This window comes from Geobacter hydrogenophilus (assembly GCF_018501225.1).
GTDB lineage: Bacteria > Desulfobacterota > Desulfuromonadia > Geobacterales > Geobacteraceae > Geobacter > Geobacter hydrogenophilus.
Genome location: NZ_JAHCZI010000001.1, coordinates 633805 through 690546 on the forward strand (window position 1 = coordinate 633805; position 56742 = coordinate 690546).

Below are 56742 nucleotides of genomic sequence, written 5' to 3' on the forward strand. Positions count from 1 at the left end.
ATTTCAAGCCATTACACAAAACTGCAATCAAAGCAAAAAACTCCTTGCAAACAAATATACAACCGTTATATTTTAGCACCCATTTTTGAATTAAAATGTCGTTATGGTGCAACGCCTACGCCTCTCGACACCGCGCGACAACCCATTCGATAACCCATTGAATTGCATGCGCTTTTCGCGCCATCACCAGCAGTACGACGAACACGTCACGAAAGGAGGACCGGCAGATTTTGTTTTATTCAGGCTTTTGAGGGGTGGGACGCTACCCGTCACGAGTTTCCAAATGGAGTGCATTTTCGAAAGGAGTAACAAAACCATGGCTGAAAAACAGTACAACTGGAGCGCCATCGCCAAGAACCCCAAGTTCATGGAGCTCCACCGCAAGAAAACCACGTTTCTCGTCGGATGGTGGGTATTTTCCACCGTCTTCTACTTCCTCCTCCCCATCGGCGCGGCGTATGCCCCCGGCCTCTTCAAGATCAAGATCCTGGGACGGATCAACTTCGGCTACATCTTCGCCCTCTCCCAGTTCTTCGTTTCCTGGGGAATCGCCATGTACTACGCCCATGTGGCCAACAAAGACTTCGACCGGCTCACCCGCGAGCTGGTGGATGAGCTGAAGTAAGGAGGAAGGAAGATAATGAAAAAACTGTTAGCAGCTTTCACGCTTGCCCTGTCACTGGGCACGTTCGCCTATGCCGCCGAACCGGTTAAGGCTCCCGTTGCGGCCGAGGCGCAGGCCGTTGCCGCCCCTGCCCAGGCGACCGCCACCGCCACCGCCGCGCCCATGGCAGCAAAGGCCGCCGTTGCCGCGGCTCCGGCCGAGAAAAAGGAATTGAAGGCCAACCCCATGGTCACCATTCCGATCTTCCTGTTGATCATCGGCGCCACCATGTGCGTTGTCGTCTGGTCTGCCAAGCAGACCAAGTCGGCGGCCGACTTCTACACCGCGGGCGGTGGCATCACCGGCACCCAGAACGGATGGGCCATTGCCGGCGACTACATGTCGGCCGCATCCTTCCTGGGGATTTCCGGCATCATCTCCCTCTACGGGTATGACGGGTTCATGTACTCCGTGGGGTGGCTCGTGGCCTACATCACGGTGCTCCTCATCGTGGCCGAGCCCTGCCGCAACGCCGGCAAGTTCACCCTGGGAGACATCCTTTCCTTCCGCACCGAGCCCCGGTCGGTCCGGGCCGTGGCGGCCATTTCCACCGTTGCCGTCTCCACCTTCTACCTGACCGCCCAGATGGTCGGCGCCGGCAAGCTCATGCAGCTCCTCATCGGCATCCCCTACAAGACCGCCGTCATCGGCGTCGGCATCCTCATGGTCGGCTACGTCGTCTTCGGCGGCATGACCGCCACCACCTGGGTCCAGATCATCAAGGCCGGCCTCCTCATGACCGGCGCGGCCCTCCTCTCCGTCCTGGTCGGCCTCAAGTCCGGCATGAACCCGTTCCAGTTCTTCAATGACATCGCCACCAGCCCCAACGTCATCGAGCACGTCCAGAAGGTGGTCCTGAAGGACCCCGTTGCCGTGGCAGGTTTCGATTACGGGCAGCGCTTCCTTGAGCCGGGTCTCTTCCTCAAGAACCCCCTCGACCAGATCTCCCTCGGCATGGCGCTCGTGCTCGGCACCGCCGGCATGCCCCACATCCTGATGCGCTTCTTCACCGTCCCCACGGCCCAGGCTGCCCGCAAGTCAGTTATCGTGGCCATGTTCATCATCGGCTTCTTCTACATCCTGACCACGCTCCTCGGCTTCGGCGCCGCCATCCACGTGACCCCGCAGGCCGTCATGAATGTGGACAAGGGTGGCAACATGGCCGCCATGATGCTTGCCCAGAAGATGGGAGGCGACATCCATCCGTTCCTGGGTGACCTGCTCCTGGCCTTCCTCTGCGCCGTTGCTTTCGCCACCATCCTCGCCGTCGTTTCGGGCCTCGTCCTGGCTGCCTCCGCAGCCATCGCCCACGACATCTACGTGAACGTCATCAAAGGTGGCCATGCCGACCAGCACGAGCAGGTGAAAGCCGCCCGGATCACCTCCTTCGTGGTTGGCGCCTGCGGCATCGTCATCGGCATCGCCGCCGAGAAGCAGAACGTCGCCCACCTGGTGGCCCTGGCCTTTGCCGTTGCCGCCTCGGGCAACCTGCCGGTCGTCGTCCTCTCCCTCTTCTGGAAGAAGTTCAACACCGCCGGTGTCGTTGCCGGCCTGGTGACCGGCACCATCGTTTCCATCGCCCTGGTGATGGTCTCCCCCAACATGACCTATCCGAAGAAGGTGGCCGCCGACGCCCAGAAGGTGGTCGTGGCCCTGGAGAAGAAGCAGGCTGAAGGCGCCATCCTCACCCCGAAGGAGATGAAGGAGCTGGACAAGGCCAAGGTTGACTACGAGAAAAACAAGGACGGCAAGTCGATCCTCGGCCTCGACAAGCCGCTCTTTACCCTGAAGAACCCGGGCGTGGTGTCCATCCCCCTCGGCTTCATCGTGGCAATCATCGCGGCCCTGGCCTTCCCGAGCCGCCGCGCCGAGGAGATGTTCGACGAGCTGTACGTGCGCCAGAACACCGGCATCGGCATCGCCAAGGCGGTCGACCACTAGAACGGCTTTTTAATTCGGTATAATTTGTGCTAGGATTAGGGGAAAGCGTTGCTTTCCCCTTTTTTTATCCCGCGCGAGGATCTGCATGCATAACGACATCATCCAGACGGCCGTCGACGAAACCATGGCCCGGATCAACGCATTCGTCCGGGTCCTGGAACAGGACGAAATCCCGCTGATCCTGAACCGCCTTAAGGAAGAGATCGACCATGAAATCGCCCTTACGGGGCAGATAGCGGGAAGGCGGCGGGAGCTCATGGCCCGAGTGAAGGGGGAGACCGACTACGGTGCTCTGCGTGAAATTCACGACGAACTGAACGGGCTGGAACTGGAACGGTTTCTCAAGATCCAGTCGGTGGCCGCCCTCCACGCCTCATGCACGGAATACCGGGACGTCCTGGCCGAGCGGGCGCTGGAACTGGTGGAGCAGGAACTGGCGGCCGGCGGCAAGGGGAATCCGCCGCGCTCCTACGCCCTCTGCAGCATGGGAAGCGACGGCCGGGAGGAGCAGACCCTCATCACCGACCAGGACTACCTGATCGTCTACGGCGACGACGGCGGCGAGGCGGCCGACCAGTGGTTCAGGGAGTTCTCGGAGACCCTGGTGGAGCGCATGGCGGAGATGGGGTTCAAGAAATGCACCGGCGACATCATGCCGTCGAACCCCACGTGGCGGGGCTCCTACGGCCAATGGAAGAGAAAGCTCCTGGCCATTGTCCGCTACGAGTACGAGGATTACGCCAAGAACCTCATGGACCTGATCGTCCTCTCCGACGCGCGGCACGTGGCGGGGGACAAGGACTTGGCCAACGACTTGGTGGGGCTCATCCGGGGACTGGAGCAGGACTACTTCCAGGTGCTCTGGGGGATGGCCAAGGCGGCCACGGAGATGAAACTGGCCCTCGGTTTCCTGAACAGACTCTGGACCGAAGGGTCGGGGGAGCACAAGGGGGAATTCAACCTGAAGTTGCTTGCCTGGGCACCGTTGGTCATGAACGTCCGGATTCTCGCCATTAACCAGGGGATACCGGCCACGAACACCGTGCGGCGGATCGAGTTGCTCCAGAAGGAGGGGAGCTTCTCGGCGACCTTTGCCCAAGGGCTCATCGACGCTTACACCATCCTGACCCGGCACAGGATCCTTCTCCAGATCAAGGTCATCAAGGGAATCCAGGACAGCTCTTACTATCTGAACCCCTACACCCTCCCCGCTGACGAGCGGGAGGAGATCAAACAGGCGCTCATCAAGATCGAAGATCTCCAGAGGACGATTCATACCAACTTTTCGATCATGTAGACGCCGCACCGACTGATGAAATACCACCCACTTCGGGAAAAGACGGAAGCATCACCGATGGCTATGCAAAAGTTGCATAGCCTAATTTTTTAGTGGCGACTCATGACCGGTATCAGGTATCTTCGTTGGGTTAAAAAGCGAGCCAGCGGCAGCACAATACCGCGGGCAACCGACCGGCACAGAATTTGCTGAAAAACAGGCATCTTTTCATGACTTAGGACCAACACGGTGAGTTTTTTCCTTTTCGAAGACCGGCGAACTGAATCCCGGGGAATTCCGCTTCTGGAGAACCAGAAGGGATTCACCCTTGTGGAACTGCTGGTGGCCATCCTCCTCATGACCGTGGGGATATTTGCGGTCATCGCCATGCAGACCACCTCTATGCAGGCGAACTCCATCGCCATGCGGCTTTCCGTGGCCACGTCCCTGGCCCAGGAGGCTCTGGAGGATATTCTGTCCTTGCCACCTGACGACGTCACCCTTAACTCTGCAGGAACCTTTAGGAACTCCGTGACACGACTACCATACCCTCTGCATAAGAGCACGATCGAAGGCGGAGGTACTTACACCGCAACGTACACCACGAAAGTCGGGCCGGATGGTGTCGTACCGCAGGGGATAACCAAGGTTATCGTCGAGGTAGTCGAGGTTGCTAGAAGCGGCAGGTCTGTCGCGGTCACCGGTTTCAAGAGGACCAATTGATGGAATGCGTCAAACCGAATTCCCGCGGTTTCACGCTCGTGGAACTTGTGGTTGTGATCGGAATCTTCGGGGTCATCATGGGGGCCGTTTACTCCATCTACCTGACCCACCTGAAAAACGCCTACTCCCAGGAGGAACTGATTGACGTCCAGCAGAACCTCAGGACCGCCATGGACATGATCACGCGGGACCTGCGGATGGCTGGAGTGCTTCTCCCCAATGACGTCAAGCCTTTAGATAAGATAACCGTGGATAGTCTTCAGATCAACACGGTATCGGCCTCCGGGAAGATTGCCCGGATAGCGGAGAGCAAGGCAACCTCTGCAGATTCAACGTTCAGCATTCTTGTGGACTCCTCCGAAGCCGTCGACGGACTGTTGGCTTTAGCCACCGACACCAAAACGCCCATTACCGTCCGGCTCATCCGTCCCTTTGACAGAAGCAATCCGATCAGTTCAATGGATACGTACCTTGTCCTAGAACTTGTCCAGATCCCCAAAACCGATCGTGACACGAGAACCGTAGTCATGAAGCGCCCCTCGAACAAATTTGTGCCAGGAACGACACTTGTTGCTGGAGACATCATCGCGGCTACCGGTCCTCCGGTCCCTCCCGGGACCGATCCTCCCGCCGGCTATGACAGCATTGTTTACAAGCTTGATCTCTGTCCCGATTCGCCGAATCAGCAGTGTTTGTTGAGAATTGTCAATCAGACTGAAACGGAGATAATCGCCGGTCCCATCTCGACACTGCAGTTCAACTATCTGTACACCAAGGGATCCGAAGACAATTCGGCCGAGGAAGACTCCATCCGGGCAGTGCGGGTCACCATCACTGCCAAGACTCCCGAAACAGCACCCGGCGGAGCAAGAAGCAAGCAGTTAACCTCCGTGATATCCGTCAGGAACAGGCGCTAGCGTCCCCATGGCACCGACAGACTTTCAACATGACGCCACCAAAAGCACCCAACTCGCCAACGAACGGGGGGCGGCGCTCCTCATCGTCCTGGTGATGCTGCTCCTGCTGACCATCCTGGGTGCGACCCTGTTCACGTCGTCCACCACGGAAATCAAGATCGCCGGCAACTACCGCAACACCCTCGAAACCTTTTCGGCTGCCGATGCTGCGGCCGAATTCGCCATGATCTACGACAAGATTTATACCTCGTTGATCCCGGGAACCACGGCGTCATCGTGGCCTAATGCGGGAGAGGGTAAACTCCTGAATAACGACCTGACTGAAGGCGACCCGAACACGGAAAACCGTAACTTTAACCGAATCAACATTCCGGGAACGAACGTCAAGGCGGACATAAAAGTTGACCTTATCGCAGCCCGTAACAATCCGCCGCCTGGGTACGGCTACCAAGAGGATGCAGGGGTGGGCGCGGGCGGGGAAGCGAGCTTCAAATCGAATGTGTTCGCCATTACCGTGGAGGCCCACGGGCCGAACAACGCACGGGCCGACGTTGAGGCGGGGATGGCCCGGGTGGTGCCCCACTGAGCGTCGTTGACGGCTCCACTCGAAAAAAGGAGTAAATTTATGACCATCGTCCGAGCCATAATCGCGGTGGGGATGCTCGCTCTCTATTACCCGGGGAACGTCCTCCCTGCCTTTGCCGCCACAGAACCCTACGTCCCCTCCATAATCTACCCCGGGCCCTACGAACCGGAGCAGCTCTTCTACCGCAATCCCAAGGGCTTCATCTGGCTTCGGTGGTCAGAGGCGGTATTCACCAAATCGGTAACCTGCAGCGGGACAATCAGGAGTCTGAAGCTCACTGGAATCTGGCAGGGGCACCTGAAGCCCAACGGCGCCTGCGGCACTCCGGCCGAACCGTCCTACTGGGCGCTGGGAAACTGGATCAACTATGACCTGATCAACAAGCGTCGGGAAGCCCAATGATCAAGGTCCGCCGTCTCGTCAGTCGTAATATTAGAGCCATGAAGAGCCTGCCTGCCAGATGGAGGTTGTCATGAAGAGATTGCTCGCTGCGGTTGTCCTCGCCATTGGCTCCCTTGCGCCGGCACTGGCATTGGCCGCGCCGGACCAGTACCTAGGAGATTTGTCGATTTACGGTGCTCCGTCCGCAGTGCAACCCAACGTCCTCCTCATCATCGACAACTCGGGGAGCATGCAGGACAAGGTGCCCGGCGAGGCCTACGATCCGAACATACTCTATTCCGGCACAAGGGCCACCAATGCCGTGTATAAGGGCGGCGACAAAAATTCGACGACCTATTACATCAGCGACGTCAACAACGTCACCACCAGTTGCGGCGGGACCGATCCGAAATTCCTGCTGACCACTTTTGGCGCATATCGCGGCAGGAGCCTCTCCTCCACCGGCAGTTGCGCCACCAAGGGAAGCGGCACCTACTATCGCGGCAATTACCTGAACTACCTGGACTACCTGAAACAGAACAAAACCACCACGAGAGCCAAGATCGACATCGCCAAGGATGTGGTAAAGCAGATTATCGCCACCACCAGCGGGGTTAAGTTCGGAGTCATGGTCTTCAAGTACTCGGGAGGCACCGGCCAGGGAGGGCAGTTTCTCAATGAAACGATCCCCGGCACCCCCAAAGACTTCAAGTATGTCAGCACCGTAAAAGAGATGGATGCCCCTACTTACATCGATCCTATCACCAAAATCCCCAGCCCCATTACCAATCGGACAGCCCTTATATCCGCCGTGGGAAGCATTTCCCCCCAAGGCAACACCCCCCTCGGCGAGACCCTGTTCGAGGCGAGGCGCTACTTCAGGGGCGAGGGAAGCGCCTTCGGTAACGATGCCGCCCTGACGAATGGAAAGTTCACGTCACCCGTGGAATACCCCTGCCAGAAAAACATCATCATTTTCGTCACCGATGGGATGTCCAACTCCGACAACGATCCGGCCCTGAAGACCCTCTGCAATAACGGCGACTGCGACGGTGACGGCATTGAACCACGGGATCTGAACCACATTCTCGATGACGTGGCCTATGACCTGTATCACCGGGACCTGCGTCCCGACCTCCCGCCCTACAAGAAAAAAGAACAGTACGTAACCACCTACACCATCGGTTTCGGCCTCGACGGCTCCGATACCGATGCCGTGGCACTCCTGTCAAGAACTGCCGACAGCAACCATGGAGGAGGTGAATACTATAATACCAACTCCCAGCAGGAGCTGACCGACGCCATCAGCTCGATCATAATTGAAATGTTATCGACGGACACCTCCATTGCTGCGCCGGTAGCTGCGGTAAGCCCCGAGAACAGAACCTACGGCTCGGGCAGGGTCTTCATGGGCTTTTTCAAGCCCGCCGAGGAAGGCGCCTTCTGGGGGGGAAACCTGAAAAAGTACGGGGTATTGTCCGGCAATAATCCAGCCATTATCGATGTATCCGGAAACTTCGCAACCTATGTGGACGAGAACGATGACCACTTTGATGACAATACCAACGCCACTCTCCCCGTGGACGCCATCAACGGCACGTTCAGGGCCACGGCAAAGTCGTACTGGAGCACGGACGTCGACGGAAGCAAGACAGACGAGGGGGGAGTTGGTCAACTCTTGCAGGCGAAGCAGGCAGCTTCCCGGACCATCTACACTGTCACCCCCACCGGCACCAGCCGGGTGGAGTTCAACGCAACGAACATCACGTCGACCATGCTTGGAGTTACCGACACCCCTACCCAGACCGACCTCATCAACTTCATTCGGGGCCAGGATGTCTATGACGACAACACGAACGGCAACCGGACCGAAAACAGGCTCTGGACCATGGGAGACGTCATCCACTCGAAACCTCTGGTCGTGAACTATGCCACCTACCCGTTCAATGCCACAAACGAGGCTGACTGCTCAAAGAACAACTCCATCATCTACGTGGGGAGCAATGACGGCATGCTTCACGCGTTCCGAGACTGCAACGGTCAAGAGCTGTGGGGCTTCATCCCACCGACCATGCTGGAAAACCTCAAGTTCCTGAAGGACCAGAACCATTCCTACTTTGTTGATTCGACGCCTGTGGCCTACATCCATGACGTGAACAGGGACGGCACCATCGACCCCACCAAGGGGGACAAGGTTATTCTCATTTTCGGCACCCGGCGGGGAGGTGGAGCTGCTTCCACGAAGTCCAGGGGTGCCTATTTCGCGCTGGATGTCTCAATTCCGAGCGATCCAAAGTTCTTATGGAAAATCGTTTCAAACCCCACGGTCACTTCGGGTATTGTTGCAACGACGGGTTTTGAGGAACTGGCCGAGAGTTGGAGCGAACCGAAGCTCGTCAGAATGAAGATTGGCGGTGCAGAAAAGATCGTTGCCGTCATCGGTGCCGGCTACGACAACGTGAACGAGGACAGCCGCTACGGCGCAACGCAGCGGTTCACCGGCACGGGAACGGTTACCAGCAGCGATTCTGGGGACGGCGCGGTCACCAGTTCAGGCACCTCCGCCCCCAAGAATCCCACGGGAAGAGGGATCTATCTCATTGAAGTCGGCACCCTCGCTGCCGGCAGCCTGAACTTGGCAGCCAGTGGTCAAAAGATATACAGCTTCACATATAACAGCACCGCCGCTCCGTACTCGTCCATGACCTTCTCCTTCCCCTCTGAGATAGCCGCCATTGACGTGAACAACAACGGGTACACCTCGCGGCTCTACGCCGGCGATACCGGCGGGAACATCTGGCGGTTCGACGTGGGGGACCCGGACAAGACAAAGTGGACCGCCCGGAAACTTTTCAGTTCCAACCCCACTTTGACGGGGGATACGGGAAGAAAGATCTTCTCCAAGCCGTCGGTTGTATCGGAATACGGCTACAAGATGCTCTTCTTCGGCACGGGAGACCGGGAACACCCCCTGAACACCGCCATAGTCGACCGAATCTACGCCCTCATTGACCGGGACCAAACCTTCACCGCCACCGAAAGCAACCTGATGGACGTGACCACCGATCAGCTCCAGACGACCACGATTGCCAGCGGCGCTGGATCCATTAAGGACATCCTGAATACACTCAACGACTCCGGGAACTACGGCTGGTACATCAAACTCAATCAGAACAGCGGCGAGAAGGTCCTCAGCTCTCCGCTGGTTTTCAACAAGGTGGCTTACTTCACCACCCATACGCCGGGCACGGTGGTCATCACCGACCCCTGCGAGGCGCCGGGTAACCTCGGCACAGGACGAATCTACGCCCTGGATTACAAAACCGGCGAGGCCGTGTTGAACTACGACAGAACCAATGACAGCTCAACCACCACTAATAAGCGGGCCAAGGGCGAAGACGGAATTCTTCTTCGCAGCGACCGCGTAATGACGCTCGGTCAAGGCATCCCCTCCAGCCCGGGAGTTATTTTGCCCCCTGGCGGTGGAGGCAAGCTGATGATCGGGGAAGGCGGCGCCCTGGCCACCGGCAAAACCACACCCGGGGGGGGAATTATTCCCCTGTACTGGAGACAGAAATAAGAAGGACGTTATTGAATGGATTGCAGCAGGGACACTGACATGAAGAGAGGAAAGAGAGCGGCGCAGGGACACATAACGGCGGGAGGCTTCACGCTCATCGAGGTGATGATCGTGGTGGCCATCATAGCGATACTCATTGCCGTGGCGCTGCCGCCGTTCGTGGACTGGCGCAACAACCTCGGCTACCGGCAGACGGCCCGGGGGATGACGGCGATGCTGCGAGAGGCAAAGTCCCGCGCCATTACCAGAAACCGGCAACAGATGGTGGTCTTCAAGCCCAACAGCAGCAGCTACAGCCTGCTACAGGGCGACCGCGCTTACAACACCCAGGAAACCGGATGGACGTCGGAGCAAACCCAGACAATCCCCGCCAACTCCACCATACGCAGCGGCGGCGGTACTTCCCTGGCTAATGTATCCATGCAGTTCAATCCCAACGGAACCGTAAGGCTTTTCGACCGTAAAGGTGCACCCAGCGACGGAACCATCACCGTCAATGAAGGTACCGCGGTGCTCTATGAAATATCCATGACGCAGTCCGGAATGCTCACAACCAAGAAAAAATAGGAGCGAAGCTGCATATAGCGCTTCGCTCTCACCGTTTCTCCGGCGGAAAAGCCGCGCATTTCTTCTCCACTGCCGTAAGAAACTCCATCATCTCTTGGGCAGAGCCGGGCGCCGCACTCCCCACCAGCGACCGTTCCATGCATTCCTCATAACTCCGGTAGTGCTCCTTTACCACCGCAGCGACCCGCCCCGCGCCGGAGGATTCTGCCGCCGAATGCGGTCGCTCATTCCGCTTCACGCCGGACTGCACGGCGACCTTCCTGGTCCGGGCAGCATGCCTTTTTCCTCTCACACCCTGCTCCGGGGGAGCCCCTCCCTTGCGGAGCGGATTGTCGGTGAAAAAAACGCTCCCATCGGCTGATTTCACCCGGTAGACCACGGTCGGCGGCGGCTCTTCCACCGGTTTCTGCTCCTCCGCCCCTTCGCCGCTGACGTTTTCTTCGGCAACAGCCGAGGTGCGGGGAGCAGTCGACTCAGCGCCGGAAGCCGGTTTGGCCGCCGTGCCGCCGGCGGCCGTACCCTGCACATCCGCCGGTTTGCCCCCTTTATCCTTACCCGGAATCACGAGCCGGTTCTTGTAGAACTCGATGCCGAAATCGTTCAATTCGGGCACATTCTTGGTGTGGCACGCGCTGCACTCCATCTTGTAGATGCGGGAATAGGCCGACATGGCGCCAGCCGGGGAACCGGAGCCAAGAAGTGCCACCATTGCCATGCCAAACAACCAAAGGGTCAGATACCTGTTCATTCATTCCTCGCCGGGATAAGGGCTGTCTCACGGCAACCGCGCGCGTTCAAGGATTTCGGCTGCAATTTCCCCTCCCTTTATAGCCCAATGCCCGCACTATTTCCACACCTTCCCGAAGCAGTCCCCCGACAACCCCTTCTTGCCCCTCTCCGACTCCTGTGTTACAACATTGCAAACACTATTCACAGCGAGGTTCACCATGCCCATCGCCACAAAAATCGCCGGCCATATCTCCAAGTCATCCTGGATAAGAAAAATGTTCGAGGAGGGGGAGCGCCTGCGCCAGGTCCACGGGGCCGAGAACGTGTATGACTTCACCCTCGGCAATCCCGACACGGAGCCCCCCCGGGAGTTTCAGGAGGAATTCGCCCGGCTCGCCACCCGCCCGATTCCCGGCATGCACCGCTACATGAACAACGCCGGCTACCTGGAGACCCGGGCCGCCGTGGCCGAGGTGCTGGCCGAGGCGTCCGGCCTGCCGGTCGGGGCCGAGCACGTGGTGATGACCTGCGGGGCCGGTGGCGCCCTGAACGTGGTCCTGAAGACCATCCTCAACCCGGGGGAAGAGGTGATCATCCTCACCCCCTACTTCGTGGAGTACAAGTTCTACATCGACAACCACGGCGGGGTGCCCAAGGAGGTCTGGACCAACCGGGAGACCTTCCAGCTGAACATCCCGGCCATCGAGGCGGCCATCACCAACAAGACCCGGGCCGTCATCATCTGCTCCCCCAATAACCCCACCGGCGTCATCTACCCGGAGGAGAGCCTGAAGGAGCTGGGCGAAATGCTTGCGCGGGCGGAGCAGCGCTACGACCGGCAGATCTACGTCATCTCCGACGAGCCCTACGCCCGGATCGCCTTCGACGGCAAGCACGTCCCCAACATCTTCCGGTACGTGGAGAGCTCGGTCATCGTTACCTCCCACAGCAAGGACCTTGCACTCCCGGGGGAGCGGATCGGCTACATGGCCGCCAACCCCAGGGCCCGCGGCGTGGAGCAGTTCATGGAAGGGGCGGTCTTCAGCAACCGGGTCCTCGGCTACGTCAACGCCCCGGCCCTCATGCAGCGGCTCGTGGCAAAGCTCCAGCGGGCCTCCGTGGACATCGGCGAGTACCAGACCAAGCGGGATCTCCTCTACGACAACCTCACCGCCATGGGCTTCGAGATGGTGCGGCCCGACGGCGCCTTCTACCTCTTCCCCAAGTCACCGCTGGCCGACGATGTGGAGTTCGTGAAGCTGGCCCAGAAGCACCGGATTCTGCTGGTTCCCGGGGCCGGCTTCGGCGCCCCCGGTTTCTTCCGGATCGCCTACTGCGTCGACCGGGGGATGATCGAGCGGAGCTTGCCTGCCTGGCGGAAGCTGGCCCAGGAGACGGGGCTGCGGGGATAGCGTTGGATGGATATTCCAAGGAAAAGAGCGGTGCCGAAGGGGCATCGCTCTTTTCGTTTCCGGCATAACCGGCTTCACGCCGGGGGAAGCGTGAACGAGAAGGTGGCCCCCCGGTTCGGCGCCGCATCGGCCCTGACCTCGCCGCCGTGGCGGTGAATGATCCGCTGAACCGTGGCGAGGCCGATGCCGGTCCCCTCGAACTCGTCGCTGCCATGGAGCCTCTGGAAGGCGTTGAACAGCTTGTTTGAATACGCCATATCAAACCCCGCGCCATTGTCCCGGATGAAAAACACGCCACGCCCGTCGCACTCTTCCCTCCCGAATTCGATCTCCCCCTCCTCAACCTTTCCCGTGAACTTCCAGGCGTTGCCGAGAAGGTTCTCCATCACCACCCGCAGGAGGCGCGCGTCTCCCATGGCCCTGAGCCCTTCCTGGATGGCAATGCTCACCTTCCGTTCCGGGTTGCTCTTGGTCAACTCTCCCATGATCTCCCTGGCCATGTCGCTCAGGTCAACCGGCTCGAACGTCATATAGTCCCTGGTGTAACGGGAAAGCCTGAGAAGGGCGTCCACCAGTTCATCCATACGCCTGGTGGCGCGGACGACACGATCCAGATACCCTTGCGCCTTTTCATCGAGGCCCTCGGCGCAATCCTCCATAAGGATGCTGGTGAACCCCTCGATGTGGCGCAACGGGGCGCGCAGGTCGTGGGATACCGAGTAGCTGAAGGACTCGAGCTCTCGGTTGGCCGCTTCGAGCTGGGCGGTCCGCTCCATGACCCGGAGTTCGAGTTCGGCATGGAGCCTCCGGTTTTCCTCCTCAACCCGCTTGAGAGCCGTGATATCGCGGTTGCTGGCGCGGCGTCCCTGACTTCGTCCTTCGCTGTCGTAAACACTCTGGCAGACATGGGATATCCAGCGGGTTTCGCCCGTTTTGCCGACAATACGCAGCTCCATTGCGATTTTTCCGCTGGAGAGCATCGCTTCTTCGTTGTGGCGCGCCATCAGTTCCCGGTCGTCGGGGTGGACGATTGCCGCGTTCAGGCGGGGGTCGGCGTAGAACTCAGCGGGGGTATAGCCGGTAATATCAAGGCAGGCAGGCGAAACGTATAAAAGGCTACCCTCGGGCGAGAGCCAGAAATCCCAGTCGGAGGAGTAGTCGGCCACGATCCGGTACCGTTCCTCGCTCTCCCGCAAGGCCTCCTCGGCCCTTTTGCGCGCGGTGATATCGGTGGCAATGTGGATGATCTTGTCCACCTTTCCCCCATCGTCGAAGACAGGGGTGCATGACACGAGAAAGACGCCGCCAAAGGCCTCGGCCTCCATCTCAACGGTTTCAACGTTGTTCGAAAGGAGCACCTTCTCCATGGGACACCCCTGTGGCGGCTCAGTGCATCCCGAATTGTGGAAGACCTCGTAACATTTCCTGCCGATAATTTCCTCTTCGCTCTTCCCGGTCGCCGTCACCACAGCCCTGTTGACTGCAACGATCACGTGCCGGGAATCGAGGATCACCGTCGGATGGGCAATCCCCTGAAAGATACCCTCCCACTCGCGACGGGCACGGATCAGTTCCTGATGTACCAGGCCGCATTCGGCTTCCCGCGCCTCGAAGTCCCGGATGCGCTCGCGCAACGCCTCAATCTCCCGCTGCAGCTCGACGATCACGTCTGACTCTTCACCCATTGTTCCTCCATGCCGCTGCCCCATCCTGCGAAAACACCTGGAGTGTTTGCCTCCAGGGAGGATACACAAAAACCCGGCAAAAAAGAAGGGCCATGCCTTCCTGGCCATGGCCCTCCTTAGTCAACAACGCAACGGAACTCCTTACTTCTTGCCCAGCGCCTCCAGCATGGCCGCCCCCATTTTCGTGGGGCTCGGGGCCACGACCACGCCGCACTCGCCCAGGGTTCGGATCTTGTCCTCAGCCTTTCCCTTCCCGCCGGTGATGATGGCGCCGGCATGACCCATCCGCTTTCCTGGAGGCGCGGTAACCCCGGCGATGAAGGCGGCCACCGGCTTTTTCATGTTCTCCCGGATCCACTCGGCGGCGTCCTCCTCTGCACTTCCGCCGATCTCGCCGATCATGAAGACCGCCTCGGTTTCCGGGTCTTCGTTGAAGAGCCTGAGGACGTCGATGAACTGCATGCCGATGATGGGGTCGCCGCCAATGCCAACACAGGTTGACTGGCCGAGCCCCGCCTCGGTAATCTGCTTCACCGCCTCGTAGGTGAGGGTGCCGCTGCGGGAGACGACACCGATCTTCCCCGGCTTGTGGATGTAGCCGGGCATGATCCCCACCTTGCACTCGCCGGGGGTGATGACGCCGGGGCAGTTGGGCCCCACAAGCCGCGTCCTGGTCTGCTGGATCACCCGCTTCACCGGCACCATGTCGCGCACCGGTATCCCCTCGGTGATGCAGACCGCCAGGTCGATCCCCGCGTCGGCCGCTTCAAGGATGGCGTCGGCGGCCCCCGGGGGCGGCACGAAAATCATGGAGACATTGGCGCCGGTGTACCTTACCGCCTCCTCCACGGTGTTGAAGACCGGGATACCCTCGATGTGGATCCCCCCCTTGCCGGGGGTAACGCCGGCCACGATCTTGGAGCCGTAGTCACGGCACTGCTGGGTGTGGAAGAGGCCACTGCGGCCGGTAATCCCCTGGACGACTATCTTTGAATCCCTGTTTATGAGTATGGACATTGATGATCTCCGTCAATTGATGTGTAGGGGCGCTGCTTGCCGCGCCCTGGCCGTCCCGAATATCAGGGCGCAGCAAGCGGCGCCCCCACGGAACCATTCACCCCAGCATCTGCACGATCCGCTCCGCCCCCTCGCCGAGGGAGTCGGCGGTCTGGACGTTGAGCCCCGAATCCACCAGGAGTTGCTTCCCCTCCTGCACCTTGCTCCCGTCCATCCGGACCACGATGGGGAGGGTGCAGTGGACCTCGCTTGCCGCCTCGATGATCCCCTGGGCGATGACGTCGCAGCGCATGATCCCGCCGAAGATATTGACGAAAACCCCCTTCACGTCCCCGTCCTCCAGGATGATCTTGAAGGCCTCGGCCACCTTCTCGCGGGTGGCCCCGCCCCCCACGTCCAGGAAGTTGGCCGGCTCGCCGCCATACTCCTTGAGCACGTCGAGGGTGGCCATGGCAAGGCCGGCGCCGTTCACCATGCAGCCGACGTTGCCGGAAAGCTTGATATAGGAAAGGTCGTACTTGCCGGCATTGATCTCTAGGGTGTCCAACTGGGAGTAGTCCATCATGTCGGGGTATTCCCGGTGCCGGAAGATGGCGTTGTCGTCGAAGTTGATCTTGGCGTCCATGGCCATGAGCCACCCGGCCCGGGTCACCACGAGGGGGTTGATCTCCACCAGGGAGCAATCCTTGTCGAGCACAACCTTGTAGAGGTTCAGCATCAGCTCAACGCAGTCCTCGCAGAGGCTCCCCGTGAGCCCCAGGGCCAGTGCGATCCTGCGGGCCTGGTAGGGGCGAAGTCCCGTGTAGGGGTCGATGGTGAGGACGTGGATCTTCTCGGGGGACTTTTGGGCCACCTCCTCGATGTCCACCCCCCCTTCGGCGGAGGCGATGAGGCAGTAGCGGGAGGTTGCCCGGTCCAGGGTGATGGAGAGGTAGAACTCCCGGGCAATCTCCACCGCCTCCTCCACGAGGATGCGGCGGACCTTCAGCCCCTCGGGGCCGGTCTGGGGGGTCACGAGTCGCTTGCCGAAGAGCTCCTTGCCGTAATCCTGGGCCTGCTCCGGGTGGTGGACCAGCTTCACTCCGCCCGCCTTGCCGCGGCCGCCAGCGTAGATCTGGGCCTTGATGACGCAGCGCCCCCCCATCTCCTTGGCAGCCCGTTCCACCTGGTCTGACGTGAGTGCCACCCGCCCCCGCGGAACCGGGATGCTGTAAGAGCTCAGGATCTCCTTTGCCTGGTACTCATGGATGTTCATGCCCCCTCCTTTTAGTTTGAATAAAAGTTTTTTAGGTATACCACAAAATAAAACAGCGGTTAAGAATAATTTTTCCTCTGTCGAGTTTCTCTATAACCACCAGAAAAAGAAAAGAAAAAGTGTTTACACCTCCCGTTGAACTTTTATAATACTACCAGACACTTCATCAGGAGGAAGCCGTGGCCGGCACAAACATCGAGGAGCTTGTTGCCAGGGGCATCCGGGCCGCCAACAGCGGCAAGACATCCCTTGCCCTCGAATGCTTCGAAGAGGCAGTAGAACGCCGAAATACTCCCGCCAACTGGTCCTATCTGGCCTTCTGTCTCGCCAAGGAGCGCCGTCAGTTCGACCGGGCAATTCAGCTTTGCCAGGAAGCGATCCGCAAAGATCCTCAAAACGCGGTCCACTACCTGAACCTGGGGCGAGTGCATCTCCTGGCTGGGCGCACGAAAGACGCCATCCACGTATTTCGCCAGGGGCTCCTGTACGAAGCGAACGCCCACATCGAGGCGGAACTGCGCAAGATCGGCCTGCGCAAGCCGCCGGTAGTCGGTTTCCTCAGGCGTGATCACCCCATTAATAAGTATCTCGGCATATTTATGAAAAAGTTGAGGCTCAGGTGACGGATAAATAATAGGGAGGGATGGGGCCATGGTCAGATACCTGGAAATCAGGAGCAAGGCTAAAGCGGAGTTCATCGACATCACCCCCCTTGTACGGGAGCAGGTGCGGGGATCCGGCGTCACCTGTGGCGTTTGCCATATCTTCGTCCTCCACACCACCGCCGGCTTGACCATCAATGAGGGGGCGGACCCGGCCGTCCAACGGGACATACTGACCTACCTTGACCGCCTCGTCCCCCGCGACCCGTACTTCACCCACAAGGAAGGGAACTCCGACGCCCACATCAAGTCGACCCTCACCGGCACTTCCCTGACGGTCTTTTTCATCGAAGGGAAGCTCCTGCTCGGCACCTGGCAATCCATCTACCTCTGCGAGTTCGACGGGCCGCGCCAGCGCAAGGTTGCCCTCAAGATCGTCTCCTGCTGACGCCGCCATGGGCGACAGGCTCACCTTCGCCTACGGCCCCGGCGTCGACATCAGCTACCGCGTTGTCGGCCGCGGCCCCACGCCGGTCGTCTTTGTCCACGGCTTCGCGGCGGCCCTCACCACATGGGATGACATCGCCCCCCTCTTCCCGGCAGAACGTTTCACCCTCTATCTCATCGACCTGAAGGGGTTCGGCTTTTCCTCCAAGCCCTGCACCGGCTCCTACGCCATCGAGGAGCAGGCCGCCGTGACAGCCGCATTCATCAAGTCCATGGGACTTTCGCACGTCATCCTCACCGGGCATTCCCTCGGCGGCGCCATCGTCCTCCTCGTAACCCTCCAGGCCAGGGACCGGGGAGACACGGGCCTCGTAGCGCGGCTCATCCTCGTCGCCTGTTCCGCCTACCCCCAGAAGCTGCCGCGGCTCATGGGGTGGCTCCGGATTCCCCTCCTGGCCCGCATCGGCATGGCCCTCATCCCGGTGCGCACCATTGTCCGCTACACCCTTGCCCGGGTCTTCCACGACACGAGGGCCATCACTCCCGAGCGGATCAGGCGTTACGAGCGCTGCTTCGGCCGGCGTGGCATGGCGGGAGTCCTGATCCGGAGCGCCCGGGCCATCGACCCGGGCAGCTACGGCGCGATTACGGCCCGTTACCGGGAGATCGACGTGCCGACGCTGATTGTTTGGGGAAAGGAGGACCGGATCGTGCGAATCGGCCAGGGGAAGCGCCTCGCGGAAGAGATGCCGGATGCACGGCTCGCGGTGCTCGACGGCTGCGGCCACAACCCCCACGAGGAGAGGCCCCGCGAGACCTTTGCGGCGATTATGGAGTTTCTGGGGAACGGAGAGGAGCGGGAGGAAGGGAGTGGCCGGTCTTGGCGTGAAGCTCGTCGATGAACTGCCGGTAGGCCATCTCGCCGGCGATGAACTTCGTGATCATGACCCCCATGCCGCTCTTCTTCACGAGATGGATCATCTGGGGGGGAACCTTCTTGGTCCAGCGGACCATCCCCTCCAGGAAGACCGGCTCCTCGTCGGGGAGGGTCAGCTCGACCTGGATGCGGGTTCCCGGCGGGCAAAGGTTGGTGGTTTTGATGAAGAGACCGTGGGCCGAAACATCTTCGGTGTAGGCGAGGCGCGTGGGAGTAGTCGTGCCGAACCGCAGCGACAGCCGCTTCTTGTGCCTGGTGATGTCCCGTTTTTCCGCCATGGCCCCTTACCTTTCAACAGCTTTCATTAACGGGCGGATAGTAGCACACCTTACCCCACGGAATGCAAGGAAAAGTGCCGGCGTGACGACCCATTTCATCTTTCGCAGCCACGCCGTCCCTACCGGAGGACCCCATGCCCCCCCTGTTCCACCCGATACCCGTGAACGGCCCCTTCGATGACCCCGGCGTTTACGTGGATTTTCTCTTCGAGCGCCGTGCCATCCTCTTCGACCTGGGAGACATAGCTCCCCTCCCCCCCCGGAAGGTCCTCCGCATCTCGGACATCTTCGTTTCCCACACCCACGTGGACCACTTCATCGGCCTCGACCGGGTGGTGCGCCTCTGCCTGGGGCGGGAGAAGCGGCTCCGCCTCTACGGCCCCCCCGGCTTCACGGACCAGGTGGCCCACCGGCTGGCCGGCTACACCTGGAACCTGGTGGAGAGCTATCCCACCGACTTCACGGTGGAGGCCACGGAACTGGCTCCGGGCGGCGGGGTAAGGACGGTGGAATTTCACTGCCGGCGCGAGTTCGTTCCGGAAAATGAAAGCTGGGGGCACATCTCCGGCGGCGTCATCCTCGACGAAGAAACCTTCCGGGTGCGGGCCGCCTTCCTGGACCACGGCACTCCCTGCCTTGCCTTTGCCCTGGAGGAAAAGCTCCACGTGAACATCCGCAAGAACTGCCTGGAGGAGATGGGACTCCCCACGGGGGAGTGGCTTCGGGAGCTGAAGAAGACAATTCTTCGGGGAGAGCGGAACGAGGCGCCGTTCAGGGTCTGGTGGCGGGAGGGGGGCCAGGTGCGGGAGCGGATCTATCCCCTGGGAGAGCTGCGGGAACGCCTGGTGGGGATAGTGCCGGGGCAACGGGTTGTCTACGTGACCGACGCGGGATTCACCCCGGAGAACGGTTTACGGATCGTGGAACTGGCCCGGGGAGCCGACTACCTCTTCATCGAGACGACGTTTCTCCATGCGGAGGAGGAGCGGGCCCGGCAGCGGAGCCACCTGACCGCCCGCCAGGCCGGTGAGCTGGCCCGGGAAGCAGGGGCGATGCGGGTGGTGCCATTTCACTTTTCGCCCCAATATAGGGGAATGGAGGAGATGCTACGGAGGGAGTTGGAAGAGGCGTCCTTTAGCGAAAAAACACCTGAAACTCGGAGCAACTGAGCAACAATCCGTTACTAACAAGTGCATTGACTATTCGACCCCCCTCAGTCCCCCCTATAAAATAGGGGGGAAGCCGAAGGCAGGGGGGTAAAAGCGCTGTATTCGTCTTAGTTAGTAATTCCTGATAGCCCTGTTTTGGTTTTGATTTCTCCGTGTGCTCCGTTGCTCCGTGTTATTCAAAGGTTTCGGGACACGGTATCCCTACTTACCGCAGCACTTCTTGTACTTCTGGCCGCTGCCGCAGGGGCACGGATCATTTCGCCCCACCTTGACGCTGGTAGCAGGGGCAGTCTTCACGCCGACGCCGTCGGTGAAGTACCAGGCACCATCCAGTTTCTTGAACTCGGCCAGCTCGTGGTGGGCCCGCCGCACATCCTTGTCGCGGTAGCGGGCAATGAACTCCACCTTCCCTTCCGTATCGTCGGCCCCGCCTGCCAGGGTCGAGACAATCTCAAGCCCCTCCCAGCGGGAGGTCTCGGCCCACTCGCGGGTTCCCTTCTCGTCGAAGTCTCCCCGGTGTTCCGGATGGGTGGTGTCGTGGATGTAGCCGATCTCCACCTTCGTATAGGCGGAGTAGCGGGAGCGCATGAGCTCCTCGGCGGTGAGGGGGGCGCGTTTCCCCGTGATGAACGGCTCGCAGCAGTCGGCGAAGGGACGGCCGGTGCCGCAGGGGCAGAAGTCTGACATGGGATGCTCCTTGAAACGGTGTAATTGGTGGTCCGGTTCGGACCGGATTATTGATACCGTCACGTGTCCGTCGTGTCAACCGTTAACAGGCAGTCGGCGGGCTAAGGAACCCAGGTCAACGCAGTTCCCCTCTCCTTGGGGAGAGGGTGCCCGTAGGACGGGTGAGGGACAATTGCCGGTTTCCCCTCACGCCTACCCCTCTCCCCAAGGAGAGGGAATCGTTATCGAAAGGCCACCAGAAAGAGGGCATCGAGAAAGGGACGCGCCCGTTCACGCTCTTCCGGGGCAAGGGATGCCACCGGGGTAGGGGAGATGAAACGGCGCAGGAAGCGTTTTTCGGCAAAGCAGAGGGGAGAGTTGGGGCGGCCGAGCCGCGGCGGAATCACCAGTTGCGCCAGACGAAGGGGGCTGACCGCCGCACGGAGCGCAGGGTTGAGCATGAGGCGGGCATCGGCGGAAAGGCCGCACTCTCCTATAGGTTGACGCCCCAAATAGAGGATGAAGTTCGGCGTCTCCTCCCCTTCCCGTTCGAGGCGCCGCAGCCGCGCCACCTCCTCCGGGACAGAAGGCAGGGCGCCGTCATGGGCGAACATGAGAGGGGTGAGCCCTGTCTCCGCCACCAGCGCCATGAGCTCGTCGGTGCGGTAGGCGCGGGTCCGGGGGTGGAGGAAGGCGTCGGCAATGCCGGCATCGAAGGCGGCCTCGCCGGAAGCGTCCACATACCGCCGGAAGCGGGACCCTGCCGGCGCCCGCCTGATGAGCCGCTTCACCGTTGCCACATCCCTTATTTTCAGGAGCCGCAGGGCCGTGCGGATCGATTCGGCCTCCCGCCGCGCCCCCCGGCTGTATACCATGAGCCGCAGAATCCCCCCCGGCGCCAGACGCCGCTCCAGGGCGCGCAGCCCTTCCAGGGGGTTCGGCAGGTGGTGGATTACCCCGAAGGAGTCGATGAAGCCGTATTCCCCCGAAGCTGCTGCCGAGTCCTGGATGTCGCCCCGCTCGAAAGCGATGCCGAACCGGCCGTGGAGCAGGCAATGGAGCCGGGCTCGCCGCAGATTCGCGGCCGACAGGTCAAGGGCGGTGATGGGGACGCCGGGGTTGGCCAGGGAGGTGGGATACGGTGAAAAGCTCCCGCACCCGGCCAGGAGGATGCGGCGGGCATGACTGCTGGGGAGCGCACCGTTGAAGCGGGCATGGAGGGTGTCCAGGTTCAGGGCATAGGTATCCCAGGGGCGAACCGAGGCAAGGAGCGGATAGCGGGGGTAGACCCACCGCTCGTAGTGGCGGCGAAGCTCGTCGTTCATGCCGGTCACACCCTTCGTGCCCGGTACTTCTTCACCAGCTCCACCGGGTGGTACGACAGCTTCGCGGCCCGCAGCCCCGGCTCTCCCAGGTCCTGCTCGCGGTTAGTCCAGGTGCAGTCGGTGAAGAGGAGCCGGTTGAACTCCCGGTCCACCAGTTGGGAAACCCCTTCCATGAACGGGTCGTTCTTCTCGAAGTGGCAGACCGCCGTGTCGCGGTTGAGCCGCTCCCCCAGGGCGAAGGCCGCCACCCGCCCCTCCACGAGAACGACCACCCCTTCGAGGCCGAGGCTGTCCGCGAGCATGAGGGCCTCCGCCCCTGCCTTCGCCTCCAGTCCCAGGGAAGGGCTGTCGATGCCGTTGCGGACCCGGCGCCACTCGTCGAGGAGCGCCAGGCAGCCATCACGGTGGGCCTCGCCGTAAAGCTCAACAGTGAAGGAATGCCGAGCGGTGAAATAGTTGATCCGGTTTTTCTTTTTGTGGAACCGGTTGCCGGGGAGTTCCGCCAGTTCCTGCCGAAGGTGGAGGTAGTCAAAGGCATCCCGGTCCTCCTCCACGGCCACCCCCTCGACGGCCAGGAACCGGGACACAAAGGGCTCGTCGGCACCGTAGAGGGACATCCCTGCGCCAAGGAGCACCCGAAGGGCGCCGGCCACATCTCCGCCAAGGGGAGGAAGGAAATACTCCTCGCCGCCGTACCCCTTCCCGAGCACTACCAGGGAGTCACCCGCCAGAGCGAGCCGGTAGCCATGGGCTTCCCGGAAGAGGTAGAGATTGGCAAAGGTGATCTCCGAAACCCGGGGTTGGAGTTCGGCAAAAACGGCGTCGAAAAAGGGCTTGTCGGCGAGGGAAAGGGGGCGCGACGCCGGGAAGCCGGGGATGTCGGTCATGGGATCCATGGGGAGAGAGTATAGCAGACGCGGAGAGAAGAGCGGCGGACAAATTCCATTGAGGCGATGAGGCAAAAATATCAGATGGGGCCGACCCCGACCCTGATTTTGCCGTTGGAGACGCTGACCGTGCAGGCGACGCGGGAAATGGGAAGGGAAAACTGGCGGGGCGCCGGGAGGAGGCTCCAGTCGACCTGGTCACGGAGGAGGGAGCGGAACTGCTCGTTCTCCGACTCCACCAAAAGTGAGACGACAACGCCGTCCTGGAAGGTTACCAGAACGGTTCCGGTGGCACGGTCGAGGCGAAAAGGCATGGCCATAGAATTAGGGGGACGGTGGTAGCCGTCCCCCGTGCTCTTTCAGTCCATACTGGGCTGCATGATCAGCTTGACGATGGCTGCCTTCTGCTCGGCGGTTATGGACGTGGTGCCGTTGGTGGTTGCGGCAATTTTGTTCTTGATGGAGGCCAGTTTTTGCTCGAATGCAAGCTTTGCGGCAGCTTCTTCCGCTCCGGTCGGGTTTGCCCCCGCCCCCTGCCAGATGCTCATCCGTTCAAAATCGATGATATTGATGTCTTCCTGCAGGGCAAGCAGATCGCGGAAGGCACCCATCTCTGCCGGCATCGAAGCGTAGTCGGTACGCGCGGTGGTCCAGGTCCCGCCAGCGCCACTACATGAATCCTTCATTTGGCCCATCAGGACGCACTTGCCACTTGATGCGTCATAGTAGGACGGACCCTGGCAGGCGCTTGAGCCGAGCATTTCGGCACGTACCTGGCAATTGCTTCCCGACCACATAAACGCACTGTTTTGCTCGCAGGTTGGTTGGTCCGGTTGAAGCCCGACGCAATTGTTTCCGTCCCATGTCAGGCCGAACTGAGCACATACAGGAGCAAAATCCGCGGCCTTAGTGCAGTTTCCCATCCATTTTACCCATTCGGGAATGGTGGTATCATCCCGGTTATTCAGGTAACTGAAGGTTCCTCCCCCGCTCATCAGGTCCCCAAGCCATGAAACCATCACCGTCTGGGGAATGGGCCAGTTGACGCTCTGACCTTCGGAGTTCATGAATTTCCCGAAACCACCCGGCAGCTGGCCCGGTGAAAAACGGAACCCGGCAACCACCTTCTCCGTCATGGCGATTATGTCATCGTCGGTGGAGGCCATGGCCGTCATGAAATCGTTCCAGACAGTCTGGTATGCGGCGTCTATGTCCGCCTGCGCTGCAGCGACATCACCGCTGTTATGGGCGTCCGCATAGGCCTGAGGGTCCACATAGAAGCCGGCGTATTGCGACTCCACCGCTCCCATGGCCGTTGCCACGTCACTAACGGCGGCAAGGAACCTGTTTCTTTCGTCACCGGAAGCATTCAGGGCGGCAAGGGCCTTATTATACTCGCCGGACACCTTGACGATGGCAATCCGCTTGTGGAAGGTGGACATGGCCTGCTCAATGGCAATTTGAACCGCCGGACTCAGGCCGGTCATGATGGGAGTGCCGGGAGGATCCTCAATCGCCTCGGCGGCGTCTCCCGCAGCATTGTGGGCCGCATTGATGAGCCCCAGGTCGATATTGGCGCATTTCGCCGCATCCATGAACATCTCGGCCATGAACCCGCCGGCCTTCTGCATCTCTTCGTCGGCAGCGGCATCGCTGGACGCCGCGTTGGCATTGTAAAAGCTTTCGGTGAAGTCGCGGAGGGTCTTGGCCCCCGCTGCTTCGTTGTAAATCAGGCACTCCTTCAGTTTCGCCAATCCCTCGGTGCTCACGTTCCCCTTGGCCGGGTCCGTGAGGAATGCCTCGAATCCCCCAATGATTGCCCCCTTGCCCAGCTTGCCGATGATGGTGGCGTCGCCGGGTGTCGCGCTGGGCGTACGGAGCAGCGTCAGGGCATAGGCCATCATGATCGGGTCGTCGCTGCCGGCTTCGGCAGCCGCGGCCAGGAGCGCCTTCGTCTGGACCGTGGAGAGGTTGTTGATGCCAAGAAGGTTAGGGTCGTTTTCCGGGGGGGCCGGCGCGATTCCCTGCCGGACGGTGCTGTTGGTATCCTTCACCTCGAAGACAATGAAATTGGTATCGGGCCTAGTGGGCATTGTGGTGAAGTTGAAGGTGAGCTTTCCATCGGCATCGGTGGTGGCGTTAGCCGAATCAACCAGTGTCGTAGAGCCGTCGCCGTTCATCTTTTTGACCAAAACGGTATACTGAGTGTTGGCTGCCAAGGGGTCGGCGGGCGCGGCCGAGGCTGGCCCGGCCAGGGCAGTAGCAAGGGCGGCTGCACCGATTGACGTCATGAGATTTCTTTTCACTGTTTATTTCCTCCTTGTGCGCGACGCTACTTGGCAGTTCCTGAAATCGTTCCCGTCGTTCCGCCGCCCGAGCCGCCACTGCTGCCGCCGCACCCCGCAAGAAGAGCGCAGGCCATGACAATCATGCTGATCATAACCAACCATTTCTTGTTCATCATTCCGTACCTCCTTTTTCGCTATTGAATTGCCATTGTTGTCTTCGTACCAAGTCGATGGCTGTAGATTTTGTTTCGGCAACTATTGGCAAAACTTTAGAAAAAAATGTTACAAAACACACAAAGCAGCTCCAGTCAGCGCATTTGTCACCGTACAAATCAGAAACAAAAAAACCAGCCACAATCAGTAGTTATCAAACGTTATCAAGCCACACAAAAATAAAACATAGTTCACTGCTTAATGAATAGCGCCAGACTGCACTGACCCTGTGCATGCAAACCAAAAGGCCCCCCCAGCGGATGCCAGAGGGGCCGTAAAATAAACGGAGCGGATAGAGATCGCTGCAGCAGAATAACCAACGCCACCCCGCCAACGATGACCGACAGGTTACATGCGGCGGAGACACCGTGGAGCATGGAAAGCTCCCGGCGCATGAGGTGATCCTTGGGGTGCTTGTCGGCAAGGGCAAGGGGGGCGCGACGCCGGGAGGCCGGGAATGTCGGCCGTGGGGGCCATGAGGTGATGAGGCAAAATCAGATCGGACCGACCCCGACCCTGATTTTGCCGTTGGAGACGCTGACCGTGCAGGCGACGCGGGAAATGGGAAGGGAAAACTGGCGCGGCGCCGGGAAAAGGCTCCAGTCGATCTGGTCACGGAGGAGGGAGCGGAACTGCTCGTTCTCCGACTCCACCGAAAGGGAGGCGACAGCGCCGTCTTGGAAGGTTACCAGAACGGTACCCCGAACTTCGTCCGACCGCTGACGCTCTTCGGCGGGAAGGGCCTGCGAGACCATCCCCTTGAGAGCCAGACCCGAAACCCTCCGGTAGTTCCCCAACTGCGCGACTATGGCCTGGGCATTCATGGTGTTGCGAAACCCTTGGCCGATGAATGCACCGGTCAGGGCAACGGTGTTGACAGGGGCGCCCCCCAGCACGACCGTACCGGATGAGTCGGCTGGTGAAGCTTCCTGGTTGGCTGGAGGGGGAGGCGCGGGAGGGGCGTCATGGGGCTCTTCCGCAGGGGAAACAGATTCGGGAGGCGACTGCGGCTCATCCCGGGGGGGCAAAACCGTCTGGTCCCGAACGGCTTCGCCATTGTCCGGCCCTGCCTGCTCGCTGCGTATGTCCGTAACAACGTCCACAACCCAGGTGACGGTTTGAAGCTTCTGCTGTCCGGCAGTCGTGGAACCATACCAGGAAAAGGCGGCAAGCCCCCCCAGGTGGAGTGCCAGAGAAACTATGATGAAACGCTGAAGGGTGTCCATGGTGAAGGGTGCGGGCGGGGATGCCGCCCGCACGTGCCGGTCCGCTACATGTTCGGTTGCCGCATCAGGGTAATGATCGCCTGCTTCAACTCGGTTGAGATGGGGGTTGCGGCGTTGATCCTGCCGGTTATTTTGCCTGCGAGCGTTGCCAAACCATCGACAAAGTTCTTCTTGGCCCGCATTTCATAAAGCTGTTCACTCTCACCCGCCGCGGGCATCGTTTCCCTGTCCGCCTGCCGCTTCATCTCCAGAATCGCGATATCTTCCTGTATCCCCTGAAATCCATTGAAAGCGGCATTGCCGGAGGAGAACGTGTGCCGTGCATTCCATTCGCCCCCTATTCCCACGCACATCCCCTTCTGCATCATAACCACGCAGGAATTGGACTGGGTCCACATGCCGCCACTCATGTTACAGGTGGCCTGGTCCGCGGCCATGGTGCACTCGCCCCCCCAGAACCCTTCGGCGAAAGACGGAAGCGGCGTCGTGTCCCGAGTATAGGCAAAGTCGCCGCCATTGCCGAGAATGCCTGCCAGCCACGTCACCATGACCGTCTGGGGAATGGGCCAGTTGGCGACACATCCGGTCATCCCCCATGTGCCGCCGGCAGCTTCACACGTCGGTTGGTCCTGGGCGGTAAACATTGTATAGGTCCCGAAATCGTCGGGCAACATCGCCCCATGGGGAAGTATCGTCAGGACACTCGTTTTCATTGTATTGATATCGGTAGGCTTGGAAGCAATGGAACCCTGGAAAGTAGTGAATGCTGCCTGGTAGGCATCCTGGAGTTCGCCCTGGATAACGTCCACTGTCGTTCCCTTGGATGCCGCATAGCCCTCCGGGTCCGTGTAGAACCCGGCATACTGGGCTTCAAGATTCTCGAAGCTTGTCATGAGGCTCCGGCCGGCATCGAGAAAATCCGTTACCTGGCTGCCTGAGGCGCCAAGGGCAGTCAGTGCCTTGGAATATTCGTCGGCAAGGTTCGAGGCGGAAATCCGCAGGTGGAAGGTGGTCATGGCGCTGTCCATGGCGCTGGCAAAGTTCGGATTCTGGGCCCACAGGGTGTCCATGCTTCCATCGTCGTCAACCGCCACACCTGCTGCATTATGGGCGGCAAGAACCAGATCGGGCTTGATCCCGGCACAGGTGGCGGCATCGATGAATATTTCACCCATCAGGCCCCCGGCCTTCTGCATTTCCTTCTGTTCTTCCGCTGTCATCATATTGACAGCGTCATAGTACCCCTCGGTGAAGCTCCGGAGGGTTTTTTGGGTCCCATCGCTGTTGTAGATGAGACAGTCCTTGAGAGATTTCAACTGGTTGGTGGTTATGTTTCCACCTGACGGGGATGTCAAAAAACCTTCGAAACCACCGCTACCCAGAATTCCCGCCTTACCCATCTGTGCAATCACGGGAATATCGGCGTCTGTGATGCCGGGAGAACGGAGAATCACCAAAAGGTATGACATCAGGATCGGATCATCGCTCCCTGCCAAGGCTGCCGCTTCCTTCACTACCTTCGCCTGCTTGTCGGACATCTCGTTGATGCCGAGCTTGTTGGTGGCGCTCACCGGCGGTGCCGGCGCGAATCCCTGCCGCACAACCGTTCCGTTGGCGGCCTTCAGCTCGAAGAGGAGGAAATTCGCATCGCTCTTGGTCGGCATGGACGAGAGGGTGAAATCAAGCTTTTCCCCCGTCGCAACGGCAGAATTCGAGGAGACGGTTGAGAGCGTACCATTGGAGTTAAACTTGCTGACCGTAATCGTATAGGTGCCGTCCGCTAAAGGCGCTGTTGCCGCAAAGGCCACCGGGGCGGCACAGGTCGACACAAGGGCAGCGGCAGATGCAAAAGAGAGCAGTTTCTGTTTCATCTATTCACCTCATCCTTCCCGTAACCCGCTACTTGGCAGTCCCTGTAACCGTTCCTGTTGTTACGCCTCCGCCTCCGCCGCCTCCTCCCCCACCACTGCTGCTACCGCCGCCGCCACCGCACCCTGCAAGAAGAGCACAGGTCATGGCAACCATGCCGATCATCACCAACCATCTCTTGTTCATCGTTGCGTCCCCTTTTTTTATTGATTTCTCGATTCTTGGCGGTGTCCGGCAATGGCCGATACATAGTGACTTTTTTGGCACAAATCCATAACACTTTAGAGAAAAAAATGTTTCAGCAATGCAAATCATTCAACGGAATTATTAATCAGAAACACCACTTAGCCATATTTTGCAAAATCAGAGCCACAACAGACACCATTCGTTATCAAGCAAACAAAAAGCCCCGCCCGGCAGATACCAGGGGGGCCATGCTATGAGGAATATGGTGGAAATCGTTACAACAAAACTATAAGCACCACGCCACCTGCGATGACCGACAGGTTACAGACGGCGGAGATGCCGTGGAGTTTGGAGAATTCCCGGCGCATGGGGTGATCCTTGGGGGTGGTTTCGAAGGAAGGAATCTGCTGCTTGATGAGGGCGGCCTTCGGCTCAACATGGAAGGCCTGGAACGCGGTGACTGTCAACATTACGACAAGGAGGACCGCCGCCGGCATCCAGTTCTTTCCCCGCGCGAGCAGAAGCGCCAGGAGGGCCACGGCGCCGCAGGCCAACCCCCATCGGAAGTAGCCGGGAAAGAGGTACCCGACGATGCGTCCCGCCACGTCGCGGGTTTCGGTTCTGAAGATGGTGGGGGTGAGCACGAAGGTGAACAGGGCGGCGCCCCCCACCCAGAGGGCGACGGCCAAACGGCAGAGAACTGAAAAAAATGACACGGCAATCCTCCTTGACAAGAACGGTTATGGTTTTCCCTGGCCCCCGATCGCGAAACGGTCGATGATCCACCGGGCGATGCTCCGTTGGGGGGGGATCGACGCCGGCATGGCGCCAGGGCTGAACCAGCGGGCATCCTCCAACTCGGCATGGTCGACGCGTATCTCGCCCCTGGCGTACTCGGCCACGAAGCCCGCCATGAGCTGGCTCGGGAAGGGCCAGCACTGGCTCCCCACGTAGCGGATGGCGCCGATCTCCACGCCGGTTTCCTCCAGCACCTCGCGGCGGGCGCACTCCTCCAGGGATTCGCCGAAGTCGAGGAATCCCGCCACGAGCCCGTAGCGCCCCGGAGCCCATTCGGGCTTGCGGGTGAGAAGGAACTCGTCCCCCCGCTTCACGAGAACGATGGCACAGGGGTGGATGTGGGGAAAATGCTCGACGCCGCATGGCGGGCAGCGCTTGCCCCAGGTCCCCGGCAAGCGCTCCAGGGGAGCGCCGCAGCGGGCGCAGAAGCGACTGTCGCGTTCCCAATGGAGAATCTGCTGGGCCATGCCGCCGATGGTGAGAGTCGCGTCGTCGAGGCGCTCGCCCGTTGCGTTGAAGGGTTCGGCCACGAACGGGGAGAGAAGCGGATCCTGTGCCGACATCCGGGCGATCCTGAGGGGACGGCCGTACCAGCGGCCGATAGTGATTGTCTCCCGCCCGGCGGAAAGCCATTGGGGCCGCTCCCCCTCGGGGAGTGCGAGGGTTCCCCCACGCTCTTCCACCACGAGGGCGTTTCCACGGAGAACGGCCCAGACGCCCGGTCCGTCCCCTCCCCCCGAATCGGGAGGTGCGGGAGTGAAACCGTCGGCGATGACCGTCGCGTTGAAGGGGAGATTGGCCGTGTCGGGATAGGGCATGGGAAGACCTCCAGTGAACTCGTTCAAGGATACCTGCCGGCGTGCGACGACGCAACAGCCGATAACCGTTTCACCGGCCCGGCATAAAAAAATCCCTGTTGCACCCGGCAGCGGCATATCTGTATACTCTTGCCGGATTAACGGTTTCTTTCCGAGCAGCAGCGCCACTGTGTCAATAAACAATGACGGAATCCATCCTATGACCGAGAAGACAACCGTCCCGTGGCTCAGTGCCGCAATGGCGGCGGCAATCCTCGCTGGACTCTGGATCGCGAGTCGCGGCAACTATCTCCTCTTCCACACGGTGACTGAAATGTTCTCGGTGCTGGTGTCAGGGGGGATCTTCGTCATTGCCTGGAATGCCCGCCGCTTTCCCACCAGTCCCTATCTCCTGTTCATCGGCATAGCCCATCTCTGCGTGGGCGGGGTCGACCTCCTCCACACGATGGCATACAAGGGGATGGGGGTCTTCCCCGGCAACGGCCCCAACCTTCCCACCCAGCTCTGGATCACTGCCCGCTACCTCCAAAGCATCTCGCTTCTCATGGCCCCACTCCTCATCGGACGCACATTTCGTCCCGCAGCCACGCTGGCGGCCTACCTGGTCGTTACGGCGACCTTGATTGCCTCAATTTTCGGAGGAATCTTCCCCCCGTGCTTTGAGGAAGGGGTCGGGCTCACCCCCTTCAAGATCGGGAGCGAGTATTTCATTTCGCTGACGTTCCTCGCCGCCCTTGCCTTCCTGAGAAGGAAGCGGGAGTTCTTTGACCGGCGCATCGTAAACATTCTCTCCGCCGCCATCGTGCTCATGGCCATGGCCGAACTGGCCTTCACCATTTATGTAGACGTCTATGGCCTCAGCAACCTGGTGGGACATCTCCTCAAGGTGGCGGCGGTTTTTCTGATCTACAAGGGGACGGTGGAGACCAGCCTGACGCGCCCCTATGACCTCCTGTTCCGGGAGTTGAAGGAGAGCGAGGAAAAATTCGCCAAGGCGTTCCATACCGCCCCGACCATGATGGTCATTACCTCCCTGGCCGAGGGGAAATACCTGGAGGTGAACGAGGCCTTCGAGAATACCCTGGGATGGCGGCGGGAGGAGGTGCTCGGCCGCACCTCCCGGGAAATGGGCATCTGGGTCGATCAGGAACAGCGGGACCAAATCATGGGGACCATAGAGAAGGGGGAGAAGGTACTCAATCTGGAAGTCACTCTCCGCAAAAAACAGGGGGAAACCATCGAAGGACTCTATTCGGCGGTGGGGATCGAGCTTGACAACAGAAAGTGCCTCCTGGGGATCGTGCGGGACGTTACCGCGCGGAGGCGGGCCGAGCGCGAGGTGAAACTCCTCAACGCCGAATTGACGCAACGGGCAAAAAAGCTGGAAGATACCAACTGCGAACTGGAAGCGACGGTGGAGCAACTGGAAGCGGTCAACCAGGAAATGGAAGCTGCCAACAAGGAGTTGGAGGCCTTCAGCTACACGGTGTCCCACGACCTGAGGAGCCCCCTCACCAATATCAACGGCGCCGCCCAGGTCATCCAGGAGCTGTTCGGCCGGGGGCTGGATCCGCAGTGCAGGAGACTCGTCGATATCATCCACCGGGAGACGCTCCGCATGAACCGGCTCATCGACACGCTGCTCAGATTCGCCCACATCTCCCGGGGCGAGCTCTCCCCCGAGACGGTCGACCTGAGCGCATTGGCGAAGGAGGTGGCAGGGGAGCTTCAGGCACGGGAACCCCAACGACAGGCGTCATTCGCCATTGCCGGCAACCTGACAACCCACGGCGATCCCCGGCTGATGAGAATCATTCTCGACAATCTCCTTGGCAACGCCTGGAAGTACACCGGCACACAGGAAGAGGCGCACATCGAATTCGGTGCGATCCAGGGCGGCAAACCGGTATTTTTCCTGCGCGACAACGGCGTCGGGTTCGACATGGCCGACGCCCACCGCCTTTTCGTTCCCTTCGAACGCCTCGACTCGGGGGCCGCGTTCAGGGGAGAAGGGATCGGCCTCGCCACCGTGGCCCGGATCGTCCAGCGTCACGGAGGAAGGATCTGGGCAGAAGGTGAGAAGGGAAAAGGGGCCACCTTCTACTTCTCTCTCTGACAGCCCCGCCACTGACTCCGCGCACTCAAAAAAGCCCGCGAGGCGACTCGCGGGCTTTTTCTTGATACGGCACCAACACTGTGCCGACGACGAAGCAGCTCCGTCAGGCGCAGGAACAATGGGTCTTCAGGCAGCCAGCGTGAACTGCCCCACCAGAACCTGAAGATCCTCGGCCAGCTTGGCAAGCTGCTCCGCGGCCTGGGCCGACTCCTCGGCACCCCGGGCGGTGTGCTGGACCACGTCGGTGATCTGACGAATGTTGTCGTTGATCTCGCAGGTGGTGGCGGTCTGCTGCTCGGCGGCGGTGGCGATCTGGCTCACCTGCATGGTGACGCCGCCGATCTGCTCCAGGATCGCCTCAAGCGCTTCGCCGGATTTGGAAGCGTCGGAGGTCCCCTTCTCCACCTCCTTCACCCCTTCCTCCATGGATGATACCGCTCCCCTGGTCTCCCCCTGAATCGCCTTGATCATCAGGGCAATCTCCTTGGTGGCCTTGGTGGTGCGCTCGGCCAGGGCCCGCACCTCATCGGCAACAACGGCAAACCCGCGCCCCTGCTCACCGGCCCGGGCAGCCTCGATGGCGGCGTTCAGGGCCAGGAGGTTTGTCTGGTCGGCGATATCCTCGATGGTGCCGACGATCTCGCCGATCTGGTCGCTCCGCTCCCCCAGGCTCCCGACGGTGTGGGATGACGAGCGGACCCGGTCGGCGATCCGGTTCATGACCGTGAGGGTTTCCTGCACCACCGACGATCCCGTTTCGGCCCGGTCATTGGCGTGGCGGGAGCTCTCGGCGGCCAAGGTGCAGTTCTGGGCGATCTCCGCCGACGTGGCGGCCATCTCCTCGCTGGCGGTGGCCACGGTGGCCGCCTGCTGGGCCACCTCCTCGGCGCCGGTGGACATCTGGGTGGCCGTGGCGTGGAGTTGGGTGGCTGCGGCTGTTACCTGGGAGGCGTTATGGGCAACCAGCGAGATGATCTCGTTGATCTTCTCCGCGGTGGTGTTCAGGTGACGGGAGAGGAGCCCCATCTCGTCGCTGGTTTCAACATCGGCCCGGGCGGTCAGGTCGCCGGACGCCACCCGGTTCAGAACATCGAGCACTCTGTTGAGGGGACGGCTGATGGACGCGGCGATGGCGGTGCCGCCGACCAGTGACAGGGATACGGCAAGGACCAGCACCACTACCGTCACTGCCAGGGCGCGGCGGTAGGAAGCCATATCTTCTTCATACATCTGCCGGCTTTCCTTCACGTTTGCCTCAACGAGGGTGGCAATCACCTTCGCCGGTTTTTCGTAGAGGGGGGCAACATTTTCGGTCGCAAACGCCGTGGCTTCGGCCCGGGCTGCGGGGTTGCCGGATGCGGCGGCGGAACGGGCCATTTCGGCAAGCTTGGCGCCGCCGGCCATGTAGGCCTCAAACCCGCTCTTGAACTCCGCAATCTGCGCCTTTTCGCCTTCGTCTAAAGAGGACTTCAGGAACCGGTCAATGGACTCCTTGAGCAGGGAGGCATTTTTTTCAAATTCCTCTCCCTTTTGAGCGATCTTGGCAGCGTCAGTCAGAGCCAGCATGTAGACCAGCGAAAGCCGCATCTGAAGGAATGTGCTTTTCATCTCCGAAACCTGCGCCACATGCCCGATACCCGTATTGAGATTCCCCATGTGCCCGGCTAGCCCCCGCATATTGCCGAGACCGACCCCGCCGACCGCCAGGAGGGCGAGGCAGACACCGCAGACCATCACCATCAGCTTCGCCCTCACCTTGAGATCGCTCCACATCTTCATACTCCAACTCCTCTCATCCATGAAATAAGATGCCAGCCCAGCAGATTCGACGCGCTCCTGGCCCGGCACACTTCCTCTTATCGGACAAGGGGGACCTCTCTTTAGTATTTATTGCTAAAATCTTTCAAAACACATGTTCTATCAATAGTTAAGGCTAACTAACATCCCATCGGATGTCGCCGGGCCAACGAAATCATTCATTGTATTTTCTCCCCATTTTTTATACGATTTCTTGTTTTTATCCCGGATCTGACCAAAGGAAAGCAGCATGATTTTACGTTTCCCCGCCGAATGGGAAAAACAGGACGGCGTCCTCCTCGCCTGGCCCCACGCCGAGAGCGACTGGCTCCCCTGGCTTCCCATGGTGGAACTGGTGTTCGCCCAGATCGTCAAAGAGATCACCCGCTTCGAGACGGCTCTGGTGGTGGCCGCCGACAGGGAGCGGACCGCCGCCATCCTCTCCGCCGCGGGCGCCCGGATAGAACGGGTGCGGATCGAGGAGATCCCCACCAACGATACCTGGGCCAGGGATTTCGGCCCCCTGACCGTGGAGCGGGACGGCGCGCCGGTTCTCCTCGACTTCGGCTTCAACGGCTGGGGGCTCAAGTTTGCCGCCGACCGGGACAACCTCATTACCAGCCGGCTCCACCGAGCCGGCGCCTTCGGCGCCACCCCCCTAGAGACCGTGGGTCTCATCCTGGAAGGGGGAAGCATCGAGAGCGACGGACGTGGGACGATTCTCACCACCACCGAGTGCCTCCTGAGCCCCAACCGCAATCCCCACCTGTCGAGGAAAGAGATCGAGCGGGCCCTGGGGGAGAAGTTGGGCGCAGACCGCATCCTCTGGATCGAAAACGGGTACCTGGCCGGCGACGACACCGACTCCCACATCGACACCCTGGCCCGGCTCGCCCCCGACGACACCATCGTGTACGTCCGGTGCGACGACGCCACCGACGAGCACTACCCGGCCCTCTTCCTGATGGAAAAGGAGCTGAAGGCGCTCCGGACCCGGGAAGGGAACCCCTATCGGCTGATTCCGCTCCCCTGGCCCCGCCCCTGCCACGATGAAGAGGGGGAGCGGCTTCCGGCCACCTACGCCAACTATCTCGTCATCAACGGCGCCGTCCTGGTTCCCACCTACGACGATTCAGCCGACGAGGCCGCCCTAGCGGCCATCGGCCAGGCGTTCCCCGGCCGGGAGATCATCGGCATCGACTGCCGTCCCCTTATCCTCCAGCACGGCTCGCTCCACTGCGTGACCATGCAGATCCCCAAAGGAGTACTTCCATGAAGCGTTTGACAGTCGCCCTTGTCCAGCAGAGTTGCACCGCCGACAAGGACCTCAATCTCGCGAAAAGCATCGAGAACATCCGCAAGGCGAGCGCTCTGGGGGCGAAGCTCGTAGTGCTTCAGGAGCTTCACTGCGGTCCCTATTTCTGCCAGAACGAGGATACCGGCCACTTCGACCTGGCCGAGGAGATCCCCGGCCCCACCACCGAGCTTCTGGGGGGCGTGGCCAAGGAGTTCGGGGTGGTGCTCGTCTCCTCCCTGTTCGAGAAGCGGGCGCCGGGGCTCTACCATAATACCGCTGTCGTCTTCGAGAAGGACGGCTCAATCGCCGGGAAGTACCGCAAGATGCACATCCCCGACGACCCCGGCTACTACGAGAAGTTTTACTTCACCCCCGGCGACTTGGGGTTCGAGCCGGTCCGGACCTCGGTGGGACGCCTCGGCGTCCTTGTCTGCTGGGACCAGTGGTATCCCGAGGCGGCCCGCCTCATGGCCCTTGCCGGGGCCGAGCTTCTCATCTACCCCACCGCCATCGGCTGGGATCCCCGGGACGAGGACGAGGAGAAGGTCCGCCAGAAGGAGGCATGGATCACCATCCAGCGGGCCCACGCTGTGGCCAACGGCGTCCCGGTGGTGAGCGTGAACCGGGTGGGGCACGAGCCCGACCCCTCCGGCGTCCTGCCGGGGAGCCAGTTCTGGGGCTCCAGCTTCGTTGCCGGCCCCCAGGGGGAGATCATCGCCCAGGCCGCCAACAGCCACGAGGAGCTTCTCATTGCCGAGATCGATCTGGCCCGCAGCGAGGCGGTGCGCCGCGTCTGGCCGTTCCTGCGGGACCGGCGGATCGAGGCGTACGGGGATCTCCTGAAGCGGTACCGGGACTAACCGCCATGGCGCTCCAGGAAAAGGAAATCCTCGAAGCCCTCTCCAGCACCAAGATCCTCACCTCCATGATCACGCCGGCGGTGCTCATCTCCGCCGCCGGCACCCTGATCTTCTCCACCTCCAATCGGCTGGGGCGGGTCTTCGACCGGGTAAACAGCCTCAAGAGCGAGCTTGAGGCCGTGTTCACCGGCAAGCTCACGTACCCCGAGGAAAGGCTTGCCGTGATCCGCAGCCAGGTGGAGATCCAGCACATCCGGGCCGGGCTCATCCAGAAGGCCCTCTCGGCCCTCTACACGGCCACCGCGTTCTTCATTGCCGCAAGCCTCGCCATCGCCTTCAACGTGGCCTACGGCAGCTCTGCCACCAGTTGGATTCCCACGGCCCTGGCCTTGGCCGGAGGGCTCTTCCTCTTCGCCGCCAGCGCGTTCCTCCTCTACGAAAGCCGCTACAACCTCACCTTCATCAACCGGCACATCCAGTTCATCAAGTACCTGGAAGACCGCCACGAAGAGGAAACCCACACGAGAAAGGGGGAGTGAGCATCAAGCCCACTCCCCCGTCACGTTTTCTCATCATTTCTTTCAGCCTGATACTGGCTTATCCTTGCCGTACCGCCGAACGAACGTTTTCTCGCCCAGACGCTTGCGGAGGGCCCGGCCATAGAGTTCCTCGTACTTGGCCGCCGCGTCCTCCCAGGTGAAGCGTTTAGCCATGGCATTGGCAATGAGCTTTTCCATGGCGTCCCTGCGGTTATACCAGGTGTAGACCGCCCAGCCGACGGTGTCGAAGAGGGCCCCGGCATCGTGGCTCCAGAACTTGAAGCCGGTGCCGGAGAGGGTCTTCCCGTCGAAGTTCTCCACGCTGTCGTCGAGCCCACCCGTAGCCCGGACAATGGGAAGGGTGCCGTAGCGGAGCGAATACATCTGGTTGAGGCCGCACGGCTCGAAGGCGCTCGGCATGAGGAAGAAGTCGGCCCCTGCCTCGATCTGGTGGGAGAGAGGGTTGTTGTACCCCACGTAGAGGTTGAACTTGTCGGGGTAGGCGTTCTTGATGTCGCCGAAGAAGAAGTGGGTCCAGGGCTCGCCGGCCCCGAGCATGACGAACTGGACATCGAGGGCGAGGATGCGATGGATCGCTTCGGCCAGGATGTCGACCCCCTTCTGCTTCACGAGCCGGGACACCATGCCGAAGAGGGGGACGTCATCCCGCTCCGGGAGGCCGAAGGTCCGCTGGAGGTCCCGCTTGCAGAGTTTCTTCCCCGAGAGGTCGGCGGCTGAATAACGGGCCGCGATGTACGGGTCCACCTCCGGGTTCCAGTCGTCGTAGTCGACCCCGTTCAGGATGCCGAAGAGATCCGCCGCCCGCTCCCGCACCACCCCGTCGAGCCCCCAGCCGTATTCGGGGGTCTGCATCTCCCGGGCATACCCTTTGCTCACCGTATTGAGTACCGTGGCGTGGTAGAGCCCCCCCTTGAGGAGGTTCGTCTCGCCATCTTTTTCAAGTCCCAGAAAAGTGAAGTGCTCCCAGCCGATGCCGAGCACGTCCATGAGCCCCTCGTAGAAGTTTCCCTGGTGCTGCATGTTGTGGACGGAGAGGACCGTGGCCTTCCCCCCCACGTAGGGGTCGGCGGCGTAGGTGGTATTGACGAGGACCGGGATGGCCGCCGTGTGCCAGTCGTGGGCGTGGAGGAGATCGGGCTCGAAGCCGATCATCTTCGGCAGCTCCAGGGCCGCCTTGGAGAGGAAGACGAAGCGGTTGTCGTTGTCGAGATATCCCTCGTTGTTCATCTCGTAGAGGCCGTCGCGGCCGTAATACCCCTCGTGTTCCAGAAAATAGACCGGGACGTCGCTTCCCGGAATCCGGCCTTCCCACACGCCACAGTACTGGTTGCCGATGACCCCCATGGGGACCACGAGCACGCCGGGAAGCTGCTTCAGGCCATAACGTTCCCGGTCCACTCTCTTGTATCGGGGCATCACCACCCGCACATCATGCCCCATGCGGGCCAGGTGCTTCGGCAGCACCCCCACCACATCGGCGAGGCCCCCCTCCTTGGCAAAGGGGACGCACTCTGAGGCGGCCATGAGGATCTTCAGTTTTTTCATCGGTTGAAACTCCCTCACTACATGGTAATTAATTGCAAAACCGGTGAATTGTACTCCGAACCATCCCACTCGGCCAAGGCAAAAGATGCACTATCTCATTCTGACGTTGGTGAGCGTGGTGTTCTGTGGTATCTCTCTGAGGAGAACTGAACAAGGAGAACCGATCATGACCGACATCCCCAAGTCATCGGGCGAACGCTTCATCGAACGCATCATGGGGGAGCTGGACCCCTCGTCCGAGCGCTTCCAGGTGCTGGAAACCGCCAAGCGCTTCAAATCATCGTGGGTGGAACTGGGGGACAGGCTTCTGGCTGTCAGCTCACGGGACCTCTACAAGGAATGGGGATACGGGAGCTTCGAGGACTACTGCACAAAAGAGATCAGGATCAAGAAGGAGACGGCCCAGAAGCTGACCCTTGCCTACCGCTTCATGGAGAAGAACGAGCCGGAACTCATGGCCCGCCGCGAAGAGCCCCGCCCCTTCCCCGACTACCGCTCCATCGATCTCCTGCGCCAAGCCCGGGAGGAGAAAGGCTTTTCCGACGAGGAATACGCGGATCTGCGCAAATGTGTCGTTGAGCAGGAGCGGAGCCACCCCACGGTGCTCAAGCAGTTCCAGGAGGTGGCAAAGACCCGGGAAGAGCCCGTGATCGACCCGTCCGTACCCCTAAAGGCCGCGCTCGGCGCGGCTCGGCGTCTCGACACGGCGTTGCGGGGGGTAGAGGAACTCCCCGGCGACTACCGGGAAATGGTGGAGCGGCTCATTTGTACACTGGAAGAGGAACTGGAGGGGATGCAGGTGGTCGTGGAGCACCGGTAGAAACCCCAGAGAGGAAGCCAGAGACGCGAAGAGGCGACGGGAGATCCCGTCGCCTCTTCTGTTTTCAGGTTTTTTCCGGTTCCCAATTCCCGGTCCCCGATTTAGTGCTTCTGCTCCACCGCCTTCTTGGCCGGACCGTTCATCCGGATGGCCGCGGAGAATTCCATCCAGAAAATCAGGTAGATGGAGATCATGAGGGAGAGGCCGATGTTCTGGTTCTCCACGCCAAGGGCCTTGGCCAGAATCGGAGAGGCAAAACCAGCGCCGAGGTTCCCGGTGAACCGCTCCAGGAAGTAGAAAGCCACGAGGGTCAGGGCCGTGCCGACGAACATGATGGCGAGGCCGCGTCCACGCTTGACCCAGTACTTGGGTGAGAAGCCGAACATCCGCATGAAGATCACGACCCAGATGATCCAGACCGAGTAGTCGACTGCCGCGTCGGGGAGGGCAAGCTTGCCCTTCACCAGGAAGAGTTCAAGGACGGTCACGGCGCCCAGGAGGATGAACATCCAGGAGAACTTCTCGTTGGCCTGGGTCTGCCACTGGCGGCTGTCGGGAGCCGACGTTTCTTGGGCGGAGTGGGCATGGGTTCCCAGGGCCGAGAAGAGGATCGCGAACCAGATGCCGGCGTTATGGAACAGAAGCGATGCGTGGTTGCCCGCCACGTTGGCGATGCGCGACATGGGGTCGGTGGCGAAGTCGGCGGTGATCCGCATCAGGAAGAGGTTCACGACAATCGAGCAGCAGGTAATGACCGCAAGGGTGAAGATCTTGCGCGGCAGCAGATACGGATCGACCCGGTCAGGGAAGCCAAGGATAAAGGCGAACCATATCAGGTACATGATAAGCGGGATGCCGTAGCAGATGCCGTAGACCGAATTGCCGGCAAAGTCCCCCGCCTGGGCATAGATCTCGTAGTCGTTGCTCTTGTCCGCGTCGGTATTTGCGGCCTTGACCACATCCTTGGCCACCGTCTTCACATGGGGGAGAAGCCCCATGGCATACCACCCGTGGTCACCCTGGGTGGTGTCGACGACCCAGTACTGGTCGCCCATCATCTCGTCGAGTCCCTGGAACATCCTCATGCTAAAGGCGGCACAGATGGCCACCACCACGAAGAGCAGGATTGCGTTCTTGATTGACATTGGCATGGCTGTCCCCTTCCTAGTTCTTGTGCGTCGTCCAGAACATGGAGACGGCGTTGGCTGCAAACAGGCCGTAAAGCCACATGGTGTTCCAGGCGGGGCCGCTCCAGTGGCTGCCGTGTCCGCCGCCGACAACCCCCGAGGCAACGATGATCCCGATCATGGCGGTGCCGGCCACCATGGCGACCGCGCGGAGGATGGCGCTATTGCGCCAGGTATGACGCTCCAGTTGTTCGATCCTGGCCAGCAGTTCAAGCTCTCTTTCGCTCATCTCTCTTCTCCTTTACCAAAGAAATAACCGTTAAGGCCGCCACAATCGTCAGGGCATACAGGATATACGGTCCATCGAGGTGCAGACTCAGGTTGTACAGCATGACATCCTCCTTTTATTGCTCAACACTTTACCGGTGTAAGTACCCCGTGGGGAAACCGCTCCGACAGCTCCTGGTACTTCATGCACTCGCGGTACCGGCAGCTGCAGAACTTGATGATCATGTTGACGTCGTGGGGCGAGATGTAGCCGCACCCCACATCACAGATGTCATCGCTTTTGCCGTAGAAGGGGCAGACAATTCCGTCCTTCATGGGAACCTCTATCTCTAAACCGTTTCGGTTTTTCTGCCGCGCATGGGAAGGGTGCCGGCTCATCTGGTCGTCACCATCCCCGGTTCCGACCCATGCTTATCGAAGGAGTAACTGATTTTTGATAGAGCAACCTGTATACCAAAACGGTGAAAATGTTTTGACCAATAGATAAAACCAGCAATTACAGCAAGTTGCACGAACAATTCATTCAAGAAGGGAGAATAAACTTTGAGAGATTGTTAACGGTATTTTTGCAGAGGTGCGAGGAGGGGAGGGATAGCGAACGGCGTCACGGGGGCTCAGGAGACCACCCATTGGACACAACATGCTAATATTACTATTATTTTTTGACTTACAGCACCCCCCCTTGCAGGAGTGCAAGGGGGATGCGGTGGTATTTTGCAGAAATGCAAATAAATGAAAAACTACTAAGGCTACTCCTCCCGGCGTAAGTTATACTTTTTCATCTTCCGATAGATGGTGGCCATGTTCATCCCGGCCTCCCGGGCTGCGGCCTCCACGTTGCCGCGGTTTTTTCGCAGAAGCCCCCGGATGTAGTCCATTTCGAAGCGGGAAAGGGCCTGGGCGTAGTCCCCCTCCTCACCTTCCGCTTCGATGATCGCATCATCCTGGGGTTCGGGGAGCTCGATGAACTGGGAAAGGACCGGCAACGTGATATAGTCGCCCCCCTCCATGGCAGTGCAGGCCTCGATCACGTTTCTGAGCTGGCGGATGTTGCCGGGCCAGGCATAGCCCACGGCCGCCTCCAGGGCGTCGGGTGCCAGCCCTTTGATGGCGGTGGCGAATTTCTTGTTCTGCAGGGCGATGAAGTGGGCCGCCAGGAGCGGGATATCTCCCTTGCGCTCCCGCAGCGGCGGGAGATGGAGGTTTACCACGTTGAGGCGGTAGTAGAGGTCCTCCCGGAAGGCGCCGCTCTTGACCCCTTCCCGCAGATCGGCATTGGTGGCCGAGATGATCCGCACGTCCACCTTGGTGGGTGTGGTGTCGCCGATGCGGAGAAACTCCTGCTCCTGGAGAAAGCGGAGGAGCGTCTTCTGCACGTTCATGGGGAGGTTCCCCACCTCGTCCAGGAAGAGGGTCCCCCCGTCGGCCGCCTCCAGAAGCCCCTGGCGGTTTTCCTTGGCGCCGGTGAAGGCCCCCTTCCGGTAGCCGAAGAGTTCGCTTTCCAGGAGCGTCTCCGGCAGTGCCCCGCAGTTGATGGCAACGAACTTTTTCTCCTTGCGCACCGAGTTGTAGTGGATCGCCTGGGCGATGAGCTCCTTGCCGGTCCCTGATTCGCCGGTAATGAGCACCGAGGTGTCGCGGATGGCGATTTTCTCCACCTTCTCCAGGACCCCTTTGAGCCCGTCCGAGGCGCCGATGATGTTGTCGAAGCGGAACTTCCCCACCAGCTCTTCGCGCAGCTCCCGGTTCTCCTCCAGGAGCTCGGTGTGCTTGAGGGCGTTTTTCACCCGGTAGAGAAGCTCCTCGGGCTCGAAGGGCTTGGTCAGCATGTCGTAGGCGCCCCGGCGCAGGGCCTGGATCGACATCTCCACCGTGGCGTAGGCGGTGATCATGATGACCGGGATAGCCGGCTCCTTGGCCTTGATCCGCTGGAGCACCTCCAGACCATCCATACCCGGCATCTTGATGTCCGAGACCACCAGATCCCAGTCGCCGGGCCGAAAGTCCTCCACCGCCTCGAAGGAGCGGGTGTACCCCTTCACGGCGTAGCCGCTGTCCAGGAGCACGGCCTCCATCATCCGGCAGAGCCCTTCCTCGTTGTCGATGAGCATGATGCGCTTGTTTTCGGACACGTCTCAACCCCTATGGGAAAAATTCGTTCCCGCTGCCCCTCAGAACTCGTCCCGCTCCACCGGCAGCTTTACAATCACGTCGGTCCCTTTCCCCACCTCGCTCAGGATGCTGATCTTGCCATGGTGCATCTCGATGATCTGCTTCGTGATGGCAAGGCCGAGACCGGTCCCCTTGGCCTTGGTGGTAAAGAAGGGCTCGAAAATCTTTTCGATGTCCTCGGATGGAATTCCCGCCCCGTTGTCGCTGAAGACGATGGTCACGTACCCCTCGGCGTCCAGGAACGATTTCACCGTCAGGGTCCCTTCCCCGGACATGGCGGCTCCGGCATTCAGGATCAGGTTTATGGCCACCTGTCGGATCTGGTCGCCGTCTACCATGACGCGCGGCATTTCGGGGGAGAAATCCTTCACGACGGTCACATGGTGCATGTCGGTGTGATTGGCGGCGAAATCGACGATCTGCCTCAGGAGGTCATTCACGTCGGTCCACTCCAGGGCCGGCTTGGGGGTGCGGGCATAGGAGAGGAGATCCTGCACGATCTTCTTGCACCGTTTGCTCTCCCGCTTGATCTCGTGGATGTATTTGTAATTGGGGTCATCCTCGCCGGTCTTTCCCTCGATGTAGGAAGCGTAACCGAGGATGACGCCGAGGGGATTGTTGATCTCATGGGCCACGCCCGAGGAGAGAACACCGAGGGACGCCATCTTCCCCTGCTGGGCGAGACTTGACTCCATTTCCTTGTTCTGGCGGATCATGGCGGTCATCAGGTTGAAGGCGGAGGCCATCTCGCCCAGTTCGTCCCCCATATCCACCTCCATCTGCTCGTCGAGCCGCCCTTTCTTCACCTTGCGGATAACATCGATCATGTGGTTGATGGGGTCGGTGAGGACCTTGGCAGCAAGGAAAACAAGCCCCGTGGCCACGATGCTCGTGACAATGGTCAGCAAAGTCATGGAGGCTGCAATGCGGCCCCGGATCTTGTTGGCCTCCCCGTAGAACTCATCCTCGTAGGAACCGACTGCCACAATCCATCCCCACGGTTTGAAGTAGTCGTAGCGGACTATTTTCATCCGCGGGTCCTTTTCCCCGGGGTTGAGCCAAGGGTAGCGGATCCAGCCCCGTTTCTTCTCAACCATTTCCTTGATGAACTTGTGGCCGCTGGAATCAACGGCATTGAGAAAATTCTTCCCCTCTCCGCCCGGGTGAACAGTGAAGTTCCCCTTGTCGTCCATGCAGAAAATATAGCCGGTATCCCCCACCTTCTTGCTCTTGATCTTATCCTTCAGTTCCTGGAAAGAGCGGCGCTCAAAGGCGAGGTCTTCATAGGTCTCCTCCAGGTAGCCGCCCGAGGCGATGATCCAGTCCCACTCCCGGAAATAGCGGTAGGCAACCACCTTGTTGCGGGGATACTTGTCGCCGAGCATCGGGTTGCGCCACGGGTAGACGATGTAGAGGATCTCGCCGGGTTTGGACTTCAGGGCGTTCTCGCACATGATCCGGATGAAGGGGCGGCCGTTCTCGTCCTTCTCCTCGTAGACGTTCTCCCCCTCCCGGGCGATGTGTACTTCCAGCTTCCCCTTGGTGGTCATGGCGTAGATGTAGCCGGTCGTCCCCACGTTGACCCGTTTCAGGGCCTTGCGGGCCTCCTCCTTGGCGGTCCGGAGGTCGACCTTGCCGCTCTTGTACTGGCGGTGCTGGGCCTCCACCATGTTGTAGGCAAGGGTGGTGAGGGTGGCAAGCTCCAGGTTGGTGCTCCGCTGCTTGTCCTGCTTGTAGACCTGGAACTGCTGGTAGTGGGAATTGAGGAGGTCGATGGTGAAACTGGCCATGTGGGCCAGGTCGTCCTTGCTGGTCTGGGTGATCCCCCGGTAGGCCTGTTCGGTGGAAATGTAGCTGATGACCCCCCCGACAAGAACAATCGGAACCGTCACGAGGGGGAGCACGAGCACCAGCATCTTCCAGCGCAGCTTCAGGTTGTTCATGAAGGCGAAAAAATAGCGGCGCACGGGATCCCCTGTCCTGAAAGCTAGCGAACTCAAAGGACATAGTATGTATACACCATAAAAAAATCCAGCATTATTTGCAGATTTGCAAAAACGCTGCAGGAAAATCTGAGAGGGGAGGGGATGAATCCATGGGGAGGGAACAGCAGGGGGATTTTCAGCGGACTTTCAGGGTCTCCTCCACCGCCGCCGGCAGCAGCGGGTGGGCGAAGTAGAACCCCTGCACCTCGTCGCACCCCCGCTCCTTGAGTAGCTCCAGCTCATCCTCATGTTCGACCCCCTCGGCCAGGACCCGCAGCCCCAGACTGTGGGCCATGGCAATGACAGCCTCGACAATGGCCCGGTCGTCCAGATCCTTGACGATGTCCCGGACAAAGGAGCGGTCGATTTTGAGGCGGTCGATGGGAAAGTGCTTGAGATAGCTGAGAGAGGAATAGCCGGTGCCGAAATCGTCGATGGCCAGGTGTATCCCCCGGACCTTCAGGTCGATGAGGGTCATGATGGATTCCTGGGCTCCGGCCATGAGGGAGCTTTCGGTCAGTTCCAGTTCCAGGAGCTCCGGATCGAGCTCCGTTTCCTCCAGGACCCGGTCGACCATATCGATGAACCCCGGCTGGTTGAACTGGTGCCCCGACACGTTGACCGCCACCCGCACCGGCGGAAGCCCCGGCTGCTGCCACTGCCGGCACTGGAGACAGGCGGTCCGCAGGACCCACTCGCCGAGCCGCCGGATGAGTCCGGTCTCCTCCGCCACCGGAATGAAACGATTCGGGCAGATAAGCCCATCTTCTGGATGCTGCCAGCGTACCAGGGCCTCGAAACTGAAGATCCTTCCGCTGCGTAGCTCTATTTGTGGCTGGTACTCCAAGAAGAACTCGTCGTTGGCGAGGGCACGGTGGAGGCTCCCCTCAAGGTGGCGGCGCTCCCGGGCCTCGCGGTTCAGCTCCTCGGAGAAGAAGCTGAAGGCGTTTCGCCCCTGCTCCTTGGCCGCGTACAGAGCCATGTCGGCGTGGGTCAGGAGGGTGTCGCCGTCATCGCCGTCGCCTGGGGAGAGGGCAATGCCGATACTCGTCGAGATGAACAGCTCCTTGTCGTCGATCTCGAAGGGGGTGTTGAGCAATTCGAGGATGGAATGGGCGAGGCTCCCGACGCTCCTCTTGTCGCGGAGGCCGGTAACCAGAAACACGAACTCGTCGCCGCCGAGCCGCGCAAGAAACTCGGTGGAACGAAGATTGCCGCCAAGCCGGTCGGCAACAGCCAACAGGAGCTGGTCGCCGTAGGCATGCCCCAGTGTGTCGTTGATGTCCTTGAACCGGTCCAGATCGAGGAAGAGAAGGGCGATCATGCCGCCGTCGGTACGGCTCCGCTGAATGGCCTGGGTGAGCTTATCCTGAAAGAGGCTGCGGTTGGGAAGCCGGGTAAGGGGGTCGTAGAAAGCCAGCCGGCGGATCTCCTCCTCGGACCGCTTCCGCTCGCTGATGTCGTGGGCGATGCAGACAATCCCCACCACCTCGCCGGTGGGGCTCCTCATGACCGCTCCGGAAACGGAAACCGGGATGGCGGCACCATCCCTGGCGAGATAGATGAGTTCCCGTTCCGGCACCTGCCCCCGCTCGGCCATTTCACGCAGGAGTTCTCTTTCCTCCGCACCGCCGGCGACAATCTGGCCGAAGGGACTCCCCAGGAGTTCTTTTTCGCCGTACCCCAGAAGGGTACAGAGGGCCGGATTGACGCTGATGATCGTCCAGTCGGTGGAGAGGATGACGAGGGAATCGGCCATGGACTGGATCACGTTATCGAGGAAGTTCTTCGCCGTGACGATCTCGTTCTTGGTGAACTGCAACTCCCCTGTCATCCGGTTGAAGGCGGCGGCGAGGGTGCCGATCTCGTTACGGGCCGTCACCTCTATCCGCGTATCGAGAAGCCCCTGCCCCACCTGTTCGACGCCGTCGTGGAGAAGCGCTATGGGGCGGGAAATGGAAGCGGCGATGAGGGACCCGCCGCCGATGGCGAGGATGAGAGCAACCAGCGATGCCCCGGCAATGGTGAACTGCGCCGTTCTGATCGCTTGCCGCACCTCGGCCTTGGCGGCGTCGAGTTCCTCGCTCTTGTGGGCAAAGGCCTGACTGACCGCCGCGAAGAAGACCCTCTCCTCCCCTTGGGACCGCTCACGAATGCTGCGAAGCTTCGCCACCGGGGCTTCCGACAGGACCAACCGCAGATGCGCCCTGCTCGTCTCGAGAAGCCTTCGTCCGGCTCGATCCACGTCGGCCACCAGAGAGCGTTCTTCGGGGTCGAGGGAAGAACTCAGCGACTGCAGCCGTGCGAGGGCATCCTCGAGAGTCTCGATTCCTGACGAGGCCAACACAATCGAGTCCCCTCGCCGCGCGGCATCGCCCCTCTGTCTCACGATAAGGGCATGCTCGGCGGATGAGGAAACGATGCGAAGCCCGGCAAAGCGGAGGTCCTCCAGCGTCCTGAGGACAGGGAAAACCTCCTCGGCAACCCGGTCGAACTCACCGCTGATTTTTGTAATGGCACGGCCGCCGAAGTATCCCACCAGCGCGGTGAGCAGGGCGAAAATGAAGCAACCCGCCGTCAACGTGGTCCGTATCCGCATGTTGTCCAACTATCCTTTCCTTGGCCGGTGCGTATCCATGGGGACAAACAGCTCCTCCCGAACTTCACCTATACTATTATATCGGCAAAGAATCGAAACTTTTTACTCTGAAACCGGAAAAGTTTCCTGCACGAAATTTCGGTTCGCCTTGTGGGCCTGGCCATGACGCAAAACGCCCCGGAAACCTCCGGGAAAATACCGGGGATTCCGGGGCGCAAACCGTAAAGCGTTAAAACAATCAGCCGTTGATGAGCCGGTCCAGCTCGGCGATGAGGTCGTCGGCCTCCTCAAGCCCCACCGAAAGACGCACGAGCGTGTCGCCGATGCCGCGAGCGGCTCGCTCCTCGGGAGGCATGGCCGCGTGTGACATCTTGGCCGGATAGGAGATAATGCTCTCCACCCCGCCGAGGCTCACGGCGAAGGCGGCCAGCTTCATCCCCTCCAGGAGCCGGCGGGTAACCTCCAGGGAGTCGAGGGCAAAGGAGAGGACCGCGCCCGGACCCGAGCTCTGGCGACCATGGATTGCGTGGCCGGGATGGCTCGAAAGGCCGGGGTACAGCACCTGGGTAACCCGCTTCTCCCCCGCCAGCCACGAGGCGATGCGGGCCGCGCTCCGCTGGCTCTCCTCCATCCGCACCCGCAGGGTCTTGAGTCCCCGGAGCACGAGCCACGAATCCTGGGGGCCGAGGATGGCGCCGAAGGCATTCTGGATGAAGCGAATCCGCTTCCCCAACTCCGGGTCCTTCACCACGGCAAAGCCGCAGATGACGTCGCTGTGGCCGTTCAGGAACTTGGTCCCACTGTGGAGGACGATGTCGCACCCCAGCTCCAAGGGCCTCTGGAGGTAGGGAGTCATGAAGGTGTTGTCCACCAGCGTTATGGCGCCCCGCTCCCGGGCGATGCGGGCCGCGCCTTCCAGGTCGGTGATCTTGAGGAGCGGGTTCGACGGGGACTCCAGGAAGAGCCCCTTGGTCTCGGGCCGGAACGCAGCGGCGATGGCGTCCAGATCGGTGGCATCCACAAAGGTGGACGTAATGCCGAGGCGGCTGAAGAGCTGGGTCAAGACCCGGAACGTCCCTCCATACACATCCTCGCAGACCACCAGGTGATCCCCCGGCGAAAAGAGAAGCAGCACCGACGAGATGGCCGCCATCCCCGAGGCGTAGGCAAACCCGCGGGTTCCTCCCTCCAGTTGGGCGATGGTCTCCTCCAAGGCCTCCCGGGTGGGGTTGTCGGAGCGGGCATAGTCATACTTGCCGAAGTGGTCCACCGACTCCTGACGAAAGGTGGAGGTCTGGTAGATGGGGATGGAAACCGCCCCGGTGGTCGGGTTGATCGTGTGGCCGGTATGGATGATGCGGGTGCCGAATTTCATGAGATTCTCCTTTGGTTATCCTTCAAAAGCCTGGGCCAGGTCGTTGATCAGGTCGTCCACATCCTCGATCCCCACGGAGAGGCGCAGGAGTACGTCGTTGATCCCAAGCCGCCGGCGCAACTCGGGCGGAATATCGGCATGGGTCTGGACCTGGGGGAAGGTAATGAGGGTTTCCACCCCGCCGAGGCTCTCGGCGAAGGATATCACCTTCGTCCTGAGAAGCAAACGCTCCACGAGCGCATGCTCGTCCACCTCGAAGGCGATCATGGCACCGAAGCCCCGGGACTGGCGGGCGAGCAAGTCATGGCCGGGGTGGTCGGCAAGGCCGGGGTAGTAAACCTTCCGCACCCGCGGATGGGCCGCGAGCCATTGGGCAATCCGGGCCGCGTTCTCCTGCTGCCGGTCGAGGCGCACCGAGAGGGTCTTCATCCCTCGAATGGTAAGCCAGGAATCTTGGGGACCCAGGACCCCACCCACCGAGTTTTGGAGGAAGTAGACCCGCTCGGCCAACTGCGGGTCCTTCACCGCCACGAGGCCGGAGACCGTGTCGTTGTGGCCGGCCAGGTACTTGGTGGCGCTGTAGACGGTGATGTCGGCCCCATGGTCGAAGGGGCGCAAGAGATAGGGGGTGAGGAAGGTGTTGTCCACAATGTGGAGAAGCCCCCGCTCCCGGCAGAGGGCCGACAGGGCAGCGATGTCTGCCACCTTGAGGAGCGGATTGGTGAGGGACTCCACGAAGAGGGCCTTGGTTTCGGGACGGATGGCTTGGCGCACCGCCTCCACATCGCTCGTGTCCACGTAGGTGAAGGAGAGCTCGTACTGGGTGAAGATCTGGTCGAAGAGGCGACAGGTGCCGCCGTAGAGATCCTCGGTCACCACTAGGTGGTCACCCTTTTTGAAGAGCAGAAGGAGGTTGGCGATGGCGGCCATCCCCGAGGCGTAGGCGAAGCCCCTGGCGCCCCCCTCAAGGCGGGCGATCCCCTCCTCCAGGGCCTGCCGGGTGGGGTTGCCGGAGCGGGTATAGTCGTAGCCGGTGCTCTGGCCGAGCCCCGGGTGCCGGAAGGTGGCCGTCTGGTAGATGGGGACCGTCACCGCGCCAGTGCGGGTGTCCCACTCAAGTCCGATCTGTGCTGTCTGGGTTGCGATATTCATGATTGTTTTGCCTCCTGAATGAAAAAATCCCCTCCCGGGGTGCGGAAGAGGATTTTTCGCCGTAGCGGCGGCAACGCTCTTCCTTATCTCCCGGAACGTTGCCGTCCCGCAGGATTTGGCACCTTCCCCTTGCGGGGGGTTGCCGCGACGTCATAGGGCCAGTCCCTCGGTCGCTCGTGATAAGAAATGAACCTATTCAGTTGTTAGCAGACTCTATTGTTAAGCTATTTACTAAAGATACCTGAGAGAAACTCTAGCAAAGGAGTCATATATCGTCAACCTATTTTTTTACATCGCCTTACCCGACAATACCGCCAGCATCTCGTCGTGGATGAGGCCGTTGGAGGCCAGGATACAGTGGTCGTCGACGGAAAACGGTTCGCCGGCGTGATTCGTGACCCGCCCCCCCGCCTCGGTGACCAGGAGCTGGCCGGCAGCCACATCCCACGGCTTCAGCTTCAGCTCCCAGTAACCGTCAAGACGGCCGGCTGCCACGTAAGCCAGATCGAGGGCCGCGGCCCCGGCCCGGCGCACGGCCCGGGCGGCAAACTGGAAGCTGAAGAAGTTGGCGAAGTTGTTCTCGTTGTCGCGGGTCCGGTCGTAGGGGAAGCCGGTGGCCAGGAGGCACTGCTTGAGGGGCTGACGGGGCGAAACACGGATGGGCCTGCCGTTCACGAAGGCCCCCTCCCCTTTCACGGCGGTGAAGAGTTCGTCCATGACCGGGTGGTAGATGACACCGAGCCTCACCTCGCCGTCGATCTCCAGGGCGATGGAGACGCAAAACCAGGGAAAACCGTGGGCGTAGTTGGTAGTGCCGTCAAGGGGGTCCACAATCCAGCGGTGGCGGGACATCCCCGCATCCCTGGTCCCCTCCTCGGCCAGGATGCCGTGGCCGGGATGGGCGCCGCGGATGGTGGCGACGATCAGGTCCTCGCACGCCCGGTCCACCTCGGTGACCAAATCAGTCTCCCCCTTGAAGCGGATCTCGTGCTCCTCCCAGAGTCGCTCCCGCTGGATGGCGCCGGCGCTGCGGGCGGCCCGGACCGCCGTCTCCAGAAATGCCTTCATCATGATTCCTCCGTGGCTTTGTGTTTGCCCGTAAGAATAACACGGAGCAACGGAGCACACGGAGGAAAAACCTATAGTGATTATTCCGCAACGGGGAATGTCAAGGTGAAGGTGGTCCCCTCACCCACAACGCTCGCCACGGCGATGGTGCCGCCGATGCTCTCCATAAGCTTGCGAGTGATGAAGAGGCCGAGGCCGGTCCCCTCACCCGGCTCCTTGGTGGTGAAGAAGGGGGTGAAGATCCGTTCCAGGGCGTCAGGGGGGATGCCGGGCCCGGTGTCGGCCACCTGCACCGTCACAGCCGCTTCACTCTCCTGGACCGAGCGAAGGAAAAGCGTTCCCCCTTCACCCATGGCCTGAAGGGCGTTCATGACCAGGTTGATGATGACCTGTTTCACCCGGTTGCCGTCGGCCGCGATGAAGGAGAGCCGGTAGTCCATGTCCTCGACGATGCCGATGGACCGCTTCCCCGCCTCGAAGCGAAGGAACGTCATGACCTCGCCGATGACCTGGTTCACGTCCGCCTCGGCCCTGCCTGTTCCTTCCTGGCGGGCAAAGGAGAGGACCCCTTTGGTCAACTCCGCCAGGCGGTGGGCCTCCTCGTTGACCCGCTCCACCATCTCGCGGACAAATTCGGGCAATTCTTCCTCCCTGAGAATCATCTGGGTGGCCGAGACGATGACCGACAGGGGGGTGTTCAGCTCGTGAACCACTCCAGCCGTCATTCTTCCCAACTCCGCCATCTTCTCGTTGAAGGCAAGCAGCTCCAGGAATTCCCCTTCCGCGTTGCCGTTGTCGGAGAGATATTTTGCCAGTGCATCCGCCATGGGTCCTCTGGTCCAGACCGGTTGAATAGGGTGCCACGTTTCTGTAGGCACGAGGCATGCCATAAATTTAAAACGATTTATCAGGTAGTTACAACACTGCTTCACCGGTCAGGGGAATAACTGCACAGCATTTAGGCAACAAATCGCCCACAATTGAGGCACAAAGAAAGCCGCCCCCCTGGAGGGGCGGCTTCGGGTAATGTGAAGGACGCGGATCAGTTGTAAGCGGATTCGGAATGCTGGGTCTGGTCGAGCCCCATGATCTCGTCTTCCTTTTCCACGCGAAGCCCGATGGTCTTGTGGAGGACAAAGGCAATGACAAGAGTGACGATGAAGGCATAGGCGCCGGCGGCTACGACCGCGATCACCTGGGTGATGAACTGGGAGACGTTGCCGGAGAGGAGCCCCGTGGCCCCCACGGTGGCGAAGATACCGGTGGTGAGGGCGCCGAAGGTCCCTCCCACGCCGTGGACACCGAAGGCGTCGAGTGAGTCGTCATACTTCATCTTGGCCTTCAGCAGCACGCCGCCGTAGCAGACCACGCCCGCGGCAAGCCCCATGAGGATGGCAGCGCCGGGCTGCACGAAACCGGCGGCGGGGGTGATGACGACCAGGCCGGCAACGACACCGGAACCGAAACCGAGGGCGGAAGGCTTACCGGCGTGGATCCATTCCGCGATCATCCAGGAAAGGCCGCCGGCGGCCGGCGCGATGGTGGTGGTGGCAAAGGCGAGGCCAGCCAGCCCCCCTGCCGCATCGGAGCAGTTCGGCCCGACGATGGCGGAACCGGCGTTGAAACCGAACCAGCCGAACCAGAGCATGCCGACGCCGAGCATGGTCAGCGGCAGGCTGTGGGGGGCCATCCGCTCATGGGGAAATCCGTGCCGCTTGCCGAGGAAGATGAGAAACGCCAGGGCCGAAATACCGGAGGAGAGGTGCACGACAGTGCCGCCGGCGAAATCGAGGGCACCCTTCTTGAAGAGCCAGCCATCGGACATCCAGACCCAGTGGGCCAGGGGGTCGTACACCAGGGTGGTCCAGAGGAGCACGAAGACGCAGTAGGCGGAGAACTTCACCCGCTCGGCCAGGGCGCCGGAGATGAGGGCAACGGTGATCATGGCGAACATGCACTGGTACATGGCGAAAACATACTCGGGGATGGCGCCCGGCGCGGTCGGCACGTTCTGGAAGAGGGCGTAGACCGGGTTGCCGTCCTTGAAGCTGATGAGACCGTTCAGGAGCGCCTTGCTGAGGTTGCCGATGAGGCCGCCACCTATATCGGGGCCAAAGGAGAGCGAGTAGCCGAGCACGGCCCACTGGACCCCGACGATCCCCATGGCGACGAAGGAGTGCATGATCGTCGAGAGGACGTTCTTGCCCCGGACCATGCCGCCGTAGAAGAAGGCAAGACCCGGAATCATGAAGAGGACCATGGCGGCGGAGACGAGCATCCAGGCGGTGTCGCCGGTATTGAGGACCGGATCGACGTTTTTCGGTGCGGCAGGGGCTGCCGGAGCAGCGGCGGAAACCGCGGCAACAGCGGGCGCCGGGGCAGCCTTCTGGGCCGATGACAGGGCAGCCTGCGCCGGGGCAGCGGGCTTCGCCTCCTCTGCAAGGAGGACGACCGGGAGCAAGAGCGCGACGGTTGCCAGCAACGTGACAAATGATAGTTTAAACTTCATTGGATACCTCCATGGACTAATCTTGATTTCCTGTCTCACCGTATCAGATGGCCTCAATACCCTTTTCGCCGGTCCTGATCCTCACCGCCTCGTCGAGGGAAAGGATGAAGATCTTGCCGTCGCCAATCCTGCCGGTTTTGGCGGCGGTTTCTATGGTTTCGACCACTTTGGCCACCACCTCATCGGCCACCGCAATTTCAATCTTAACCTTTGGAATGAAATCGACAACATACTCGGCGCCACGGTAAAGCTCGGTATGCCCCTTCTGGCGGCCGAATCCTTTCACTTCGCTTACGGTGATCCCCTCAACGCCGATTTCGGTGAGTGCGTCCTTTACCTCATCCAGCTTGAACGGTTTGATTATTGCCTCAATGAGCTTCATTGCTGACCTCCGAATGTCGTTTGTTTCCTTAGGGACACTTGCCCCGGGAGCCGCACGCCGCCGGCTAGGGGAAGTTGATGTCGAGCTGTGTGGTAACGGTATTCTTGCCGCCGGTGTAGGCGTTGTTGTAGATGTCATAGCCGACGATCAGCGAGACGTTCTTGGAGAAGGCCCATGACACGCCGAAGTTCAAGGCGCCCGCGCCGCTGTTGCCGCTCTGGTAGTCGACCGCCGCCCACAGCTTGTCGGAAATCTCACTCATGGTCCGGTCCCAGGAGAGGAGCACACCGTCATTGGCGGACTTTCCATTTTCGTCCACCAGCACCCTGCCGCTGCCGTGGTAGTACCCGGCAGAGATCCTCCCGATGACGGGAAGCGTCTTCGCGGCAAGGGCATAGGTGATGTTCTGGGTGGTTACCCCCACTTTCGTGCCGAAATTGTAGCCGCCAACAGCAAGGGCCGGCGAATAGGGAAACAGGGAATCCTCGGGAGTGCCGATCTTCGCGTTAAAGTAGAAGGGGCTGCTGTCGGTGGCTGAATTGGTGCCGGTCTCCATGTAATCGACCCCCACCTCCATCTGCAGTTTCTCGAAGGGGAGGACGCCGACCGTCACACCGGCATCATAGGTATTGGTGGTGACGCCGTTATGCTTGGAAGTCCGGGTATAGTTGTCGAGGCCCAGGTGAACCGTCTTGTACGCCTGGACATCGGTGGAAGGAATCCAGATCTGGGTGGAGGGGGTTGCCAGTGCGGCGCCGCAGGTGGCGGCCACCAGTGCCAGTGCCAGGGAAAAAGTCTTCAGTGTCTTGTTCATGTCCGTACTCCTTTGTATGTTTTATTTTATTGCATCTGCACTGAATCGGGGTCCCGCACACGCCTCCTTTCGTCACATCGAATAAAAATAAGGCGCCTCCGCTCCGTAGCGGAAGGCGCCTTTGCCTTGTCGATCCAAGTTGTTTGTCGATTGTTCTTCAGGGCTGGCGGCACAACCTTTGTGCTTCCGGCTTCTGGCAACGAATTAGCACAAGGCATGCCACTATGCTTCATTAAATTCCAGCCCCGTAATTACGGGAAGTTAGTGAACCGCGGATCGAAATGCTAAAAAAATGAAGGGGACGAACCGCACACGCCCCTCCTCGTCTTGCTCATTTTATAAGCATTTTCCATTTCACGAATATGCATCCACTTCATGCCGCCCTGAGGGCGCACCGCTCCGAGGCATGGAGGGCGCGGAGCTCCCCGTCGGAAAGGGGGCGCTTCAGCCGCTGGGCTAGGTCCCGCACCTCATCCATCAGCCCCCCTGCCTCCTGCCGGGAGAGCTCGATCCCCATCTGCCGGAAGCGCTCCACAAGGCCGCTGCTCCCCGAATGCTTCCCCACTACGATGTGACGGCGAAGCCCCACCTCGGCCGGATCGAACCCTTCGTAGTTGCGGGAATCCTTGATGACCCCGTCGGCATGGAGCCCCGATTCATGGGAGAAGACCCGCTCCCCCACCACCGCCTTCCAGGGAGGTACCGGTCGCTGGGAGGCCCTTCCCACGAAGCGGGAGATCTCGTGGAAACGGTGGGTGTCGATCCCCGGGTCGATGCCGCAGGCGAGCTTGAGCCCCATCACCACCTCTTCCAGAGCAGCGTTGCCTGCCCGCTCCCCGAGGCCGTTCACCGTGGTGTTCACAAAACGGGCACCAGCCTTGATGCCGGCGAGAGCGTTGGCCGTGGCCATCCCCAGGTCGTTGTGGGTGTGGACCTCGATGTCGAGGCCGGGGACGGCGGTCCGCAGGGCCTTCACCTTCTCGTACATGGTGAACGGGTCGAGGATGCCGAGGGTGTCGCAGAAGCGGAAACGGTCCCCCCCCATCGACAGGGTTATCTCCATGAGCTTCGCCAGGAACGAAAGGTCTGCCCGACTCGCGTCCTCCCCGCCGACTGAGACGTAGAGGCCATGCTCCTTGGCGAAGCCCAGAGCCCGCTTCAGCTGCTCCATGACGCCGGAACGGCTCGTGCGGAGCTTGTGGGCAATCATCTGGTCCGAAACCGAGAGGGAGATGTCCACCGCAGCAATGCCGCAGGCAAGGGATGCCTCGATGTCGGAGATGACGGCCCGGTTCCAGGTGATGAGCCGGGCGTTCAGCCCCAGGTCCACCAGGGCACGGATCGCGTCCCGCTCCTCCTCCCCCATGGCGGGGATGCCGCACTCCAGCTCCTGCACCCCGATCCCGTCCAGCATCCGGGCGATGGCCAGCTTCTCCTTCCTGCTGAAGACGACCCCGGCGGTCTGCTCGCCGTCCCGCAGGGTGGTGTCGTCGATGATGACAGGGCTCGTGGTCGCGTTTTCCATGGCTGGCTCCTTTCAGTAAAAAATAGAGCCCCGGATCTGATGTTCCGGGGCTCCATTGCCGACCGCTCTCGAATTGTCATTTATTATCAAGCACAAGATGTGCCACAGCTTCCGCCCCGGCCGGGCTGCTCGCGGAGCCGGTGGCCGGAACAATGCTGATTAATTTTGTGGCAGATGCTCCAGAAGGATCAGACGAGGCCGGCGATGCGGATAAAATTGACGAGGATTCTGCGGGAGGCGTCCTGAAAGTCCGGCTCCGCTGCCGCGAACTCCTCAACGAAGCGGTCGGCAAGGGGCGCCGTCTCGTCA

At 60.7% G+C, this 56742-nt stretch carries 53 protein-coding genes and 1 riboswitch (1 of these 54 only partly in view); of the genes, 19 read left to right on the forward strand and 34 right to left on the reverse strand.

From position 1 onward, the window contains the following. Positions 1 to 316: 316 nt before the first annotated feature. The 9 genes from KI811_RS02795 (at position 317) to KI811_RS02835 (ending at position 10635) form a co-directional block, all read left to right on the forward strand. Entirely contained in the window at positions 317 to 625 is a 309-nt protein-coding gene (locus KI811_RS02795) for a DUF485 domain-containing protein (protein ID WP_214184964.1), read from the forward strand. A 15-nt stretch (positions 626 to 640) separates the two neighbouring features. Then, positions 641 to 2605, forward strand: a complete 1965-nt coding sequence (locus tag KI811_RS02800) for a solute symporter family protein (protein ID WP_214184965.1) — start codon at positions 641 to 643, stop codon at positions 2603 to 2605. A gap of 85 nt (positions 2606 to 2690) precedes the next feature. Beyond that, a complete protein-coding gene (locus tag KI811_RS02805) occupies positions 2691 to 3902 on the forward strand; it encodes a putative nucleotidyltransferase substrate binding domain-containing protein (RefSeq protein WP_214184966.1) in 1212 nt (403 codons plus the stop codon). Positions 3903 to 4130: 228 nt separating this feature from the next. Continuing rightward, entirely contained in the window at positions 4131 to 4604 is a 474-nt protein-coding gene (locus KI811_RS02810; RefSeq protein WP_214184967.1) for a type IV pilus modification PilV family protein, read from the forward strand. Next, complete coding sequence (locus KI811_RS02815; RefSeq protein ID WP_214184968.1) at positions 4604 to 5521, forward strand: PilW family protein; 918 nt, start codon at positions 4604 to 4606, stop codon at positions 5519 to 5521. The genes KI811_RS02810 and KI811_RS02815 overlap by 1 nt, the downstream gene beginning before the upstream one ends. A 7-nt stretch (positions 5522 to 5528) precedes the next feature. Further along, on the forward strand, positions 5529 to 6107 hold the full coding sequence (locus tag KI811_RS02820) for a PilX N-terminal domain-containing pilus assembly protein (RefSeq protein WP_214184969.1): 579 nt from the start codon (positions 5529 to 5531) through the stop codon (positions 6105 to 6107). A gap of 39 nt (positions 6108 to 6146) precedes the next feature. Beyond that, complete coding sequence (locus tag KI811_RS02825; protein WP_214184970.1) at positions 6147 to 6509, forward strand: hypothetical protein; 363 nt, start codon at positions 6147 to 6149, stop codon at positions 6507 to 6509. A gap of 70 nt (positions 6510 to 6579) precedes the next feature. After that, entirely contained in the window at positions 6580 to 10068 is a 3489-nt protein-coding gene (locus KI811_RS02830; protein WP_214184971.1) for a pilus assembly protein, read from the forward strand. Positions 10069 to 10107: 39 nt separating this feature from the next. Continuing rightward, positions 10108 to 10635 (forward strand): GspH/FimT family pseudopilin, encoded by a 528-nt coding sequence (locus tag KI811_RS02835; protein ID WP_214184972.1) that lies wholly within the window; start codon positions 10108 to 10110, stop codon positions 10633 to 10635. Positions 10636 to 10663: 28 nt separating this feature from the next. On the opposite strand, the gene KI811_RS02840 is transcribed toward KI811_RS02835, so the two are convergent. Further along, positions 10664 to 11383, reverse strand: coding sequence for a cytochrome C (locus KI811_RS02840; RefSeq protein ID WP_214184973.1), 720 nt, complete (start codon positions 11381 to 11383; stop codon positions 10664 to 10666). A gap of 199 nt (positions 11384 to 11582) precedes the next feature. Between KI811_RS02840 and KI811_RS02845 the strand changes: the two genes are divergently transcribed. Next, complete coding sequence (locus tag KI811_RS02845; RefSeq protein ID WP_214184974.1) at positions 11583 to 12776, forward strand: pyridoxal phosphate-dependent aminotransferase; 1194 nt, start codon at positions 11583 to 11585, stop codon at positions 12774 to 12776. A 74-nt stretch (positions 12777 to 12850) separates the two neighbouring features. On the opposite strand, the gene KI811_RS02850 is transcribed toward KI811_RS02845, so the two are convergent. From KI811_RS02850 to sucC, 3 genes are all read right to left on the reverse strand, one after another. Beyond that, the gene (locus KI811_RS02850) at positions 12851 to 14461 is read right to left on the reverse strand and encodes a PAS domain S-box protein (protein WP_214184975.1); all 1611 of its coding nucleotides are present in this window, start codon (positions 14459 to 14461) and stop codon (positions 12851 to 12853) included. Between the two features lie 141 nt (positions 14462 to 14602). Further along, entirely contained in the window at positions 14603 to 15478 is an 876-nt protein-coding gene (gene sucD / locus KI811_RS02855) for a succinate--CoA ligase subunit alpha (RefSeq protein ID WP_214184976.1), read from the reverse strand. Positions 15479 to 15575: 97 nt separating this feature from the next. Continuing rightward, on the reverse strand, positions 15576 to 16733 hold the full coding sequence (sucC, locus tag KI811_RS02860) for an ADP-forming succinate--CoA ligase subunit beta (protein WP_214184977.1): 1158 nt from the start codon (positions 16731 to 16733) through the stop codon (positions 15576 to 15578). A 179-nt stretch (positions 16734 to 16912) separates the two neighbouring features. Here sucC and KI811_RS18730 point away from each other — a divergent pair, with 179 nt between their 5' ends. The 3 genes from KI811_RS18730 to KI811_RS02875 are packed head-to-tail and all read left to right on the forward strand — an operon-like array spanning position 16913 to position 18684. After that, entirely contained in the window at positions 16913 to 17356 is a 444-nt protein-coding gene (locus KI811_RS18730) for a tetratricopeptide repeat protein (RefSeq protein ID WP_214184978.1), read from the forward strand. A gap of 28 nt (positions 17357 to 17384) precedes the next feature. Then, a complete protein-coding gene (locus tag KI811_RS02870; protein ID WP_214184979.1) occupies positions 17385 to 17783 on the forward strand; it encodes a secondary thiamine-phosphate synthase enzyme YjbQ in 399 nt (132 codons plus the stop codon). Positions 17784 to 17790: 7 nt separating this feature from the next. Continuing rightward, positions 17791 to 18684: an alpha/beta fold hydrolase gene (locus KI811_RS02875; RefSeq protein ID WP_214184980.1), complete on the forward strand. Its 894-nt coding sequence runs from the start codon at positions 17791 to 17793 to the stop codon at positions 18682 to 18684. Here the strand turns inward: KI811_RS02875 and KI811_RS02880 are convergent. Beyond that, entirely contained in the window at positions 18611 to 18997 is a 387-nt protein-coding gene (locus KI811_RS02880; RefSeq protein ID WP_214184981.1) for a PilZ domain-containing protein, read from the reverse strand. The two genes, KI811_RS02875 and KI811_RS02880, sit on opposite strands and share 74 nt — an antisense overlap. Positions 18998 to 19131: 134 nt before the next feature. On the opposite strand from KI811_RS02880, the gene KI811_RS02885 reads away from it, so the two are divergent. Further along, on the forward strand, positions 19132 to 20166 hold the full coding sequence (locus KI811_RS02885; RefSeq protein ID WP_214184982.1) for a ribonuclease Z: 1035 nt from the start codon (positions 19132 to 19134) through the stop codon (positions 20164 to 20166). A 201-nt stretch (positions 20167 to 20367) separates the two neighbouring features. On the opposite strand, the gene KI811_RS02890 is transcribed toward KI811_RS02885, so the two are convergent. The 11 genes from KI811_RS02890 to nudC form a co-directional block, all read right to left on the reverse strand. Then, positions 20368 to 20853 (reverse strand): YchJ family protein, encoded by a 486-nt coding sequence (locus tag KI811_RS02890; RefSeq protein WP_214184983.1) that lies wholly within the window; start codon positions 20851 to 20853, stop codon positions 20368 to 20370. 221 nt (positions 20854 to 21074) lie between these two features. Beyond that, positions 21075 to 22157: a class I SAM-dependent methyltransferase gene (locus tag KI811_RS02895; protein WP_214184984.1), complete on the reverse strand. Its 1083-nt coding sequence runs from the start codon at positions 22155 to 22157 to the stop codon at positions 21075 to 21077. A 5-nt stretch (positions 22158 to 22162) separates the two neighbouring features. Continuing rightward, complete coding sequence (locus tag KI811_RS02900; protein ID WP_246551235.1) at positions 22163 to 23044, reverse strand: DUF2156 domain-containing protein; 882 nt, start codon at positions 23042 to 23044, stop codon at positions 22163 to 22165. A gap of 80 nt (positions 23045 to 23124) precedes the next feature. Continuing rightward, positions 23125 to 23358: a hypothetical protein gene (locus KI811_RS02905; RefSeq protein WP_246551236.1), complete on the reverse strand. Its 234-nt coding sequence runs from the start codon at positions 23356 to 23358 to the stop codon at positions 23125 to 23127. Between the two features lie 45 nt (positions 23359 to 23403). Beyond that, positions 23404 to 25350, reverse strand: a complete 1947-nt coding sequence (locus KI811_RS02910) for a hypothetical protein (protein ID WP_214184986.1) — start codon at positions 25348 to 25350, stop codon at positions 23404 to 23406. Between the two features lie 26 nt (positions 25351 to 25376). Then, positions 25377 to 25505 (reverse strand): hypothetical protein, encoded by a 129-nt coding sequence (locus tag KI811_RS18735; RefSeq protein WP_281415114.1) that lies wholly within the window; start codon positions 25503 to 25505, stop codon positions 25377 to 25379. Between the two features lie 534 nt (positions 25506 to 26039). After that, positions 26040 to 26804: a hypothetical protein gene (locus KI811_RS02915; RefSeq protein WP_343213588.1), complete on the reverse strand. Its 765-nt coding sequence runs from the start codon at positions 26802 to 26804 to the stop codon at positions 26040 to 26042. Positions 26805 to 26815: 11 nt separating this feature from the next. After that, positions 26816 to 28642 carry a hypothetical protein gene (locus KI811_RS02920; protein WP_214184987.1) on the reverse strand — a complete coding sequence of 609 codons (1827 nt, stop codon included), beginning with the start codon at positions 28640 to 28642 and terminating at the stop codon, positions 26816 to 26818. A gap of 28 nt (positions 28643 to 28670) precedes the next feature. Beyond that, entirely contained in the window at positions 28671 to 28826 is a 156-nt protein-coding gene (locus tag KI811_RS02925; RefSeq protein WP_214184988.1) for a hypothetical protein, read from the reverse strand. Between the two features lie 275 nt (positions 28827 to 29101). After that, on the reverse strand, positions 29102 to 29542 hold the full coding sequence (locus KI811_RS02930; RefSeq protein WP_214184989.1) for a DUF4149 domain-containing protein: 441 nt from the start codon (positions 29540 to 29542) through the stop codon (positions 29102 to 29104). A 24-nt stretch (positions 29543 to 29566) separates the two neighbouring features. Next, complete coding sequence (nudC, locus tag KI811_RS02935) at positions 29567 to 30442, reverse strand: NAD(+) diphosphatase (protein WP_214184990.1); 876 nt, start codon at positions 30440 to 30442, stop codon at positions 29567 to 29569. A 199-nt stretch (positions 30443 to 30641) separates the two neighbouring features. Here nudC and KI811_RS02940 point away from each other — a divergent pair, with 199 nt between their 5' ends. Further along, positions 30642 to 32558, forward strand: a complete 1917-nt coding sequence (locus tag KI811_RS02940) for an MASE3 domain-containing protein (RefSeq protein ID WP_214184991.1) — start codon at positions 30642 to 30644, stop codon at positions 32556 to 32558. Between the two features lie 126 nt (positions 32559 to 32684). Here KI811_RS02940 and KI811_RS02945 read toward each other — a convergent pair whose 3' ends face one another. Then, on the reverse strand, positions 32685 to 34337 hold the full coding sequence (locus KI811_RS02945) for a methyl-accepting chemotaxis protein (protein WP_214184992.1): 1653 nt from the start codon (positions 34335 to 34337) through the stop codon (positions 32685 to 32687). A gap of 268 nt (positions 34338 to 34605) precedes the next feature. Between KI811_RS02945 and KI811_RS02950 the strand changes: the two genes are divergently transcribed. The 3 genes from KI811_RS02950 to KI811_RS02960 are packed head-to-tail and all read left to right on the forward strand — an operon-like array spanning position 34606 to position 37051. After that, positions 34606 to 35631, forward strand: coding sequence for an agmatine deiminase family protein (locus KI811_RS02950; protein WP_214184993.1), 1026 nt, complete (start codon positions 34606 to 34608; stop codon positions 35629 to 35631). Then, positions 35628 to 36512, forward strand: a complete 885-nt coding sequence (locus KI811_RS02955) for a carbon-nitrogen hydrolase (RefSeq protein WP_281415115.1) — start codon at positions 35628 to 35630, stop codon at positions 36510 to 36512. The genes KI811_RS02950 and KI811_RS02955 overlap by 4 nt, the downstream gene beginning before the upstream one ends. Before the next feature lie 5 nt (positions 36513 to 36517). Beyond that, positions 36518 to 37051 carry a DUF2721 domain-containing protein gene (locus KI811_RS02960; protein WP_214184994.1) on the forward strand — a complete coding sequence of 178 codons (534 nt, stop codon included), beginning with the start codon at positions 36518 to 36520 and terminating at the stop codon, positions 37049 to 37051. Between the two features lie 42 nt (positions 37052 to 37093). Here KI811_RS02960 and KI811_RS02965 read toward each other — a convergent pair whose 3' ends face one another. Continuing rightward, entirely contained in the window at positions 37094 to 38617 is a 1524-nt protein-coding gene (locus KI811_RS02965; RefSeq protein WP_214184995.1) for a glycogen synthase, read from the reverse strand. Positions 38618 to 38783: 166 nt separating this feature from the next. On the opposite strand from KI811_RS02965, the gene KI811_RS02970 reads away from it, so the two are divergent. Beyond that, positions 38784 to 39437, forward strand: coding sequence for a hypothetical protein (locus KI811_RS02970; protein ID WP_214184996.1), 654 nt, complete (start codon positions 38784 to 38786; stop codon positions 39435 to 39437). 101 nt (positions 39438 to 39538) lie between these two features. On the opposite strand, the gene KI811_RS02975 is transcribed toward KI811_RS02970, so the two are convergent. From KI811_RS02975 to KI811_RS03045, 16 genes are all read right to left on the reverse strand, one after another. Beyond that, complete coding sequence (locus tag KI811_RS02975) at positions 39539 to 40588, reverse strand: hypothetical protein (RefSeq protein WP_214184997.1); 1050 nt, start codon at positions 40586 to 40588, stop codon at positions 39539 to 39541. 13 nt (positions 40589 to 40601) lie between these two features. Beyond that, the gene (locus KI811_RS02980; protein ID WP_214184998.1) at positions 40602 to 40853 is read right to left on the reverse strand and encodes a hypothetical protein; all 252 of its coding nucleotides are present in this window, start codon (positions 40851 to 40853) and stop codon (positions 40602 to 40604) included. Further along, complete coding sequence (locus tag KI811_RS18740) at positions 40834 to 40956, reverse strand: hypothetical protein (protein WP_004514095.1); 123 nt, start codon at positions 40954 to 40956, stop codon at positions 40834 to 40836. The genes KI811_RS02980 and KI811_RS18740 overlap by 20 nt, the downstream gene beginning before the upstream one ends. 19 nt (positions 40957 to 40975) lie before the next feature. Beyond that, positions 40976 to 41167 carry a hypothetical protein gene (locus KI811_RS02985; protein ID WP_214184999.1) on the reverse strand — a complete coding sequence of 64 codons (192 nt, stop codon included), beginning with the start codon at positions 41165 to 41167 and terminating at the stop codon, positions 40976 to 40978. Between the two features lie 434 nt (positions 41168 to 41601). Then, positions 41602 to 42984 (reverse strand): sigma-54-dependent transcriptional regulator, encoded by a 1383-nt coding sequence (locus tag KI811_RS02990; RefSeq protein WP_214185000.1) that lies wholly within the window; start codon positions 42982 to 42984, stop codon positions 41602 to 41604. 39 nt (positions 42985 to 43023) lie between these two features. After that, a complete protein-coding gene (locus tag KI811_RS02995) occupies positions 43024 to 44991 on the reverse strand; it encodes a cache domain-containing protein (RefSeq protein ID WP_214185001.1) in 1968 nt (655 codons plus the stop codon). A 154-nt stretch (positions 44992 to 45145) separates the two neighbouring features. Beyond that, positions 45146 to 47608 carry an EAL domain-containing protein gene (locus tag KI811_RS03000; RefSeq protein WP_214185002.1) on the reverse strand — a complete coding sequence of 821 codons (2463 nt, stop codon included), beginning with the start codon at positions 47606 to 47608 and terminating at the stop codon, positions 45146 to 45148. A 238-nt stretch (positions 47609 to 47846) separates the two neighbouring features. After that, positions 47847 to 48983, reverse strand: coding sequence for a trans-sulfuration enzyme family protein (locus KI811_RS03005; protein ID WP_214185003.1), 1137 nt, complete (start codon positions 48981 to 48983; stop codon positions 47847 to 47849). 15 nt (positions 48984 to 48998) lie between these two features. Beyond that, positions 48999 to 50135: a trans-sulfuration enzyme family protein gene (locus KI811_RS03010; protein WP_214185004.1), complete on the reverse strand. Its 1137-nt coding sequence runs from the start codon at positions 50133 to 50135 to the stop codon at positions 48999 to 49001. A gap of 80 nt (positions 50136 to 50215) precedes the next feature. Next, positions 50216 to 50321, reverse strand: a riboswitch (SAM riboswitch). A gap of 102 nt (positions 50322 to 50423) precedes the next feature. After that, the gene (locus KI811_RS03015; RefSeq protein WP_214185129.1) at positions 50424 to 51203 is read right to left on the reverse strand and encodes an inositol monophosphatase family protein; all 780 of its coding nucleotides are present in this window, start codon (positions 51201 to 51203) and stop codon (positions 50424 to 50426) included. A gap of 80 nt (positions 51204 to 51283) precedes the next feature. Then, the gene (locus KI811_RS03020) at positions 51284 to 52030 is read right to left on the reverse strand and encodes a sensor histidine kinase (RefSeq protein ID WP_214185005.1); all 747 of its coding nucleotides are present in this window, start codon (positions 52028 to 52030) and stop codon (positions 51284 to 51286) included. Positions 52031 to 52245: 215 nt separating this feature from the next. Further along, positions 52246 to 53712: an ammonium transporter gene (locus KI811_RS03025; RefSeq protein ID WP_246551238.1), complete on the reverse strand. Its 1467-nt coding sequence runs from the start codon at positions 53710 to 53712 to the stop codon at positions 52246 to 52248. A 43-nt stretch (positions 53713 to 53755) separates the two neighbouring features. Beyond that, positions 53756 to 54094 (reverse strand): P-II family nitrogen regulator, encoded by a 339-nt coding sequence (locus tag KI811_RS03030; RefSeq protein WP_214185006.1) that lies wholly within the window; start codon positions 54092 to 54094, stop codon positions 53756 to 53758. A 64-nt stretch (positions 54095 to 54158) separates the two neighbouring features. Beyond that, positions 54159 to 54908, reverse strand: a complete 750-nt coding sequence (locus KI811_RS03035; RefSeq protein ID WP_214185007.1) for a hypothetical protein — start codon at positions 54906 to 54908, stop codon at positions 54159 to 54161. Positions 54909 to 55281: 373 nt separating this feature from the next. Beyond that, positions 55282 to 56433 carry a homocitrate synthase gene (nifV, locus tag KI811_RS03040; protein ID WP_214185008.1) on the reverse strand — a complete coding sequence of 384 codons (1152 nt, stop codon included), beginning with the start codon at positions 56431 to 56433 and terminating at the stop codon, positions 55282 to 55284. Positions 56434 to 56621: 188 nt separating this feature from the next. Then, on the reverse strand, positions 56622 to 56742 hold the final stretch of the coding sequence (locus KI811_RS03045; RefSeq protein WP_214185009.1) for a type 1 glutamine amidotransferase. It continues 566 nt past the right edge of the window; 121 of the gene's 687 nt are visible here — the last part of the coding sequence; its start codon lies off the right edge, out of view; the stop codon is at positions 56622 to 56624.

What these genes read in the sequence shown, in the direction of transcription:
- KI811_RS03000 (WP_214185002.1), bottom strand. Translation starts at nt 47,608, where the DNA reads ATGCGGATACGGACCACGTTGACGGCGGGTTGCTTCATTTTCGCCCTG.
- sucD (WP_214184976.1), bottom strand. Translation starts at nt 15,478, where the DNA reads ATGTCCATACTCATAAACAGGGATTCAAAGATAGTCGTCCAGGGGATT.
- KI811_RS02920 (WP_214184987.1), bottom strand. Translation starts at nt 28,642, where the DNA reads ATGAAACAGAAACTGCTCTCTTTTGCATCTGCCGCTGCCCTTGTGTCG.
- KI811_RS02965 (WP_214184995.1), bottom strand. Translation starts at nt 38,617, where the DNA reads ATGAAAAAACTGAAGATCCTCATGGCCGCCTCAGAGTGCGTCCCCTTT.
- KI811_RS02925 (WP_214184988.1), bottom strand. Translation starts at nt 28,826, where the DNA reads ATGAACAAGAGATGGTTGGTGATGATCGGCATGGTTGCCATGACCTGT.
- KI811_RS02885 (WP_214184982.1), top strand. Translation starts at nt 19,132, where the DNA reads ATGCCCCCCCTGTTCCACCCGATACCCGTGAACGGCCCCTTCGATGAC.
- KI811_RS02960 (WP_214184994.1), top strand. Translation starts at nt 36,518, where the DNA reads ATGGCGCTCCAGGAAAAGGAAATCCTCGAAGCCCTCTCCAGCACCAAG.
- KI811_RS02975 (WP_214184997.1), bottom strand. Translation starts at nt 40,588, where the DNA reads ATGCCAATGTCAATCAAGAACGCAATCCTGCTCTTCGTGGTGGTGGCC.
- KI811_RS02970 (WP_214184996.1), top strand. Translation starts at nt 38,784, where the DNA reads ATGACCGACATCCCCAAGTCATCGGGCGAACGCTTCATCGAACGCATC.
- KI811_RS02830 (WP_214184971.1), top strand. Translation starts at nt 6,580, where the DNA reads ATGAAGAGATTGCTCGCTGCGGTTGTCCTCGCCATTGGCTCCCTTGCG.
- KI811_RS03025 (WP_246551238.1), bottom strand. Translation starts at nt 53,712, where the DNA reads ATGAAGTTTAAACTATCATTTGTCACGTTGCTGGCAACCGTCGCGCTC.
- nifV (WP_214185008.1), bottom strand. Translation starts at nt 56,433, where the DNA reads ATGGAAAACGCGACCACGAGCCCTGTCATCATCGACGACACCACCCTG.
- KI811_RS02845 (WP_214184974.1), top strand. Translation starts at nt 11,583, where the DNA reads ATGCCCATCGCCACAAAAATCGCCGGCCATATCTCCAAGTCATCCTGG.
- KI811_RS02955 (WP_281415115.1), top strand. Translation starts at nt 35,628, where the DNA reads ATGAAGCGTTTGACAGTCGCCCTTGTCCAGCAGAGTTGCACCGCCGAC.
- sucC (WP_214184977.1), bottom strand. Translation starts at nt 16,733, where the DNA reads ATGAACATCCATGAGTACCAGGCAAAGGAGATCCTGAGCTCTTACAGC.
- KI811_RS02875 (WP_214184980.1), top strand. Translation starts at nt 17,791, where the DNA reads ATGGGCGACAGGCTCACCTTCGCCTACGGCCCCGGCGTCGACATCAGC.
- KI811_RS02805 (WP_214184966.1), top strand. Translation starts at nt 2,691, where the DNA reads ATGCATAACGACATCATCCAGACGGCCGTCGACGAAACCATGGCCCGG.
- KI811_RS03010 (WP_214185004.1), bottom strand. Translation starts at nt 50,135, where the DNA reads ATGAATATCGCAACCCAGACAGCACAGATCGGACTTGAGTGGGACACC.
- KI811_RS02870 (WP_214184979.1), top strand. Translation starts at nt 17,385, where the DNA reads ATGGTCAGATACCTGGAAATCAGGAGCAAGGCTAAAGCGGAGTTCATC.
- KI811_RS03030 (WP_214185006.1), bottom strand. Translation starts at nt 54,094, where the DNA reads ATGAAGCTCATTGAGGCAATAATCAAACCGTTCAAGCTGGATGAGGTA.
- KI811_RS03020 (WP_214185005.1), bottom strand. Translation starts at nt 52,030, where the DNA reads ATGGCGGATGCACTGGCAAAATATCTCTCCGACAACGGCAACGCGGAA.
- KI811_RS02825 (WP_214184970.1), top strand. Translation starts at nt 6,147, where the DNA reads ATGACCATCGTCCGAGCCATAATCGCGGTGGGGATGCTCGCTCTCTAT.
- KI811_RS03015 (WP_214185129.1), bottom strand. Translation starts at nt 51,203, where the DNA reads ATGAAGGCATTTCTGGAGACGGCGGTCCGGGCCGCCCGCAGCGCCGGC.
- KI811_RS02900 (WP_246551235.1), bottom strand. Translation starts at nt 23,044, where the DNA reads ATGACCGACATCCCCGGCTTCCCGGCGTCGCGCCCCCTTTCCCTCGCC.
- KI811_RS02840 (WP_214184973.1), bottom strand. Translation starts at nt 11,383, where the DNA reads ATGAACAGGTATCTGACCCTTTGGTTGTTTGGCATGGCAATGGTGGCA.
- KI811_RS02940 (WP_214184991.1), top strand. Translation starts at nt 30,642, where the DNA reads ATGACCGAGAAGACAACCGTCCCGTGGCTCAGTGCCGCAATGGCGGCG.
- KI811_RS18735 (WP_281415114.1), bottom strand. Translation starts at nt 25,505, where the DNA reads ATGAACAAGAAATGGTTGGTTATGATCAGCATGATTGTCATGGCCTGC.
- KI811_RS02905 (WP_246551236.1), bottom strand. Translation starts at nt 23,358, where the DNA reads ATGCCTTTTCGCCTCGACCGTGCCACCGGAACCGTTCTGGTAACCTTC.
- KI811_RS02945 (WP_214184992.1), bottom strand. Translation starts at nt 34,337, where the DNA reads ATGAAGATGTGGAGCGATCTCAAGGTGAGGGCGAAGCTGATGGTGATG.
- KI811_RS02890 (WP_214184983.1), bottom strand. Translation starts at nt 20,853, where the DNA reads ATGTCAGACTTCTGCCCCTGCGGCACCGGCCGTCCCTTCGCCGACTGC.
- KI811_RS02950 (WP_214184993.1), top strand. Translation starts at nt 34,606, where the DNA reads ATGATTTTACGTTTCCCCGCCGAATGGGAAAAACAGGACGGCGTCCTC.
- KI811_RS03005 (WP_214185003.1), bottom strand. Translation starts at nt 48,983, where the DNA reads ATGAAATTCGGCACCCGCATCATCCATACCGGCCACACGATCAACCCG.
- KI811_RS02795 (WP_214184964.1), top strand. Translation starts at nt 317, where the DNA reads ATGGCTGAAAAACAGTACAACTGGAGCGCCATCGCCAAGAACCCCAAG.
- KI811_RS02895 (WP_214184984.1), bottom strand. Translation starts at nt 22,157, where the DNA reads ATGAACGACGAGCTTCGCCGCCACTACGAGCGGTGGGTCTACCCCCGC.
- KI811_RS02850 (WP_214184975.1), bottom strand. Translation starts at nt 14,461, where the DNA reads ATGGGTGAAGAGTCAGACGTGATCGTCGAGCTGCAGCGGGAGATTGAG.
- KI811_RS02880 (WP_214184981.1), bottom strand. Translation starts at nt 18,997, where the DNA reads ATGGCGGAAAAACGGGACATCACCAGGCACAAGAAGCGGCTGTCGCTG.
- KI811_RS02800 (WP_214184965.1), top strand. Translation starts at nt 641, where the DNA reads ATGAAAAAACTGTTAGCAGCTTTCACGCTTGCCCTGTCACTGGGCACG.
- KI811_RS02980 (WP_214184998.1), bottom strand. Translation starts at nt 40,853, where the DNA reads ATGAGCGAAAGAGAGCTTGAACTGCTGGCCAGGATCGAACAACTGGAG.
- KI811_RS02985 (WP_214184999.1), bottom strand. Translation starts at nt 41,167, where the DNA reads ATGAAGGACGGAATTGTCTGCCCCTTCTACGGCAAAAGCGATGACATC.
- KI811_RS03035 (WP_214185007.1), bottom strand. Translation starts at nt 54,908, where the DNA reads ATGAACAAGACACTGAAGACTTTTTCCCTGGCACTGGCACTGGTGGCC.
- KI811_RS02820 (WP_214184969.1), top strand. Translation starts at nt 5,529, where the DNA reads ATGGCACCGACAGACTTTCAACATGACGCCACCAAAAGCACCCAACTC.
- KI811_RS02815 (WP_214184968.1), top strand. Translation starts at nt 4,604, where the DNA reads ATGGAATGCGTCAAACCGAATTCCCGCGGTTTCACGCTCGTGGAACTT.
- nudC (WP_214184990.1), bottom strand. Translation starts at nt 30,442, where the DNA reads ATGCCCTATCCCGACACGGCCAATCTCCCCTTCAACGCGACGGTCATC.
- KI811_RS18740 (WP_004514095.1), bottom strand. Translation starts at nt 40,956, where the DNA reads ATGCTGTACAACCTGAGTCTGCACCTCGATGGACCGTATATCCTGTAT.
- KI811_RS02835 (WP_214184972.1), top strand. Translation starts at nt 10,108, where the DNA reads ATGAAGAGAGGAAAGAGAGCGGCGCAGGGACACATAACGGCGGGAGGC.